Genomic DNA, 55,804 nt, shown 5'->3' with positions numbered 1-55,804 from the left:
GCCGGCGAAGCTCTGCTGCCGGATAGCCTCGCACGCCTGAAGGCGCTGGATGCCGCGTCGTTACCGCGCGTGGAAGGCAGTCCGCGCCTGGGCTCCTGCGTGGGTGGCACCCGCAAGTTTATCTGCATCGGCTTGAATTACTCTGACCACGCAGCGGAGACCGGCGCCACGGTCCCGCCGGAGCCCATCATCTTCATGAAGGCTACGAGCGCGATCGTGGGTCCGAACGACTCGATCGAGATTCCGCGCGACTCGCTCAAGACTGACTGGGAAGTGGAATTGGGCGTGGTTATCGGAAAGACAGCCAAGTACGTCAGCGAAGCCGATGCCATGAACCATGTTGCGGGCTATTGCGTCATCAACGATGTGTCCGAGCGCGCGTTCCAGGCGGAGCGTCAGGGCCAATGGACCAAGGGCAAGTCGGCGGATACCTTCGGTCCGACCGGGCCCTGGCTCGTTACCGCAGACGAGGTTGCCGACCCGCAGACGCTGCCGATGTGGCTGGAAGTCAACGGGCATCGCTATCAGAACGGCAGTACGGTCACCATGGTGTATGGCGTGCGCTACCTGGTGTCATACCTGTCGCAGTTCATGTCATTGCAGCCGGGCGACATTATTTCCACGGGCACACCGCCCGGCGTCGGCCTGGGGCAAAAACCTCCGGTCTATCTGAAGCCGGGCGATATCGTGACGCTGGGCATCGAGGGGCTCGGGCAGCAGCGGCAGAACGTCGTGCAGGGTTGAACGCTTCACGACACGGTCCTGCAAGAGACATTTCAACGGAGACAAACCATCGTGGCAGCGCTTTGGCGTCAAGTTTCTATCGCATTGGCAACCTTCGCCGCCGTCTCGAATGCGCCGGCCGCCAGCGGCGCACCTGTGCCGGAAAAGCCCAGGCTCCATCTGGCGGCGGCGGGTGTCGGTTTTCCTTACCTGCCGTTCGTCATTGCAGACAGTCGGGGATACTTCAAACAGGCCGGGTTGGAAGTTGAAATCGGCGTATTCAGCGGAGGCGCCAAGGCACTCCAGGCAATGATGGGCGGCAGCGCCGACATTGTGGCGGGTGCCTACTCCAACACGATAACCATGGCCGCCAAAGGGCAGAAGCTGGTCTCGTTCGTGACCCTGGCGTCGTGCCCCGGCTGGGTATTTGGTGCGACCCGCGCGAGCCACGCCAAGGTCAGGACTTATGCGGACCTCAAGGGCATGCGCATTGGTGTGAGCTCGCCTGGATCGAGTTTTCACATGGGCGTGAACTATCTGCTCAGCAAGTCTGGCGTAAAGCCCGGCGACGTGTCCATCATAGGTGTGGGCTCATCTGCCGGGGCGATTGCCGCAGCGCGCAGTGGTCAGATCGACGCGTTGATGAGCAACGACCCGGTCGCCACCGTTCTGCAGGACAGCGGCGATCTGTTTCCGTTAGCCGTGATGCGAGACCCGGCCGGTACGCGCGCGACACTGGGCGGCGACTATCCGGAAGCTGCCATCTACACAAGCAAAGACTTTCTCGTCAAGTATCCGAACACCGTGCAAGCGGTAACGAATGCCATCCTCGAGGCTGAGCGCTGGATGGCGCACGCAACGCCTGAGCAGGTCGCCGCCGCCGTGCCGCCGCAATATGCGCTAGCCGAGAAGGATGTCTTCGCGCGTGCCTACGCCAACATGCAAAGCTGCATTTCACGCGATGGCCTGATGACCGACGCTGCCGCGCATACCGTACACGATGTTTTAACCGCATTCGATCCCGAGATTGGCAAAGCCTCGATCGACCTGAAGGCTACATACGACAACCATTTCGTCGAGAATGCGGACAAGCGTTGAACTGAGGAGACTAAACATGGAGAGCGGCGTCCGCATCGTGGCGGAAGGCTTGATGTTCCCCGAGGGACCGGTCGCGATGTCTGATGGCTCGATCGTGCTGGTCGAAATCGAGCGTGAGACCATCAGTCGCGTATCCGCAGACGGCACGGTGAGCGTCCTTGCGGAAACAGGCGGAGGGCCGAACGGTCTGGCTTTAGGCCCGGATGGTGCCTTCTACATCTGCAACAACGGGGGGTTCCTTTTCCGTACCGTTGCCGGGCTCAATCGCACTCGACCGGGTATTCACCCAAGCTATACGAGTGGCCGCATCGAACGGTTCGACCCGCGTACGGGTACGCTGACGACGCTCTACGACCGTTGTGGCGATCATCCGCTGTGCGGCCCTAACGACATCGTCTTCGACCACGAGGGCGGCTTTTATTTCACCGATTTTGGCAAGAACCGTCTGCGCGATCGCGATCACGCCGGTCTATATTACGGGCGAGCCGACGGGTCGATGATTGTCGAAGTCGCTTATCCGCTTACCACAGCGAACGGTGTCGGTTTGTCGCCGGACGACCGCGTCGTCTATGTGGCGGAGACTGAGACGGCGCGCTTATGGGCTTTCGATCTGGAGGCGCCTGGCAGGGCACGCAAGCATCCTTATCCATCCCCGCACGGCGGGCGTCTCGTGTGCGGGCTTCCGGGTTACCAGCGATTCGATAGTCTGGCAGTGGACGTGGAAGGAAATATCTGCGTGGCCACGCTGGTCACCGGCTGTATTACCGTGGTCGCGCCGTCTGGCGAGGTGACGCGGCAAGTCACAGTGCCGGACGGCATGGTGACAAACATCTGCTTCGGTGGCGCCGATATGAAGACAGCATTTGTCACGATGTCCGGCACCGGACGTCTGGGTGCGTTGTCCTGGCCGCAAGCGGGGTTGAAGCTTGCCTATTCGTGATTGGCTTGCTGCTGCGCACTTGCAAGCAGATGCTTGAGAAAGAGCTGGACGGGCGCGGGGAGCGACTCCGCCTCGCGCACACAGATTTTCCAATGCCGCTCGGCCCAAGGTTCGTCCAGCAACACGGCGACCAGGGGAGCAGAACTGACGTATCGTTCGGCATGATGCTCGGGCACCAGCCCGACACCGAGCCGCGCCTCCACCATGCTGCGGACCGGCTCGAAACCATTGACCCGGATGGAAAGCTTGAGCGGGTGGTCAAGGTCTGCCGCCGCGCGCAACACCAGCGAATTCAGATAGCTGCCTTCCTGAGGCCCGACGAGCGGATACTCGGCCACCTCGCGAAATCTCACTCGGCCAGCACGGCTGAGTGGATGATCGGGCGGCATGATGACGACTAGCCGGTCGCTGCGGTAGGGATAGACCTGCAGCCCGGCGGCGACCGTGGTGCCGCCGAACACGCCGATATCCGCGGTGTTTTCGGCCACGGCGCGAACGACCGCGGGGCTCAGGCTCTCTTGCAGGTCGATGCGCAGACCGGGATGTCCGTCCAGAAAAACGCGGATATCTTTGGCGATGTACTGCACGATGGTCGAGAGGCTGGCGTGTAACCGAATCTGACCACGCACCCCTTCGGCGTGGTCAAGCAGCTCGCTCTCCATATGTTGAATGTCGCGCAGAAGCGTGCGGGCGTGTTGCAGCAGTGCCGCCGCCGCGACTGTCAGTTCCAGGCCCTTGTTGCTGCGCACAAACAGAGCGGTCTTGAGGAGGTCCTCGAGCTGCGACATGCGCTTGCTGAGAGCCGAAGGAGCGATATTCTCGAATTCTGCCGCCCGCGCGATGCTGCCGTGCTCACAGACGGCGATAAACAGCTTCAGCGATTGTAGGTCGAAACGCAACTGAGTCTCCTGAGCGCGGTCTTCTCGCCGCGACGCTTTCATGTGAAGCGAGAATAGTCACGGAGTCGGTGGCAAGTCAACCGGCGCAGATAGCGCACGCTAGAGCGATCGCCGCATGTCTGGGGCATCGCAAGCTTCAATTTGTCGAAGCCTGGCACCGTCGCGGCGAATCTCGCAAAGACGGCGCGCCAGAAAACGACTGCCGCAGTGAGGGTCCGGCCGATGAAGATGCAGGCGACCATCCGATTTTCGGACGCAACCCAATCTTTTAGCGATGCGCCTTCTGACCTCACAGCCAGTACGCGATGGTGACCCTACGCGAGGAGCGTTTTAACCAGCTCGTGTGTTGAAGGGGCATCGAATTTCTTGAGCAGCTTTCCTCGGAAGACCTCGACTGTCCGAGGGCTGATCCCAAGCGCTATGCCGATCTCCTTGGCAGTCTGATTCTGGATGAGCAACGCGGCCACATCGCGTTCGCGCTTGGTCATCGAATTCTTGGCCGCTGCGATCAACTTGTTGGCGGAGCTTGCTCCGCCTGACAGACTTGCTGCGACGCCCATCTCGGAGAAGAACCAGAGCGCTTCGCGGTATGGGTCGTCACGATGTTCGCTGACGCCCGTCACGTTCACCCAGAAGAGCTCACCATCGAGCCTCTGCATCGCGCGAGGTTCGGTGATTCGACCAAACTTCTTCAGCGCCGGAATCACACGCGCACCGAACCTCCTGAAAGCCTCCTCGTTCGGGTAAAGAATTCGTACCGTCTGTCCGATCAGCACGTCGCCGTCCGCGCGAAACATATTCCGGAATTGCAGGTTGCAGGCGGATATCGTGCGCTGACGCGTGACCATGAGGGCAACCGGGACGTCCTCGAAAACCTGCTGATAATCGATCGGCCCGATGCCGGGCGCAGTTGGTGTTGTCCGCAATGCGGCCTCCTCGCTGTAGGGTGATTCCGTACGTAATCGATACGTATTGGTGTAAGTATCCTGCACTCGTAGACTCTTAAGTGCAATGACTTTCAACCTGTTGACTTGGAGGAAGAAATGGACGACTACAAGAATCGCTCGTATGGAGCCGTCGGGATTGGTATGAAGGGGAAGGTCGGAATCGTCGTCGTGGATTATCAACTCGCGTTCACCGATCCGAAATATCCGCTCGGCGGAGCGCCGCTCGTCATGCGCGGGCTTGAAAATACGGCGCGTCTGCTCAAGATCGCCCGGGCGCACAACGTACCTGTCGCGACCTGTTTCACCGCCTATAAATGCGAGCGCGACATGCCGTACTGGAAGGTGGCCGCGGTTCGCGATCAGTTCAGACTGGACCATCCAAGTTCGGCTCTGGACCCGCTGATTTACGACGAAAACTACGACGTCGTGGTCTGCAAGTCCGGGCCGTCGATATTCTTCCAGACGCCAGTCGTCCCGTATTTCATTAAGGAGGGCGTAGAGACTATTATCGTCACTGGCTGCAACACGAGCGGATGTATCCGTGCATCCACCATCGACAGTTTCCAGTGGGGTTTCCGTACGGTCGTTCCTGAAGACTGTGTCGGCGATATCGAAGAAGGACCGCACCGCGACAACCTGCGCGATGTGGCCCGGCGATACGCAGATGTGTCGAGCGCCGACGAAGTGATCGCGTATATCAAGCAATCGACGCGTTAGCCGCTCGCGTCGCTCCGCTTATCGACCTGATCGCGAACGCTGCGGAGTGACCGCGGCGTTCCGATCAGGGAATGCGGAAGCAGCGAAGCGCATGGTTTCACCCTCTCGATCGGTTCGGCGTCGTGCTGCGCCGCCCCTTACCCAAACCATGTCTACTTTCGTCGCGAGCGATCCGGTGGCGGCGCGCGGTCGACATACTCACGGAGGCTCCCATGAATCAAGCCCGCGCCGTCGACGTACCCGAAAGGGACGAAGTCGAACTTGGTATGAAGAAGATTGCCATTGCGAGCGTCATAGGCACCACGGTCGAATGGTACGACCTGTTCGTGTTCGCGACCGCATCAGCGCTCGTGTTCAATAAGGTTTTCTTTCCAGGCTTCGTCCCGCTCGTCGGCACCTTGCTCGCGTTCGGCACATTCGCCTCTGCGTATCTGGCACGTATTGCGGGCGCTGCATTGTTCGGCCATTTCGGCGATCGGCGGGGACGCAAGTCGATGTTGCTGGTGTCACTGATGATGATGGGACTTGCCACGTTTTGCATCGGGCTGTTGCCGGACTATGGGTCGATTGGTATCTGGGCGCCGCTGATGCTGCTCACGCTTCGCGTCGTGCAGGGGCTTGCGCTTGGCGGAGAATGGGGCGGCGCGGTGTTGATGGCAGTCGAGCACGCGCCCGCGAATCGGCGTGGCCTTTATGGATCATGGGTGCAGATCGGTGTGCCTGCAGGCACGTTGATCGCCAATCTTGCTTTCCTGTTGAGCGACGCGCTGTTGCCCAGCGGAGCGATGGTCGCCTGGGGCTGGCGCATTCCTTTCCTGCTCAGCGCCTTGCTGGTCCTCGTCGGTCTTTACGTGCGCCTGAACACATCCGAAACGCCGTCGTTTCAGAGGACCAAAAGCGCCGGCGAACAGGTAAAGGTGCCGTTGTTCGAATTGCTGGGGAAACACTGGAAACTGGTGCTCCTCGGAGGAGTCGCCACCATGTCGACCGGCACGTCGTTCAATCTTATCGTCGCGTTCGGACTGACGTATGGAACACAGACACTCGGCTTTTCGCGCAGTGCGATGCTGACGATCGCGCTCATATCATGCGCGCTCTGCATCCTGATGTTGCCCGCATTCGGACGACTCTCCGATGTGATCGGCCGTAAGCCAGTGATCGTTGGCGGTATTGCGGCCGAGGCATTGCTGGCTTTTCCGCTCTTCTGGCTGCTCGACACCCACGAGTTCTCGTTTGCGCTTCTCGGTTACCTGCTGATGATGACTGCCTTTGCCGCGAACTATGGACCGATTGCAACGTTTCTGGCCGAGCTGTTCGGCACCCGGATTCGCTATTCGGGGCTGTCGGTCAGTTACATGCTCTCCGGTCTGTTGGGCAGCGCGGTGACGCCCATTGTCACGACGGCGCTACTCTCGGCAACGGGGAAGGGCTCATCGATAGCCTGGTTCATGGTGGGATCCGCGGTCATATCGGCTTCCGCGTTGCTGTTGCTGATAGAGACCCGCCGTCGAGATCTGACGACGGCGACCCTGCGTGGATGGTAGCTCGGCTATGCGTCAGGGCGGCCGATACCTTTAGACGTCAGTCGCGTTCGCCCCACTACGAAGCTTCGAAAACCTTCAGGCCGCCGTTCAGCAACCCGGCGTCACGATCTACGTGACTTACGCAGGCGAACCTGGCGTTTGTTTCGATCGCGCGGCTTACGTCGATCATCATCTGCCGCTCGTAAGGGGGCAGATGCAGGGTATCCGCAGCGAAACACAGCAGAAGAAAGCTCTGATGACCTTATCTGATCAGACAATAACGGTAGTGTCAGGAGCAAAGTGGTCGACTAGACTTATGTTTCAACCGGCTACGCATCCGCAGCAAGCGTCCCAGCCGGCTGCACGCGGTCGCCCCGCGCGTGGAGTTGAGTCGGGCGCTTGTTGTCGGCGATGTGAACTGATCGATTGCCTTTGAGCGCTCTTGCCTGTTCGCGCTGGCGGCCCGGAGCACGTGAACGACTTCTTACGCTGCCCTTTATCTCTTGTGAAAAGGCCTTGTGATGAATTTCGATCAAAGCGATACGGCGGTGGTCTTCATCGACCCGCAGAACGATGTCCTGAGCCCGTCCGGGAAAAACTGGGGGGCGGTAGGTGCGAGTGTCACGGAGAACAAAACGGTTGAAAACATGCTGAGAATATTTGCAGCGGCGAAATCAGCAGATTTCAATGTTTTCATATCGCCCCATTACTTCTTTCCGACCGATCGTGCGTGGAAGTTCAATGGTCCGCTGGAGGCAGACGAGTTTTCAACCGGTACGTTCGCACGCGAGGGCCCTTTGAACCTGCTGGGTTTTCAAGGATCGGGCGCGGACTGGCTTGAGGAATTCAAGCCCTACATCGATGATGGCCGCACCGTCATCGCGAGTCCCCACAAGGTTTTCGGGCCGCAGACCAACGACCTTGTACTGCAATTGCGCAAACGCTACGTGCGAAAGGTGATCCTCGGCGGCATGCTTGCCAACATGTGTGTCGAGGCTCATCTGCGGGATTTACTCGAACAGGGTTTCGAGGTTTATGTCGTAGCCGACGCGACCGCAGGGCCTCGCCATCCCGTTTGGGGAGATGGCTATAAAGCCGCAATGATCAACTACGCATTTCTCGCGCACGCTGTGATTTCCACTGACGAGGTCGTCGCGACGATGGGTTGAGCTTTTGATTGTCGGCGTCCAGATCTCTCGATCTCACAAGTCTTTTGGTTCCGAGTCGCGGGTCACCTATTAGCCCATGGAGCATCGTTATGAACAGTGTCGCTTCGAGTGCTACATCTGCTGTCAACCTCTCAAAGACCGCCTTCCCTGTCACACATCACCGAACGGCGGAAATCGAAGGACTAAAGATTTTTTACCGGGAGGCCGGGCCGCCGGACGCGCCTGTGGTTCTCCTATTGCATGGCTTTCCGACGTCGTCGCACATGTTCAGGCACCTGATTCCTGCGCTCGCCGACCGTTACCATGTGATTGCGCCGGATTATCCCGGCTATGGTCAAAGCGACATGCCGGATCACACGGAGTTTGCATACACGTTCGACCGATTCAGCGAACTGGTAGGCAGCCTTCTCGATCAACTCGGCGTTAGCCGCTACGCAATGTATGTCATGGACTACGGTGCGCCTGTCGGCTGGCGACTTGCACTGAAGCATCCGGACCGCGTGACAGGCTTCATCGTCCAGAACGGGAATGCATACGACGAAGGTCTCAAGGCGTTCTGGGACCCTATCAAAACCTATTGGGCCGACGGCTCGGATGCAAGCCGAAAAGCGTTGCTGTCGCTACTCACTATCGAGACGACCATCTTTCAATATACCGACGGTGTATCCGATCGCAGCCGTATATCGCCGGACAACTGGGTCCACGATCAAGCATTGCTCGATCGCCCGGGCAACAATGATATCCAGCTCGACCTGTTCTATGACTATGGAACCAATCTGCCTCTATACCCGCGAGTGCAGGCGTACTTCCGGGAGTTCAAACCTCCGATGCTGATCGTGTGGGGCAAGAACGACTTCATCTTCCCGGCGGACGGTGCGTATCCGTACAAAAACGATCTGCCGGACGTCGAGACCCATTTGCTTGATACGGGTCATTTTGCGCTGGAAGACAAGGCAGATGAGATGGTGCCGCTGATACGTGATTTTCTTGCGCGAAACGTGGATTCGACATCTCGGTCTAGTAACACGGCAATATGAGTCTCAGTCAGGCTATCCACTTGTGGCTGCACCGGTCAGCTCCGCGGATTTCGTCGACGTACCGCATTTCGGCAGAGACGCGGTCTTCTCGGCGCTGCAAGCTGACCTACTTTGAATAGGTCGTGAACACGAAATCTGCGCTAGCTGGCAATTTCGCATGGCAAGCAAAGCAGCTATTGATAATCTTCAAACTCGGATTGGCCTTACCGTTCTCGAACTGCCCGTAACCCCATCCGCCCGTATTCGCGTAACGCCTGGAGTCCTTTACCTCGATCTGAACATTGGTTGGTGCTCCAGCGACGAATGACTGTTCGCGGCCGAAAATCGCGTTGTTCCGTTCTGACGATACATATTCGTAGGCGAGCCGCACGATGATGGAACCGTCTGGAAAGGGCAACGTCCTTTCCTTGAGGGCTTTCATTGCGATGCCGTTTCCGAGAATGCCGCGGATATCATTGTTGTTGCCCGCTTCATGCGCCACGCTGATGAATTGCCAATCGCGGTAGCCTGCAGGAAGGGTCACGCCGAACACCGGCGAGGCCCGTCCGTCTGATGCCGACGACGTGCTTTCTTCTGCCGCGGTCGATAGAGAAATCGAACCGGAGAGCGACGTCGATATCAGCGCCAGCACGATAAGTTTGCGAGTCATCTCAAGAGCCTCCGAATCGAATGCGCATCGCGCAAGCCTGATTTCAAGCTAGTTCTGCGACTTATCTTTGTCAAGGCTAGAGCGCGGCGCGCGGCAAGGCCCGCGCGTCGGCGGTTTGCACACCGAACCCTTCGCACCATCAATCGACCTTGCGCGGCGGCACCGTGGCGAGCAGGATATTGAGGCCTTCGGAAATTAACGGGTGTGAAATGATCGCGTCGCGCACCGCCGTGTAAGGCAGGTTGCCAAGCATGGCCATCTGCACCGCTGTGACGACATCGCCCGCGTTCGTGCCCAGCATCGTAAAGCCGAGAATGCGGTCTGAATGCGCGTCGATCAGGATCTTCATGAAGCCGCTTGTGGCACCATTCGTGCGGGCGCGCGGTATCGCCGTCATCGGCAGTTTGGCGACGCGCACTGCGATACCCTGTGCTTTTGCTTCCGCTTCATTCAGGCCGATCCGGCCGAGTTCCGGCTCGATAAAGAGCGCGTACGGAACGACCCTTCCGGTTGTCGTCTTCGAGCCGCCGGCAAGTTGCGACTTCAGCACGCGATAGTCGTCGAACGAAGCGTGCGTGAACATGGGTGTACCGGCCACTTCGCCGATCGCCCACGTGTTGTGTGCCGTGGTGGCGAGTCGCTCGTCCACCTTGATGAATCCGCGCGCATCGACCTCCACGCCGGCTGCATCGAGACCGAGCGTTTTGGTGACCGGTATGCGTCCGGCCGCGGCGAGTATGTGGCTGCCGGATACCTTGTCGCCGTTATCGAGCTCGATCTCCACGGCTTGCCCCGACGTGCCGGTCACCTTGACCGGTCTCACGCCTACACGAACGTCGATGCCTTCTTCCTTCAGCGAGGCTTCGATCAGCGACGTGACGTCCTCGTCCTCCCGCATCGCAACGCGCGGTGCTTCCTGAATCAGCGTAACCGGGGCGCCGAGCCGGCGAAACGCCTGCGCCATTTCCAGGCCGATATAACCACCACCTATTACGATCAGATGCTCCGGTGTCACATCGAGTTGCAGCGCTTCGACGTGCGTCAACGGTCCAGCCGCCCGCAAACCCGGGACGTCCGGAATGGCAGCGGTCGTGCCGGTGTTGATGAGCACGTGTTCGCCTTCCAGCTGTCGCGCCGAACCATCGTTCATCTGGACATGAATGCGTCGCGGGCCGATGAAATGTCCCGTGCCCAACAGCAAATCGAAACCCGAGTCGACGAAGGCTTTCATGTTGATATCGACCATGCCTTCGACGACCGCCCGTACGTTACGCGTGACCTGCGCCATGTCGGCTTTGGCCGTTTTGCTGACATGTGCTACCCGCGCTTGCTGGATCAGCGTCTTGGTCGGAATACATGCGACATTGATGCACGAGCCGCCAATCATTCCGCGTTCGATCAGCGCAACCTGCCGACCCGCGTTGGCCAGTTCCATGGCAAGCGTCTTGCCGCCTTTTCCGCCACCGAGGAAAACATACTCATAGTGCTCGACGTTCGGCATTTGAGCCTCCTGTGTGCTATCGACTGAGTTTGCAGCGTCGGCGCCCGCTGTGGCGACTGCGACGACCGCTGACGAATCAAGTCTAGCGGTGGCGAACTCGAAAGCACATGCTCGATCGGCTCACAAACAGGCTTGAGCGGCTCAACGCCTTCGTCCGGCAGGACTATGGACAGGGTGGGCGGATTGGCTCATTCGAAGTGGCACGTGCATTGGAAGCGGTTAACGCAGCACAAGGCCGAAGAAAGCGAAACGTCAGGAGAGCAAATGCCCTCCTGACCCGAGCCTCAATCGGTGGTGCTCTTGAGAACGTCGAGCGCCGCGGCGCACGCTCCACGCAACTGCTCGCGCATCAGCTCTTCAACTTGCGGCGAACGTGCGACGATTGCATCGCGGATCTTCTTCGCCATGTCGAACGATGCGCGCATCCGCCCGCCGCGCGCCATCGCGATGCGCCGAAGGCGTCGCACGGGACCGATCAGCGCGGCATGGTTCTCCTGCAAAGTGCGATTGTCAGCGATCGTCATGACGATCGCGTAGTACCGGTCGAGCGCGTCGACATAAGCGGCGGAGTCGTCGATGTCTACGCTCGCCTGCATAGCCGCGATCACGTCGTCGAGCTGCGCCGTACCCAATGGCGTGATCCGTTCAGACGCGAGCTGCACTGCCAGGCATTCGAGCGCCGCACGCACCGTGTAGATTTCCTCGACATCGCGCAAGGTCACCGTTCGCACGAATGCCCCGACGCGGGGCACGATATTCACCAGACCCTCTCGTTCGAGCTGTGCGAACGCTTCACGCATCGGTGTTCGGCTGACGTTCAGTTGTTTGGCGACCTGAACCTCGGAAAGTCGGCTTCCCGGCCTCAACACACCTTCCACGATCGCCTCACGCAACGAGGGAATGACCACGCCTTCGCTCAGCGAATCTCCAGAAGCGTCCACCGCACGCAGCCGCGCGTGATGGCGCTCCGCGATGCCTTCCAGCGTCGGCGTGACCGCAGCGGCATGGTTTGTCACGCGTTTGCGAACAGTTTTTGCAGCAGGCATTGACACCTCGGTGATTATTTGAATACGCTGTATACAGATTATACACACGGAGACGTCATGGATCGAGATCTTCTGCCGGAGCCGGTTCTGATCGACAGGGCAGACGGCGTGCTGACCTTTACGCTGAATCGACCTGAGTGCGGCAACGAGATTTCGGCCTCCATGTTCGAGGCCATGTCCGCCGCGCTGCGCGCCGAAGCGCAAGACCCGATAGCGCGTGTGCTGCGAATCCGCGCTGCGGGTGACGCGTTCTGCGTCGGTCGCGAGCGTGCGGGCGTGGATGCGGTGTCGATTCGCAGGGAAGTCGCGCGTCTCATCGAGATGAAGCGGCTCGTGCGGAACACCTCGCTCATCTCAATTGCGCAGGTGCAGGGCGATGCCATGGGTTTTGGTCTTGGCCTCGCGATGTTATGCGATTTCACACTGGTCGCGTCGAACGCGACGCTTGCGTTTCCCGAGATGCGCAAAGGTCTCCCGCCCGCCGCGATCATGGCATACGCGGGGAACTATGCGTTGCCGAAGGCGCTGTTCCCGATGGTGCTGTTTGGCGAAGCGATCACACCCGACGAAGCCTTGCGCGCAGGACTCATCACGCGTATCTGCAACCTCGACGTGTTGCAAACGAACGCCGACGAACTGACGCACCGCATCCTCGCACTTGATGAGACCGGCGCGCGTCAGTGCAAGGCGTTCTTTCAAGCCGCGCAGGAAAGCAGCGTCGAAGAGAACTTTCGCGCTGCAACCGACATGCTCACGGTCAGTTCGTTACGGCTGATGCAAGGTCGCTGAGCCCTTACGATCAGACAACACAAGCACGAGACGGCAAGGAGGAGACAACCATGTACGTCAACGCAGGCCCGAGACTCGACCGTTTGCCGATGTCGCCGTTTCATCGCCGCATCATGTGGCTCATTGGCATAGGCATGTTTTTCGACGGCTTCGATATTTATGTGGCATCGACAGTGCTCGGTGCAACACTGCAAACCGGCTTCTCGACACTTGCGCAGAACGCGGTGTTCGTGTCGCTGACCTTTCTCGGCATGATGCTCGGCTCGCTCGGCACGGGCTTTCTCGGTGACCGTTTCGGGCGGCGTTTCACGTACCAGGCGAATCTCGCGATCTTCGGTCTCGCGTCGCTCGGCGCGGCGCTCGCGCCAAATATGAGCGTGCTGATCGGATGCCGCTTCGTGATGGGCCTCGGACTTGGTGCGGAGAACGTCGTTGGCTATTCGACGTTGACGGAGTTCGTGCCGCCGACCAAACGCGGCAAGCTGCAAGGACTGATGGCCGTGTTCGTCGTGTCGGGCTTGCCTGTGGCGGGCCTGATCGGCCTGTTGCTGATTCCGTCGTTCGGCTGGCGCGCGATGTTCGTGGTCGGCGGACTGGGCGCGCTCGGCGTCTGGTATGCGCGCAAGTCTCTGCCCGAGTCGCCGCGCTGGCTCGAATCGGTTGGCCGCAACGATGAAGCCGAAGCGATCATGACGCGCATCGAAGCCGAAGTCACGCAAGCGCGCGGCGGCGAGTCGCTGCCGCAGGCGATCGTCGCGAAAGCGCCGAACGCCGCGCCCATGTCATTCGGCTCGCTATTTTCTGGCGCCATGCTGTCGCGCATGATCGTCGGCTGCGTGACGCTCGTCGTCATCAATACGCTCTTGTACGGTTTCGTCACGTGGTTGCCGACCTTCTTCGTGCATCAGGGCATGAGTATCGCGAAGTCGTTCGGCTTTGCCCTCGTGATGTCGCTCGGTGCACCGATCGGCAGCGGGATAGGGGCGTTGACCGCCGACGCATGGGGACGCAAACCGACCATCATCGGTGCCTCGTTCGCGGCCATCGTGTTTGGCGCGATCTATCCGTTCGTGTCCAGCACCGTGTTGCTGCCGGTCATCGGTCTTTTGCTCACCATTCCAATCTACGTGCTCGTCGCACTGCTGTTCGCCGTCTACGTGCCGGAGCTTTTTCCCACGCCGGTGCGGCTGCGCGCCTCGGGTATTTGCAACACGCTTGGGCGCGGAGCCACCATCGTCACGCCCTTCATCGTAGTGGCGCTGTTCGCGCAGCACGGCATCGTCGGCGTGCTCGCGTTGATGATCGGCCTGCTTGCGATCCAGATCGTGGTGGTTGCCTGGTTCGGTGTGGAGCCGACCGGCGAACGACTCGAAGACCTGCAACCCGAAGCAGCGAAGACGCACGATGCGCGCCACGCGCACGCTTCGCCTTCGAAATAACCCTATTCAAAGGACCACGCATGGACACATTGAACCCGGATCATCTCAACGCGCAGCTTTTCATCGACGGCGCGTGGACCGATGCCGAAAGCGGCCGTACGATGGACATCGTCAACCCGGCGACGGGCGCGGTGATCGGTGCGCTGGCAAGTGCTGCCGCAAGCGATGTAGACCGCGCGGTGCAAGCGGGCCATCGCGCCTTCGATGGTGGCGCATGGCGCGACATGGCGATCCAGCAGCGCGCACGTGTTCTGAACCGCTTTGCCGATCTGTTCGAAGCCGACCTCGAACAGTTCTACAGACTGGAAACGCTCAACAACGGCCGCCCGATAGCCGAGACGCGCGCGCAGATATCGCGCTTGCCGCAGTTCTATCGCTATTTCGCGGCGCTCGCGCTCACGCGCCGAAGCGACGTGATTCCCATTGAAGGCCCGTATCTGTGCTACACGCAGCGCGTGCCGCTCGGCGTCGTCGCACTGATGACTTCATTCAATCATCCGCTGATGATTCTGTCGAAGAGTCTGGCTCCTGCGCTTGCGACGGGTAACAGCGTCGTGATCAAGGCGTCGGAGCAGACGCCTTTGACGACCGTGCGTCTGGTTCGCCTGCTCGATGAAGCGGGCGTGCCGAAGGGCGTCGTCAATGTGGTCAACGGGGAAGGGCGCGAGGCTGGCGCCGCACTCGCGAGTCATCCGATGATTCGCAAAGTGGCGTTCACGGGCGGCACGGAGGTGGGGCGTTCGATCGGTGAGGCGGCGGCACGAAATTTTGCGCTGACTACGCTCGAACTCGGCGGCAAGGGAGCGGTGATACTCTTCGACGACTTCGACATGAAGCGCGCGGTGAACGGCGCGGCGTTCGCGGCGTTCATCGGTGCGGGACAGACTTGCGTGTGCGGTGCGCGCATTCTCGTGCAGAAGTCGATGTATGCGGAGTTTCTCGAGCACTTCCGTACCAAAGCAGCGAACATTCGCGTCGGCGATCCGACCGACGCAAGTACGCAACTCGGACCTGTGATTTCCGATCGTTCGCGTCGGCGCATCCTTGCGATGCTGGAACGTGCGCAGCAATCGGGCGCAAAGCTGCTGACGGGCGGCGGCGTGCCGCAGGAGCTGAAGGCTGGCTTCTTCCTCGAGCCGACCGTGATGTATGACGTTCCGCCGGAATCGGAAATCGGCCAGGAGGAAGTGTTCGGGCCGGTCACCGTCGTGATGCCGTTCGAAGATGAAGCCGACGCCATTCGCATTGCCAACGCAACGCAGTTCGGCCTCGCCGCATCAGTGTGGACGCAGGACGTCGCGCGGGCGCATCGCGTGGCGTCGAAACTCGAGTTCGGCATGGTGTGGGTCAACGACCATCATCGACTCGACCCTGCTTCACCTTGGGGTGGCTTCAAGAATAGTGGCGTGGGGCGCGAGACGGGCATCGAGTCGTTCGATCAGTTCAGCGAGCCACGCGCCGTTACGGTCAACACGAGCGGCAAGACGGTGGACTGGTACGCCGACGACGGCGAACTGAAGCGGCTGAACTGACCTTCAACGGGACTACCGATGCGCCGAGGATGTGGGCGCGCATCGGTGCTCGCCTCGCCGAATGCAGTCGTCCAGCTTTCCGCGCGCCGATACATGAGCACTGCAAGCCGGCCACCGAAGATGCGTTCGATACCTTGCGCGATGTGACAGGCTGTAATCGCGCGGCGCGGGGTATCGCGTGGATCGGCCCATCTTCATCGCTTCAATTCGAAGATGCTGTCGATCTCAACCGGGATGCCCATCGGCAACGTGTGCACGCCGAGCGCGCTTCGAGCCGGAAGCTTGTCCTGCCCGAACAATGTCAGCAAGAGGTCACTGGCGCCATTGGCTACTTGCGGGTGCTGGATGAACGACTGTTCGGCACGCACATAGACTGTGAGTCGACTGCATCTCTCGACGTTGTCGAGCCCGCATGCCTGATCGACGCAGGCCAGGATCATGAGCATCGTCAGACGTGCCGCGTGCTGCGCCTTTTCCAGAGACATATCCCCGCCGACTATTCCGACGATTGGCTTGCCATCCTCGAAGGGCCCCAGACCGGAGACATAGAGTTGACTCCCCGAAATGGAGACCGTTCGATAGGAGCCGAGCGGGTTGATGGGAGGCGGCAATTCGAGGCCCGCTTGTGCAAGGCGTTCAGATACGTTCATGTTCGGCTCAGAATGATTTGAAGAACAAATAGAGTAGCTGAATCAGTTTTGTTTGAAGCAGTGGGTTCGAAAGCCCGATATACGAAAGGAAATCGGGGCGATTGTCTTCCTGTCCTCAGGCAAAAGAAATATTGGTCCCCCCGATAGCACGCGCCGTCTCGACAACCTGCGGCCCGATCTCCGCTATCGCACGCTCCAGGGTCCAGCGGGTCGAAGGCGCGGAAACGTTGACCGCGCCCACTGGTTTGCCGTTGGGCGCGAGGATCGCCGCCGCGATGTTGATATCGCCGTTGTAGTACTCGCCGTTGGCCCACGCGAAGCCACGCCCGCGCGCTTCGGCCAGCAACTCGTTCAGCCGCGCGAGATCGGTCACGGTCTCCGACGTATACGGCACGCGCTCACAGGCTTCGAGCAGGCCGCGAGCGGTGGGGTCGGGCAGACGCGAAAGGATGGCGCGGCCCGTTGCCGTGCAGTAAACCGGCAAGCGCATGCCGATCGGCATGTTGACGAACATCTCGCGATGCGTCGGAAACCGGGCGATATACACGACATCGTGTCCATCCAGTTCAGCGACGATGCAGGTCTCGCCGCACGCGCGATTGAGCGCATGAACATAGGGATTGGCGCTCTTCACGAGTGCGCTCGTCTGCAGATAACGCAGACCGACTTCGAGTGAACGCGGCGCGAGCGAGTACACCTTGGTCGTTTCATTCTTGTGCAGATAGCCGAGCGCGACGAGCGTGAAGGCGAAGCGCTGAGCGGCGCTCTTGGTCATGCCTGCGGCCTCCGCGAGATCGCCGAGCTTCATGGTCGGGCGGTCTTCGGTGAACGCGGTGAGCAATTGCAGGCCGCGCGCAAGCGAATTGATATAGAGGCGTGATTCTTCGCTTTGCGTCATGTCGTTCATGAGATGTCCAGGTGAGTGCATTCGCGCGAAGGCACGCCGGCACGTGCGCCTCAGGCGAGGATCTGCCCGAGAAACTCGCGTGCCCGCGCCGACTGCGGCGCGCTGAAGAAGCGCCGCGGTTCGCAGCTTTCGACGATCTTGCCATGATCCATGAACACGATGCGATCGCCTACCTCGCGCGCGAAGCCCATTTCGTGCGTGACACAAATCATCGTCATGCCGTCGCGCGCGAGCTGCATCATCGTTTCGAGCACTTCCTTCACCATTTCGGGATCGAGCGCCGAGGTCGGCTCGTCGAACAGCATGATGCGCGGCTGCATGCACAGGCTGCGCGCGATCGCGACACGCTGCTTTTGTCCGCCCGACAACTGTCCCGGATACTTGTTCACATGCGCACCGAGTTTCACGCGTTCAAGGTAATGCATCGCGAGTGCCTCGGCTTCCTTCGCGGGCATTTTTTTCACCAGCCTGAGCGCGGCGGTGCAATTGCCGAGCGCGCTCAGATGCGGAAACAGATTGAAATGCTGAAACACCATGCCGACGTTGGCGCGTACGCGGCGAATATTGGCTGCGCGGCCATCGAGCGCGATGCCGTTGACGACGATCTCGCCCTTCTGATGATCCTCCAGCGCGTTGACGAGGCGGATGGTCGTCGACTTGCCCGAGCCGGACGGGCCGCACAGAATGAGCCGTTCACCCGGTTGTACGTCGAGATCGATGTTGTCGAGCACCTGGAATTCGCCGTACCACTTGGAGACGGCGCGCATCGAAATGATCTGTTCCATGCACAGCGCTCCTGTCAGATCTTCGCAGCGGGATTGTGATCCGGCGCGCCGCTCCAGTAGCCGGGAATCGATAGCGACTTCTCTGCGCGACGGAACAGATACGACAGCGCACCGCACATCACGAAGTAGATCGCGCCGACGAGCGAATACACCAGCAGCGAACGGAACGTCGCGCCGGCGAGCATCTGTCCCGCGCGCATCAGTTCGTACACGCTGATGACCGCGACGAGCGATGTGTCCTTCACGAGTACGAGCGCATAGTTGCCGAGCGCGGGGAAAATCGTGCGTAGCGCCTGCGGCATGACGATCACGCGCATGCGCTGCGCGCGCGTCATGCCGAGCGCGCGCGATGCCTCGAATTGCCCGTTGTCCACCGACTGAATGCCGCCGCGAAACAGCTCCGCGAGATAGGCGCCGAAGTTGAGCACGAGTCCGAGCACGCCCGCGACGAAGCCGGGAATCACCACGCCCAGTTCGGGCAGGCCGTAGTAGAGAAAGAAAAGCTGCACGAGCAGCGGTGTGCCGCGAATGATTTCGATGTACGCCTTCGCAGCCGAGCGCACCGGCGCGACCGACGACATGCGGCAGAAGCACACCGCCAGCCCGAGCGCGACCGACAGCAGCGAGGACGCCGCGAACAGTGCGAAGGTCCACCACGCGCCCTGCAAAAGCGGCTCCAGATAGGTCTTGAGGATGTCGAGCGTCATGGCGGGCTCCGTCATCGGGGTTCGGGTCGGACGTCAGTGACTTTCCATGCTCGCCACGCCCCATCTGGCGAGGATCGTATGCAGTTCGCCGTCCTGCTTCATTTTCGCGAGCGCATCGTTGACGGCGGCGAGCAGCGTCGGATTGTTCTTCTGCGTGCATGCGCCCACTTGCCACTGCTTCTGCGCGCGATAATCGGCGTCGAGCTTCACGCCCGGAATCGACTTCGCCTTGATCTGGTACAGCACGCTCGGCGGATCGACCACGCCGAGATCGATGCGGCCCACACGCACATCGGCCAGAAGCGAGAAGTAGTCCTGATACGTGGATACATCGGTGCCGGGCAGCGCCTTGATCATCTTGTACTGCACGCTGTCGACGAGCGTGCCGACCTTTGCGCCCTTGAAGTCCGTAAGCGAGCCATAGTGCTTCCTGTCGCCATCGCGGACGACGACGCCTTCGCCCCAGCCGTAGATCGGCGCGCTGAAATCGACCACCTGCGCGCGCTCCTCGGTGATGAAGAGCGGCGCGGCCATCACGTCGGCGCGGCCGGACGTGAGGGTCGGGATCAGGCCGTCGAAGGGCACGTCGGTGAGCTTCACCGATACGCCGAGGCGCTTGCCGATCGCATCGGCGACATCGACCATGATGCCTTTCATCGAGTTCGATGCGGGGTCGAGAAAGCCGTGCGGCGGACTCGACGCCGTCGTCACCACGTTCAGTGTCTTCGTCTGCATCACCTCGGCGAGCGTGCGCGCACCCGCGGGCAATGCAATCAGGCTCGCGCAGGCCGCGGCGAGCAGAGGCAGCGATTTCGGACGTGTCATGGCGGGTCTCTTCGCAAGTAATTGAACGATGATCCTGCGTGCGGCTAACGGGATTGCGGCAGCGACTGCGCGGCGAGCGCGCAGCATTCCAGCATGACGGTCGCGGCCAGGAACGCGGTGGCCTCGCCGACGTCCTGCGCGGGCGAAACCGTGTTCACGTCGAAGGAGACGAAATTCATGCCCGCGAACGCGCGCAACAGCGCGATCCCTTCCTTCGGATTCAGGCCGCCCCATTCCGGCGTGCAGACGCCCGGCGCGCACGACGGATCGAAGATGTCCATGTCGAAGCACAGATAAACGGGCCGCGCGCCGATGCGCTCGCGGATTCGCGCGATGCAGCCATCCCGGTCTGCTTCGAATTCGGAGAACGGCACGACGTTGTATCCGAGCGAGCGCCCGAATCCGAGCACGCCGTCCATGAAGGTCGTGCCGCGCGCGCCCACATGAAAACTAGCGTGCGTATCGAGCAGGCCTTCCTCGGACGCGCGCGTGAAGGTGGTGGCCGTGTTGAAACCGTCGAGATCGTAGGTGTCGGTGTGCGCGTCGATATGCAACAGGACGAGATCCGGATGACGCCTCTTCACCGCGCGAAGTTGCGGCAGCGTCACCGCGCCGTCGCCGCCCATCGTGACCGGCGTCATGCCCGCGGCGAGCAGTTCGTCCATCGCTTGCTCGATCAGCGGATAACTGCGCGCGACATCGCCCGGATGACAGTCGACGTTCCCGGCATCGACAAGACGCAGCGCCTCGACCGGATTCGCGACGCGCCCTTGCGGATCGACGAAGAAAGGACGCAGCAGCCGGGACTGACGGCGGATCGCGTCCGGACCTTCGCGCGAGCCGACGCGAAACGGATGCGTACCGCAATCGAACGGCACGCCGAGCACGCATGCGCGAGATGCGCCTTTGGCTGCATCGGTTTTCATCGGCACGCCCATGAAAGTGGCGGATGACATCGATCGCTCCTCTCGGTCCTGTGATCGAGATCATCATATTTCTGCATGTGTCATCACGCAAAGCGGGAAATAAAGATCGCTATGCGATACATCGACCTTGTCCCAGACCCTCGGAAAGGACTTTACAGCCGGAAATCGATCGAATAGCATCGAAGCGAACATACGTGTATCCAGTCTTACAGTTGTAAATTGAGCCGATCACGCACCGCGTGCGTCCAACGACAACGAGGAAGAACATGGAGTCGAACGAAGCCAGCGCGCTGTCTCAGCGCGACGCGCAGTTCCTTCTGCACCCGTTCACGAACGCCGTGAAAAACGCGCAGGAGGGCGGCAAGGTCGTGATGCGCGGGGAAGGCATCTATGTCATCGACGAACACGGGCAAAAGCACATCGAAGCGCTGTCGGGGCTGTGGTGCGTCGCGGTGGGCTTCAGCGAGCAGCGCCTGATCGATGCAGCGACGCGGCAGTTGTCCGTGCTGCCGTTCTATCACGCGTTCGTGCAGCGCTCGCATCAGCCGCTGATCGATCTCGCCGAAAAGCTGATCGGTATGGCGCCCGTGCCGATGAGCAAGGTGTTCTTCACCAACTCGGGCTCGGAGGCGAACGACACCGCGATCAAGCTTCTCTGGTACTGGGCGAACGCGCTCGGCAAGCCGGAAAAGAAGAAGATCATCAGCCGCCAGCGTGCGTATCACGGCGTGACGATCGGCTCGGCGAGTCTCACCGGCATGCCGCACGTCCACGGCGGGTTCGATCTTCCGCTCGACGGCTTCCTGCATCTGACCGCGCCGCATTTCTACCGCGAAGGCAAGGCGGGCGAAACCGAGGATGCGTTCTCCACGCGTCTCGCCGATGAACTCGACTCGCTGATCCAGCGCGAAGGCGCCGACACCATCGCGGCGATGTTCGCGGAGCCGCTGATGGGCGCGGGGGGCGTGATCGCGCCGCCTTCGGGCTATTGGAAGAAGATGCAGGCCGTCTTGCGCAAGCACGACATTCCGCTGGTCGCGGACGAAGTCATCTGTGGATTCGGACGGCTAGGCTGCATGTTCGGCTCGGAGTACTACGGCATGACGCCCGACATCATGATTCTCTCGAAGCAGTTGTCGTCGGCTTATCTGCCGATCTCCGCGCTGATGATCAACGAACGCATCTATCGGCCGGTCGCGGAGGAGAGCGAGCGCCGCATGACCTTCGGTCACGGCTTCACGGCGGGCGGACATCCGGTGGCGGCGGCGGTCGCGCTCGAGAATCTCGCGGTCATCGAGGAACGCGGACTCGTCGGGCGCGCGCGCGTGCTCGGCGAGCGCATGCACGCGCGGCTCGCCGAACTGGCGGCGCATCCGCTCGTCGGCGAGGTGCGCGGAGCCGGGCTGATCGGCGCGATCGAACTGGTGGCGTCGAAAGAGGACAAGAGCCCGCTGGAGATGCCGGGCAAGCTCGGCGCGCTCGCGTCCGAAGCGCTCGCGCGACGGCACGTCATCACGCGCAATATCGGCGATGCCATCGCGCTGTGTCCGCCGCTCATCATCAGCGAGAGCGAACTGGACGATCTGATGCAGCGCGTCAGCGCGGCGATCGACGACGTCGCGCGGCAAGTGAAACCATGACAGGAAACAGCATGCGTATTGAAACCCGCCTGCGGGAGATGGGCGTCGAACTGCCCCTGAAGGAAGTCGGGCCTTCTTACTACGGCACGAAGTACGGCAAGATGAAGCCGTACTATGAATACGGCCAGTTGCTGCTGCTTTCCGGGCAGACGGCCGGCATCGACGCGCAAGGCAATGCGCGCTTCCCCGGCCGCGTAGGCCGTTCGATTTCGGTGGACGATGCCCGTCAGGCCGCGCGTCAGACGGGCATCCATTGCGTCGCGGCGATCAAGAACGCAGTCGCCGATCTGGATCGGGTCGTCGGCTTCGCGCGCGTGCTGAACTTCGTCGCCTGCGATCCGGATTTCACCGAGCCGCATCTCGTCGCCAGCGCGATGACGGATTTTCTCGTCGATGTATTCGGCGAAGAGATCGCCGTTGCGCCGCGCGCGACCATCGGCGTGACGTCGCTCGCCGACGACTATTGCTTCGAGACCTGGGTCACCGTCGAGGTGGCGCCGCCTGCCGGGAGGCCGTGATGTCCGACCTGCTCGTACCGAAGGGCATCTCGCTCTCGGCCGAAGACGAAGCGTACCGCTTCATCGAAAGCGCCATCCGTGCGGGGCGTTATCGCGCGGGCGAGCGGCTCGTCGCCGAGGAGATCGCCGCCGAAATCGGCACGAGCCGCATGCCGGTGCGCGAAGCGTTTCGCCGGCTGTCGGCGGAAGGCCTGTTGCGCATCCGGCCGAATCGCGGCGTCATCGTGCGCGCGCTCGACGCCGATGAAATGCGCGAAGTGTTCGAGATTCGCGCCGTGCTCGAAGGGCTGGCGGCGCGCATGGCAGTGCCCAGGATCGATCGTCACAGCATCGCCAATCTCGAACAGCTGCTCGACCGCATGGAAAACGCCAACGCGGACCACGCGCTCTGGGTCACGTATCACCGCGATTTTCACGAGTATCTGACCGGTCTCGCGGGCATGCCGCGCCTGATGCGCCAGTTATCCGGGCTGCATTCCGCGATCGAACCGTACATGCGCATCTGGCTGGAACACGCCGACAAACCGATGACATCGCGCGAGGATCACGGTGGTCTCATCGAGGTGCTTCAAGGCGGCGATCCGAAACGCGTCGAAGACGCCGTGCGCGAGCACGTGCGCGCGACCATTCCGGCGCTCGTCGAATTCGTGACTTCGTAATCGCATGGATGCCCGAGGATCAACGAGATGAGAAATTTCGAAGCGCCGGGACGTTCCCTCGTCATGGCGAAAGACGGCATGGCGGCGACCTCGCACCCGGCGGCGTCCTATGCGGCCATCCGCATTCTCGAAGCGGGTGGCAATGCGATGGACGCAGCGGTGGCGGCGTGCGCGGTGCAGTGCGTGGTCGAGCCGGGATCGACGGGAATCGGCGGCGACTGCTTCGCGTTGTATTCGAAGCGCGGCACGGACGACATCATCGCGTTCAACGGTTCCGGATGGGCGCCGCAAGCGGCTAGCGTGGAAGCGTTGCGCGCGCTCGGCGTGGCCGAGATCGCGCGTCAGTCGCCACATGCGGTCACGGTGCCGGGCGCGGTCGATGCGTGGGCGACGCTCGTCGCGGATCACGGTTCGATGCCGCTCGGAAGGCTTCTGGCTGCGGCCGTCGCGCTCGCGCGGGATGGCTACGCGGTCGCGCCGCGCGCGGCATCGGACTGGGCGAAGCAGCGCGACGTGCTCGCAACCGATGCGGTGAGCCGCGCGCGCATGCTGACCTACGGCCAACCGCCCAGCGCCGGCGCGCTGCACAGGCAGCCGGAGCTGGCGCGGGCGCTCGAGATCATCGGCGAGCGAGGGCGCGATGCGTTCTATCGCGGACCGGTCGCGCGCGATATCGTCGAATGTCTGCGAGGTCATGGCGGCCTGCATACGCTGGACGATTTCGCGCGTTATCGCGGCGAATACGTGCAGCCGATCAAGGCGAGCTTTCGCGGACATGAGATCCACGAGTGTCCGCCGAACGGGCAGGGCGTCATCGCGCTCCTGATCCTGAAGATTCTCGAAGGCTATGCGGCGGACGGCGATCCGTTGAGCGCGCAGCGTCTGCATCGCGAGATCGAGGCGACGCGTCTCGCTTATTCGATTCGCGATGCCTCGCTCTGCGATCCGCGCGCGGGCGGCGAGATGAATGTCGATGAACTGCTGTCGGACGCGCACGCCGCCGCGCTGCGCGCGAAGATCGATGCAACGGAAGCACGCCACGCGATGGCGCCATCGCCCGCGGCGGAGCACAAGGACACGGTGTACATCTGCGTCGTCGATAAGGACCGCAATTGCGCGAGCTTCATCAACTCGCTGTTTCATCCGTTCGGCTCGGGCATCATGTCGCCGGAATTCGGCGTGATGCTGCACAACCGCGGTCAGAGCTTTTCGATGCAGCCGGGTCATCCGAACGCCATCGCGCCGCACATGCGCCCGATGCACACGATCATTCCCGGCATGATCACGCGCGACGGCAAGGTGCAAACCGTGTTCGGCGTGATGGGCGGGCACTATCAGGCGATGGGCCACGCGCACTTTGTCTCGAAGGTGCTCGACTACGGTCTCGACATGCAGACGGCGCTCGACTTGCCGCGCGTGTTTCCGGTGCCGGGAACGGCTCGCGTCGAAGCCGAAGGCACCTTGCCCGACGAGATCAGACGCGCATTGACGGAACGCGGATTCGAGCTCGTGCCTCCGAGCTGGGCGATCGGCGGCGCTCAGGCGATTTCCATCGACTGGGAGAACGGCACGCTGACCGGCGCGTCGGATCATCGGAAAGACGGCTGCGCGCTCGGTCTCTGAGCGCGCGCCACGTGATGCGCTACGTCACGCGTTCGAAGCCGTAGACCTCGGCCGCGTTGTCGACCATGATGCGCGCCGCGGTTTGCGCGTTGCCGCACCATTGCATGAACAGGTCGATGAGATGACCGTCGTCGGGCGGCGCGGCGGGCTTGGTCGGATGCGGCCAGTTGGTCGCGAAGAGGCATCGCTCGGGCGCGGTATCGATCAGCTTTCTCGCCAGCACCGCGACGTCCGCGTAATCCGGTGCGCCTTCGAGCGAGGTCTCGTATACGCCCGATGTCTTCACCCAAGTGTTGCCGCGATCGACGAGTTCGAGCAGCGTGCGAAAGCCCGCGTGGGTCGGCTCGACCGGCGCGAGGAACTTGCCGTTGTGATCGATGACGAGCCGGCACGGCAGCGCGCGGAGCACCGCTGCGTGATCGGCGAGCGAACGGCCATCGGTTTGCAGCTGGACGTGCCAGCCGAACCTGGCGACGCGCGCGGCGAGTCCGGGCAGGCAGTCCCACGGCAACGCGCCGCCGGACAGCATGAAGAAGCGCACGCCGCGCACGCCGAGCGCCGTGAGTCTTTCGAGTTCCGCATCCGGCACGTCCGGCGGAACCACGGCGACGCCGCGTCCGTTCTCGCCGAGCGCGGCCATGGCGGCGAGCGTCGGCGAATTGTCGAAGCCATATACCGAGGGCTGCACCACGACCGCGCGCGCGAGTCCCAGCTGCTTTTGAACCTGCAAATAGTTGTCGACGCTGCCATGCGGCACGGGCGGAAACGCTGCGGCCGCGTCCGTCGGACGCTCGGACGGCGCGAAATACGCGTGCATGTGGCAATCGGTGGCGCCGGCGGGCGGCCTGGTTGCGGGCGCGGACGGGTGGCGGATATCGCGCATCGTCATGCGTCGCTGCGCGCGAATCGCGCCGTACGATGCGCATCGCGCGAATTCACGGCCAGCGCCACGGGCCGGCCCGCGAGTAGATCGCGCACCTGACGCACCGTTTCGACCGCCTGATAATCCGACGCTTCCGGCGTGAGCCCGGCCACATGCGGCGTGGCGACGACATTCGGCAGACGGGCGATGGCGGGATTCGGCTGCTCGTCCTTGCCGCGTCCGACATCGAGCCCCGCGCCCGCGATGCGCCCGGACCTGAGCGCGGCTTCGAGCGCCGCTTCGTCGACCAGCACGCCGCGCGAGACGTTGATGAAGAACGCGTCGCGACGCATCTGCGCGAAAGCGCGCTCGTCGAACAGGTTGGTGGTCTCCGGGGTCGCATAGGCCGCGCAGACGACGAAATGCGCTTCGCTCAGCAGTTCGGACAAGTCCGTCGGAGTCACCGCGCCATGATGAATCTCGACATACGGATCGTTGACGAGCACGCGCATGCCGAACGCTATCGCCAGATCGACGATGCGCCGCCCGATCGCGCCATAGCCCACCACGCCGATGGTGCTGCCGTAAAGCTGCCGGCCGAGCACCATCGGATGATCGGCGAGGCCGTCCTTGTAGCTCGCCGTGCTCTCGCTGATCTTGCGCGCGAGATCGATCATCAGGCCGAGCGCGAGCTCGGACACGGCTTGCGCATAACCCGCGCTGCAACGCACGACGAGAATGCCGTTGCGCGAGGCCGCCGCGACGTCGACGTTGCGGATATCGACCGCGCAGCGCAGATACGCGGCGAGCTTCGGCAGACGATCGAAGACCTCCGCCGTGCCGGGCGCGAGCCGGTCGGAAATGACGATATCGCAGTCCTGCGCGGCTTCGACGAGCGCATCGCCGCGCATGGGCTCGTCGGTGCCGTTCATCTTCACGTCGACGAATTCGCGCAGCCGCTCGACGGCGCGCGCGCTGTAGAAGTTGTCGAGCAGATCCCTGTTATGGGTGATGAGCACGCGTGTCACGCCAGACCTCCAGACAGGTGTGCGGGCAGCCGCGCGGCGACCCAGCTGTTCATCGTGTGCACCACGTCGTCGCGCGACGACAGCACGCCCGGCTTGTACAGCACGGAACTCACACCGCGCTGCTGTCTTTCGAGAATGGCGACGTCCTCGCGCGCGACGGCTTCCCAGCGTTCGAAGTACGGACGCGCGCGCTCGTCGAAGTCCGGCATCTCCGTGTAGGCGCGCGGAAAGCAGCCGCCCACGCTCAGCACCGAACGGTCCGCGGCGACGGGATGGACCGCGAGCCACCACATGCAGTCCTGCGCGAACACGAGCTGCGTGAGCGGTTCGATCAGCGTGAAGAACGTGCCTTTGCGCGCGATGTCGCTCAAGCCGTCGATCTGCGGGAAGGGCGGCGGGGCGCTCTTGTCGAGCACGGCAGTCGAGACGTCGGATTGCACCTGAATCGCATGCCAGTTCGGGCCGCCGGGAAACGTGAGACTGATCTGCGCGCCGACCGTGCGCGCATGCACGAGGCCCGTGTGATAGGTCTCCATCGCGTTTTCGAGCAGCATCTTCCAGTTGCACGCGGCGGGAAGATCGACACGAAACACGCAGCGCATCTCCTCGACGCGATGCGATGCGAACAGCTCAGGATACGTGCCGAGATGCGTCTCGAGATCGTCGGCGGCGTCGTCGAAGTTGAGAAAGAGGTTGCCTTTCCACTCGCGCATGCGCACCGGAATCAAGCCTTCGGCGGCCGGATCGAAACCCGGTACGTCCTGCGTGCCCGGCGCGCGCAGCAAGGTGCCGTCGAGCCGGTACGACCACGCATGATACGGGCACACGATGCTGCGCTTCGCACCGCAGCCTTCGAGCAGTTGCGCCCCGCGATGACGGCAGGTATTCGCGAACGCATGCAGTTCGCCGTTGTCGTCGCGCGTGAGCACGACGGGACCGCCCGCGGTGTCGATCGCGCGATAGCTGCCCGGCTTGCCCAGTTCGTCCGCGCGCCCGACGAAGAACCAGTGCCTGAGAAAAATATGCTCGCGCTCGGCATCGAACACTTCGCTTGAGGTATAGAAGCTGCCCGGCATGCTGCGTGCCTGGCCAAGCGATTTTCCCGACCAGATGAACGGCGCCGGGCGTTGCGTGATGTCGGAATGCATGGTGTCGTCCTTCGTGCGCGCGATTTATTTCTGCTGGCCGGCGAGCGCGAACTTGCCGTCGTGCGCCGTGAAGAAATAGAGCGTGCCCTTGCGATCGCCGCTCTTTTCGAACGCGACCGGTCCGGTCACGCCGGTGACATTTACGCTCGAGAGCGCCGCGTTGACCGAATCGCGCGTGACCGGGCCCTTGGCCTTCGCCGCCTTCACCGCGTTGCCGATGGCAAGCCCCGCGTCGTAGCCGAGTGCCGCCCAGCTATCGGGCGCCTGACCGTATTTCGCCGTGAACGCCTTGACGAACGCGGCGCTTTGCGATGACGAATGCGACGAAGCATCCGGATCGAACATGCCATAGAGCGTCATGCCGTCGACCGCGTTGTTGGACAGGCTGATGAGCTGCGGCGACAGCGAGCCGTCCGTGCCGAGAATCTTCGCGTCGATGCCGAGCGCCTTCGCCTGCGTGACGATCTGCGCGGCCTCCGTATAGAAACCGCCGATGAAGAGGCCATCCGGATGCGCGGCCTTCACTTTGGTCAGGATCGTGCGGAAATCCTTGGTGCCGAGCACATAACCGCCTTCGCCGACGATCTTCCCGCCTGCCTCCTGATAGGCCGACTTGAACGCGCCATTCACGCCGAGACCGTAGTCGTCCTGCTGATAAAGCGTGTAGACGGTTTTGACATGCAGCTGATTGGCGGTGTACTGGCCCATCATCTTGCCCTGAATGGCATCGGTCAGGACCACGCGGCGAAACCACGGGCTCGCGTTGGAGAGCTGTGGGCTCGTGACTGCCGTGCCGATCGTCGGCATCTTGCACTTCTTGTAGAGCGGCACGGCGGCGAGCGCGATCGAGCTGAACGTATAGCCCACGACCGCCACGGTATTGTCGTCGCCGCAGAAGCGGTTTGCGGCGAGCACGCCATCGTTCGGCTGGCCATGATCGTCGACGGTATCGACCTCGATCTTCGGGCCGCCTTGCGCGTTGATATCCGCAATGGCGAGATCGAATCCTTTCTTGCCGCTCACGCCGTAGGTGGCGAAGTCGCCGGTGAGCGTGCCGGTGAAGGCGACGTGAACCGCGTCGTCCGCCCAGGCAGGCGACGCGGCGAGCGCAAGCGCCAGCGTGGCGGGGCATAGTATGGGACACAGCTTGCGAAGAACGTTCATGATCGTTTCCCCTAGAGTGTGAATGATCGATGCATCACGTCAACTCAGATAGAACGCCTTGAGCGACGCCTCGGTGACGCTCGCGCCGGCCTGACGGCTGACCACTTCGCCGACGCGCATCGCATAGACGTGATCGGCCATCCGGATGGCTTCGACGGTGTTCTGCTCGACGAGCAGAATCGGGATGCGCTTCTCGCGGATCTTCTGCAACGTTTCCAGCACGACGCCGATCATGCGCGGTGAGAGGCCCATCGTAGGTTCGTCGAGTATGAGCAGGGCGGGGCGCGACATCATCGCGCGCGCGATCGCAAGCATCTGCTGTTCGCCGCCGGAAAGCGTGCCGGCCGCCTGTCGTCTCCGTTCATGAAGAATCGGAAAGAGCGTGAACATGCCGTCCATGTCGCGCCTCGTTTCCCGGCGGTCATGACGCAGATACGCGCCGAGTTGCAGATTCTCCTCGACGCTCAGGCCGGCAAACACGCGGCGTCCTTCGGGAACGTGTGCGATGCCCGCTTTCACGCGCTGATCGGGCGCGAGATCGTCGATGGCCTTGCCGCGAAAGCGCACGCTGCCGGTCGCGCCGCGATGCAGGCCCGAAATCGCCTGAAGCGTGCTCGTCTTGCCCGCGCCATTGCTGCCGACGAGACTGACCACTTCGCCGTCGCAGACATCGAAGGACACGCCGCGCACGGCCTTCACGCCGCCGTAGGAGACCGACAGGTCGCGGACTTCGAGTAGCGGCGCGCTCATGTGCGTTTGCCCAGATAGGCGGACTGCACGTCGTCGTGGGCAAGCACGGCCTGCGGCGTGCCCTCGATCAGCTTGCTGCCGAAATGAAGCACGGTGACGCGATCGGCGAGATTGCGGATCACGTCCATGTCGTGCTCGATGAGCAGAATCGCGACGCCTTGCGCGCGAATCTGCCGGATCAGTTCACTCAACTCCAGCTTCTCGCTGACGTTCATGCCCGCGAGCGGTTCGTCGAGCAGCAGCACGCGCGGTTGTGCGATGAGCGCGCGCGCCAGCTCCACGCGACGCTGATGTCCGTACGACAGCGCGCTCGCCTGCTTGGTGGCGGCATGCGCGCCGAGTCCGACGAATTCGATCAGCCGATGCGCATCCGCGACGGCCGCCTTCTCCTGCTCACGCGCCTTCTTCGTGCGCAGCAGCGCCGCGAGCGCGCCGCCGTCGAAGCGGCTGTGCGCGCCGACGAGCACGGTTTCCAGCACGTTCATCGAACCGAACAGCCGTGTGTTCTGGAATGTGCGTCCGAGTCCGGCGCGCGCGAGCGTGTGCGAGCGCCAGTGCGGCGAACTCGCGCCGTTGATCCAGACCTGACCTGCGCTCGGCCGCACGAAACCCGACAGCGCATTGACGACCGTGGTCTTGCCCGCGCCGTTCGGCCCGATGAGCGCGTGGATCTCGTGCTCCTGAACATCGAGATCGAGTTGCTTCACGGCGGTCAGCCCACCGAACGTGACGGTCAGCCCCTGCGCGCGCAACGGCAAACCGACGCCGCCTTGCGTCGCGGCGCGCGTGGCACCGGCGTGAGCGTGCGCGGTGTCGATGTTCATGGCGAGGGATTGTCCTCTGACGTTCGTCATGCGTCACTCCATTGTCAGGCGAAGACGCGCTTTCGCGGCGATGCCTTCGGGGCGAAACAGCATCAGCGCGACGAGCAGCACGCCGAGCAGCACGTAGCGGGACTCGGGATAAGCAGACACAAAAGGGATCTTCAGTGAGAGTTGCAGGAAGACGATCCAGATCGCCGCGCCGATGAACGGACCGACCAGCGTGCCGAGACCGCCCAGCACGATCAGCATCAGCACGAGAATGTTCTCGAAGAGCGTGAAGCTCGCCGGGCTCACGTACTGCTGCAGATGCGCGTAGAACACGCCCACCATGCCGCCGACGAAACCGCTGCACGCATAGGCGAGCAGCTTGAAGCGCGTGCCCGCGACGCCCATCATTTCGGCGGCGTCCTCGTCCTCGCGCAACGCGACCCATGCGCGGCCCACGTACGAGCGCGACAATCGCGCGACCCCGAACAGCACGATGGCGCTCAGGCCGAGAGCGAAGAAAAACTGCGTGCGCGGCTCGTCGAAGCTCACGCCGAAGAACTGCGGGGAAGGAATGCCGCGCACGCCCATTGGCCCGTTGGTCACGGAGATCCAGTTGGTCGCGACGATGCGTACGATCTCGCCGAAGCCGAGTGTCATGATCGCGAGATAGTCGCCGCGCACGCGCAAGGTCGGATAGCCGAGTATCGCGCCGAGCAGCGCGGCGAGCAGTCCGCCCACGAGCAGGTTCGGATAGAAGAGCCACCAGATCGATGCAGTGTCGACGCCGAAGTGGTTCTGCATGACGCTGATGAAGATGAGCGACGAGAAATACGCGCCGATCCCGAAGAACGCGACAAAGCCGAGATCGAGCAGACCGGCCAGCCCGACGACGATGTTCAGCCCACTCGCGAGCATGCCGTAGACGAGCACCATCACGAGAATGCTCAGCCAGTAGTCTGAGCGAATAGCGAGACCGAGCGCGACCGCGACGGCCAGCGCGCCGATCGCGACGCGCTTCTCGCCGTAGCGTCCGAGCGCGGCGAACGCGCGATCGAGCGAGCCGAACGCTTGCGCCAGCGCCCGGCCGCGTTTCGCGCCGCGGCTCGACATCAGGCTGCCGCGCGCGCTCACGTTGAGATCCGCGCGGCCGAGCAGCCCTTGCGGGCGCACGAGAAGCAGCAACACGAGCAGCGCGAAACTGAGTGCGTCCTGATACACGGAGCCATCGGGCAGATAGCCCGCGCACAGCGATTCCACGACGCCGAGAATCACGCCGCCGAGCGCCGCGCCCGGAATGCTGCCGATGCCGCCGAGCACCGCCGCGGTCAGCGCTTTCAGTCCGGGCACGAAGCCCATCGTCGGGCTGACGAACTGAAACGACTGCGCGTAGAGAATGCCGGCGAACGCCGCGAGCGCGGAGCCGAGCACGAACGCGGCGCAGATGATGCGGTTCACGGGAATGCCGACCAGATACGCGGCCGTCGCATCCTGCGCCGCGGCGCGCATCGCGCGTCCGAGCGAGGTTGCGGAGACGAAGAACTGCACGCCGAGCATCGCGACGATTGCGCAGCCGAACACCGCGAGTTCCGATGGCGTCACGGTCAGATCGGCGCCCAGCGACAGCGACGGCAAACCTCCGACCGGCAGCGGTGGAAAGCGCAGGGATGTCGGTCCCCATACGGTCTGCGCGACGCTCTGCAGCAGCACGGATATCGCGATCGATGTGATGAGCGGCGCGAGTCGCGGTGCATTGCGCAATGGCCGATACGCGACGACGTCGATCAGTGCGCCGAGTGCGGCGACACCGGCGATCGCCAGCGGGGCGGCGATATAGAAGCCGAGCGCGGGCATCGGCACCTGAATGCCGAAGAGCGCTATCTCTTTTGCCATCAGCGTCAGCGTGAGGAATCCGCCGAGCATGAACAGTTCGCCGAACGCGAAATTCACAAGCTTGACGACGCCATAGACCAGCGTATAGGCGACGGCGGCGAGCGCGTAGATCGAGCCGATCACCAGACCATTGAGCAGCAGTTGTTCCAAATACGCCATGACGTTCGTTTTCTCCATGCGTCGGTGAGGCAGGGAAACGTGTTTGGATTACCGTAGCACTTCCAAAAAAAGAACAAAAAGCTATTTCGGATAACGAATCAATGTCTTTAGCGTACGAGTTCGACGAGTGGCCCGATCGTCGCGCGAACATGCTCTCGCACGATCTGCTCGACGGCTGCGCGGTCGCCGCTTTCGACCGCGGTCATGATCTCTTCATGAAACTGGCGAGACGTCATCGGCTTGTCTCCGTGTTCGAGCCAGATGCGCATGTATGGCTCGATAATCGAATGCAGGCTCGATATCTGCCGTTGCAGACGGGGCATGGCCGCGAGCTCGCTCAGATACTCGTGAAACTCGCGATGACGCGTGACCCATTCGGAGGCGTCATCGCTGACGCTTTCCATGCGCTCCAGTAGATGACGGAGCGTTGCCATCTCCTTCTTCGTCATGCGCGTCGCCGCGATGCCGGCGGCAAGACCTTCCAGCACCGCGCGAGTTTCGAAAACCTCATGCATTTCAGCGGCGTCGAGCCCGCGCACGATCGCGCCGCGATTCGCGCGGATCAGCAATAGCCCCTCGGCGGCGAGCCGTCGGAATGCTTCGCGTACCGGCATGCGGCTCGTACCGACATCGCCGGCGATTTCTTCCGCGATGAGCCGCTGACCCGCGCGATATCGGCCGCTCCGGATGGCCTGCTCGATGTACCGATACGCTTCGTCTTCCGCCGACAGGCCGTGGACTCCATGCCATTCCGCCATGCAGCCTCCTGGATCAGGTCGTAATGATTGTAAGACTGTATCCATGCATGAATGGATGAACCTTAGCTCAATCAAAAACGGATGTCACTATTGGGGTTTTTACCAGGGGCGCCAGTCCGCAGTTGTCATCGACTCGGGATCACGATGTTGCGCGGATATCCCGAGACGTATGCAATAACGTTGTCCATCAACTGATCCGCGAGCGCCTGAATCGCCTCCTCACTGGCCCACGCGACGTGAGGTGTGAGAATGAATGCCGGATGCTCCAGGATTTCATTCAACGGGTTCTCTCTCGGAAGCGGTTCCTGAGTGACGACATCGAATCCTGCGCCGGCTATCGAACCACCCTTCAAGGCACGAACCAGTGCGGCTTCGTTCACAAGTCCACCGCGCGCCGTGTTGATGAGAAGAGGGCGCCGCTTCATCCTCGCGAACTCGGCATCTCCGATGAGGTCTTTCGTCTGATCATTGAGTGGACAATGTAGCGTGATGATGTCCGACTCCTCGAGCACGCGCCCGAACGGGGTGTAGAGCATTCCCATGTCGTTGCGCCCCTTGAAGGCCGAGACCAGCACGTTAAGCCCCATTGCCCTTCCAATATCGGCGGTCGCTTTGCCCAATGCGCCGTCACCGATGACGCCGAGCGTCGAGCCCGCCAGGTCCTTGATTGGAAAGTCGAAGAAGCAGAACTGTCCAGCCTCCTGCCACCGACCGGCTTGCACCGCCGAACGATAAGCCGTCAGGCTTCGTCGAAGCGCGAAGATCAGTGCGAAGGTGTGCTCGGGAACCGTACGCACCGCGTAGTTGCGGACGTTGCAAACCGCTATGCCCATTTCATTGCAGGCGCTTGTATCGACGTTATCGGTGCCCGTTGCGGCGATCGCGATCAGTTTCAGGCTTTTCGCCTGAGCGATCACGTCGCCGGAGAGCTTCACTTTATTGGTGATGACGATATCGGCATCGCGAACCCGATCGAGGACCTCTTCGGACTTGGTGGATTCGAACACTTGAAGTTCGTGACTGAACGGCAACTCCTTCAGCCGCGTATTGGGCGGGATGGTCGATCTGTCGAGGAAAACGACTTGGAGAGTAGACGATGATGAAGTCATGTTCTATCGGTTCATTAAGCTGCGGTGATGATGATGCGCTTCAATAAGCGCCGCGGCGGCTCGAACGACGTGGTGCACGTATTTAGTCGTCACCTGGCCCCGAGGCGAGCTGGCGTTCGAACGTGTCGCGGTCGAGCGCCTTCTCCCATTTGGCGACGACGATCGTCGCAATGCCGTTGCCGATGACGTTGATCAGCGCCCCGCCTTCCGAGATGAAGCGATAGACGCCGAGCACGAGAACCAGTCCCGCGACAGGTATGCCGGGTACGGAACTGAGCGTTGCGGCCAGCACGATGAAGGCGCCGCCGCTGACGCTCGCCGCTCCCTTGGACGTCAGCAGCAGGACCAGCAGCAGCGTGAGCTGATGGCCGATGCTGAGCGTGCTGTCGGTCGCCTGCGCGATGAAGATGGCGAGCACGGTCATGTTGATGCAACTGCCATCGAGATTGAAGGAATATCCAGCAGGTACGACGAGACCCACGACGGACTTCCCGCAGCCGAGTCTTTCGAGCTTCGCCATGAGGCGAGGCAGCGCAGACTCCGACGAAGACGTGCCGAGCACGAGAAGCAGTTCCTCGCGGATATAGCGCAGAAAGGCGATCAGGCTGAATCCCGCAAGCCTGCAGACCGAACCGAGAACAACGAACACGAAGACGAGTCCGGTCAGGTAGTAGGTCAGAAGAAGCTGTCCGTACGAGCTGAGCGACACGACGCCGTACTTGCCGATCGTGAACGCGATCGCGCCGAACGCACCGACCGGTGACACGTACATCACGATGCGCACCATGTTGAAGAAGGTGTTCGCGCCGGCGTCGATCACGGAGAGCAGCGGCTTGCCACGTTCGCCAAGCATCTGAAGCGCGAAGGCGAAGATGATCGAGATGAACAGCACTTGCAGAATGTCGCCCTCTGCGAAGGCGCCGAACACCGTCGTCGGAATGATGTGCGACAGGAAGCCGACGACGCTCTGGTCGTGCGCGGCCTTGGTGTACGCAGCGATCGACGACACGTCGAGCGTGCGCGGATCGATGTGCATGCCGCTGCCGGGTTTCATAACATTCACCGCGACGAGACCGATGGCGAGCGCGAGCGTGGTCATCGCCTCGAAGTAGATGAGCGACTTGATGCCGACACGTCCCACCGACTTGATGTCGTTCATGCTCGCGATGCCGTGCACCACCGTGCAGAAGATCAGCGGAGCGATCATCAGCTTGATGAGCTTCAGGAAGTTGTCGCCCAGCGGCTTCATCGCTTCGCCGACAGCGGGGTAGAAGTGGCCGAGGAGAATGCCGAGCACGACCGCTATCAACACCTGGATATATAGATGCTGGAACCACCGCTTGCGCGGCCGGGGAATGGCTTGCGCCTCGATGGGCGCTTCCGTTGCGATGTTCATGAAATGTCTCCTGCTGCTTCGTTGAGAAGCGGATCGGCTTATCTGCCGTTCACCGCTCGATGTGGCCCACCCGTTACACGAGTTCAGATATCTCGATCAGATTCAGATCGGGATCCCGGACATAGACGGAGCGAATCTTTTGCGTGGCGCCCGTGCGTTGCACCGGGCCTTCGATGATCGGCCAGTTGCATCGTTTGAGATGTGCAATGACGTCGTCCAGCGGAATTGCGGCGATGAAGCACAGGTCCAGCGCACCCGCCACCGGAAGATGCGCTTTCGGTTCGAACTCGGCGCCGCGAACATGTACGTTGATCTTCTGATTGCCGAAACGGAACGCGATGCGCCCCTCGCCAAAAGCCTCGAGCCGCATCTGCATGACTTCGGTGTAGAAGCGCTTCGTAGCGTCGACGTCGACACAGGTGAGGACGAGGTGATCGAGATGGTCGATGAAGTTCATGCCAGACTCCGAGACATGGAAATTGCGCAAAATAGGATAGCTCTGCATGCCGCCGCTTCTTCAGGTTGCTTGCGCGAAGGCGCGTTGTTCGGGCTTCCCGTCGCTGGCGGTGCAAGGCATCGCGTGGAGATCGAGACGGCGGCCCGCCTTCAGCAACTGGCTCGGCACGTCGTGGCCGATCAAGCCCGGCAGCAGCGCTGAAGCGGCCAACACCGCGGCGAGATCGACGCCCGTGTCATAGCCGTCGAGTTCGAGCATGTGAACCAGCTCTTCGGTGCAGACGTTGCCTGTCGCGCCGGGTGCGTACGGACAACCGCCGAGTCCGCCGAGCGATGCATCGAAACGGTCGACGCCCGCAGCGAGCGCGGTCAGCGTGTTTGCGAGCGCCATGCCGCGCGTGTTGTGAAAGTGCAGCGTGAGTTCCAGTGCGGGAAAGCGTTCGCGCGCGGCCGCGCACAGCGCGCCGACCTGCGACGGAAACGCCATGCCTGTCGTGTCGCAAAGCGTGATGCCGTGCGCGCCGAGATCGGCGAATCGCTGCATCCAGCCGAGCACGTCTTCCTGCGCGATGTCGCCCTCCATCGGACAACCCATCGCCGTTGACAGAGACACGTTGATGGCGACCTGCGTCTGCCTTACGACGCCGATCGCATCGCGCAATTGCGCGAACGATTGCTCGCGGCTCATGCGCAGGTTCGTGCGATTGTGGCTTTCGCTCACCGACATCACCAGATTGACTTCATCGACGCCGCACGACAGCGCGCGCTCTGCGCCGCGAATGTTCGGCACGAGCACCGTATAAACGATGCCTTCGCGCCGTGCGATGCCATGCATCACCGCCTCGGCATCGCGCAACGCGGGAATTGCCTTCGGCGACGTGAACGACGTCACTTCGATCTTCGCGTAGCCGCACGCGCTCAAGTCGTCGATCAGCGCGATCTTCGCGTCGGTATCGACGAATTGGGCTTCGTTCTGGAAGCCGTCGCGGGTCGCGACTTCCTGGATATAGACACGTTTGCCAGTCATGACGCGCTCCTGTCAGATGATGCCGCGCGCACGCCATGCGTCGCGGGTTGCGGAATCGATGCCGATGCGTTCGAGCACCGCATCCGTGTGCTGCCCGAGCGTGGGCGCTTGCGAGTCGATCGTGCCGGGCGTCGCGCTCAGCTTCGGAACGATGCCCGGCACCTGCACGGGCGTGCCGTCGTGAAGCTGCGCATCGAGGATCATGTCGCGCGCGCGATAATGCGGGTCGCTCGCGATATCGGCCACGTCGTAGATCTTGCCGGCGGGAATGCGCGCGTCGTTGAGCGCGGCGAGGACATCGTCGAGCGGCTGACGATTCGCCCATTCGGCGATCGCGGCATCGATACGCTCGACCTGCTTCACCCGGCCATCGTTCTGCGCGAGCGTGGGGTCATCGGCGAGATCGCGGCGGCCGATCAGGTCCATCAGGCGACGGAAGATGCTGTCGCCGTTGCCCGCGATCAACGCGTACTTGCCGTCCGCGCAGCGGTACGCATTCGAAGGCGCAATGCCCGGCAAACTGCTGCCCGCCGGCTGTCGCACTGCGCCGAACGCCGAGAATTCGGGCAGGAGACTCTCCATCATGTTGAAGACGGATTCGTACAGCGCCACATCGATCATCTGACCTTCGCCGCCGTTCTGATCGCGATGACGTAGCGCGAGCAGAATGCCGATCACGCCATGCAGCGCGGACAGCGAATCGCCGATCGACACGCCCACGCGCACCGGCGTGCGGCCTGGCTCGCCGCTCAGGTGCCGCAGCCCGCCCATCGCTTCGGCAACGACACCGAAGCCGGGCCTGTCGCGGTACGGGCCTGTCTGCCCATAGCCTGAGACGCGCAGCATCACGAGACCGGGATTGAGTGTGTGCAGTTCGTCCCAGCCGAGACCCCACGCTTCGAGCGTGCCGGGGCGGAAGTTTTCGATGAGCACGTCGCTTTGCGCGACGAGCTTGCGCGCAACGTCCTGACCTTCTGGCGAGCGAAGATCGAGCGTCAGCGATTCCTTGTTGCGCGATTGCGCTGCCCACCACACCGATGTGCCTTCATGAAGCAGGCGCCATTTGCGCAGCGGATCGCCCGTGCCGGGCGGTTCGATCTTGATGACTTGCGCGCCGAATTCGGCGAGCATCTTTCCAGCGAAGGGACCGGCGATGAGCTGTCCCATTTCGAGCACGCGTATGCCCGCAAGCGGCTTCGTCACGGTTGTCTCCTGTGAAGCGTCGTTTTATCGATGCCTCACTGTGCGACAACGCGGCGGCGCTGAAAATCAATGAATTTTCAAGCACCCTTTCCGGTTTGGAAAGGCGTCGAAGGTCTTGTCAGGTTTGCGCTTGCGCTGACATGAAGTCGAACAGACGAGCGGCTTCTGGCGAGAGGGCATCGCGCGAGCGGGTGCCGATCCAGAGCGTGCGATCCGCCCAATCGTCGACGAGATGAACAGGACGAAGCCCTGCCGCGAGGATCTCGGTGCGTACCGCCGCTTCCGGTAGCACGCCGATGCCGAGCCCTTGCTCGATCATCCGGCAGATGCCATCGAAACTGCTGACCTGAATGCGTACCTTGAGCGTGCGTTCGGCGCTGAATGCGGCGTCGAGCAGACGCGCGAGCAGTGAGCTGCCTTCGTTGAGACCGACGTATTCGAAATCGAGCGTATCGACGAACGCAACCTCTTCGTGTGATGCAAGCGGATGAGCGTTCGGCACGAGCAACACCAGTCTGTCCTGTCGATACACTGTCTTGTCGATATTCGGCGCGGGCACGTTGTCCGCGAAAATGCCGATATCCGCATCGCCGTTCGAGACGGCCAAGACGATATCGCCGCTCAGCCGCTCTTCCAGCGATATCTTGACGCTCGGATTGTCGGCGAGAAAGACACGCACGTCGCGCGGAAGAAACTGCACGATCGCCGATGTATTTGCCCACATACGCACATGGCCTCGCACGCCGACGGCGTAGTCGCTCATTTCGTTGGCCATGCGGTTCACGCGTTCGACCACTTGCCGCGCGTGCGCAAGCAGCCCTTTGCCGGCCGCGGTCAGTTCGACACCGCGCGGCTGGCGCAGCAGCAGCGTGCAGCCGGTGCTGCGCTCGAGGTCCGCGATGCGCTTGCTCACCGCCGATAGCGTCATGCTGGTGCGATCGGCGGCGCGCGTCAGGCTACCGAGTTCCGCGACGACGATGAAAAGCCGCAGTGAATGCAGATCGTAGTGGAAGTAGCTCGTCATAAGGTGACGTCACGAAGAAGCATGCCGAGCCGTCACTGTAACGGAAACGCGCTCAGGCGTGCCGCGCCACCCCGATAGGACGCCCCAGCTGAGCCGAGAGACAGGCGTTCTTGCGCTATGGTTGCGCGGCGAGAGCAACGCACGCCGCGATTCTTCATGTGTCCGCCGCGAAGCAAGCGCTATTTCAGGTGAACGATGACCGAGCCCTCCGATACTTTCGGCGCGGCCGCACCCGTATTCCCGGCGTTCTTCGCGATCCAGTCCTTTGCCTTTTGTACGCTCTCGTCGACTCCCGCTTTGTCGCTGCAGACAGTTACTGAAAATCCGCCATCGTCGCTGCGGGCCAGCGTGTAGCCGACAAATCCTCTGACGCTACGCAATAGCTCCTCGACTTCCGCCGCGCGCGATTCCAATAAGTCGAATAACTCTTTGGCACCCGTTCCGGAATAGGCTCTTAATACCGCTTGCATGATCGTCTCCTGACTTTTGATTAAAAGGCTATTGAAATTCCCGCACGAACTGTGTGTGCGGACCGGCGCGGTGCCTCGTCTGGCAGCGCGCATGCACGAGAAGGACGATGGGCACGCTGAGGGGCGATAGAGTGCTTCAAGTGTAGTCATCTTCAGGGACGCTCGATGCACAAACCGGCGTCCGTTGTGCTTTCCAGGTTCTTCCGTGTTCTCGTCGGGCCCGCCATCTGCCTCCTCGTGGACCCAAGCGAATTTTCCAGGTTGCCGATTTCAATTGGGGTTGCATAGAGTGTTAGATAGCATCGTGTGTATTCCAGATGATGATTCGCACGACCGCACGTTATGCAGCACTGATCTTTGCACTCGCTGTGTTTCCAGGAGCACGTCTTCTCTGCGTATTGGCTGGAGCATAAAAATGAACAAGTTGCTATTGAGTGGAGCGGCCACGTTGATCTCGATGGCGGCTGCGGCGCAAGCGCAAGGCAGCCTCACGCTCTATGGGCTGATCGATGCAGGCCTGACATACACCAGCAACGAGATCGCAGGCTCGGGCGGAGGACACAGCAACTGGCAGATGACGAGCGGCGCTGTCCAGGACAGCCGATGGGGTCTGCGCGGAGCCGAAGATATGGGCGCGGGTATGAAGGCCATCTTCACGCTCGAGAGCGGCTTCAATCTGAACAACGGGCAGTCCTTGTCGGACAATCGCATCTTTAATCGCCGTGCTTATGTCGGCGTGTCGAGCCGCGATTACGGCACGGTCACGCTGGGCCGTCAGAGCGATGGCATGGTCGACTTCGTCGCGCCGCTGTCCTTGACCGGCACAGAATTCGGCGGAACCCATTTCGCGCATCCGTTCGACATCGACAACCTGAACGATTCATTTCAGATCAACAACTCGGTGAAGTACATGAGCCCGGAATTCGCCGGCTTCAGGGTGGGTGCGTTGTACGGATTTTCCAATCAGGCAGGTGGATTCACCAACAATCGTGCCTTTAGCTTCGGCATGTCGTATGTCCGTGGGCCGTGGAACTTTGGTGTCGGTTACTTGCAGCTCAATAGCGCCGCACGCACGCCCGGCCAGTTGAACGCGAATGGCGCGGTCACCGATACGACCGCCTCGTCGCTACAAGGCGTGCTTTCCGCGAGCGCCGTGCCTCTCGGTGTACTGGCCGACAGCCAGAAGACACTGGGTGCAGGTGTGAACTACTCGTTCGGCCCGGCCGTCGCGGGCTTCGTATATACGCAGAGCAAACTCACACGATTTTTTCAGACGAACTTGAGCGCGAATTTTCAGAACTTCGAAGGGAATTTTCGCTATGCGCTGACGCCGATGGTCGAGCTCTCAGGCGCGTACACGTATTCGCGCGCGGGCGGAAACGGAGGCGGCGGCATTCCCCATTGGAACCAGGTAAGCGCGATGGCCGATTACCGCTTCTCGCGGCGTACCGATGTCTATATTCAGGGGGCGTGGCAGCGCGTGAGTCCGAGTGGTAGTTCGCCGCTGGGCGTGGCATGGATAAACGGGGTGAGCAATCCCTCTTCCACGACTACTCAGCTTCAGGCGACGGCCGGCTTGAGGCATCGTTTCTGAAGCGCTCGTCACGGCCGGATCAGTCAAAGGACGAAATGCGCGCGCGGTTTGCGGGCGGGCCAATGCGCGGTCACGTGATCCAGGCGTTCGCATCTATGTGCCGGAACCGGCGGAGTCTCGATTGACCAACTTTTACGGCGCCGTCTCTGGATGTCCGCTTCGCCGGGCGGGGCGAGCTCCGGGCTGACGCGACGCAATAAGTCGCCGGTGTATCGTCCCTCGACCCATGTGACGGTCAACCTTGATCGAAGTATTTCTTTATTGCGTCGGTGAAATTTTTACGCCCGTGACTGGCGCGCTCCAGCAGACCTACGTGCCGCCGAACATCCACGCCGTCAAGCGAGAAGAGCGCAAGCGCGTCATCCTTCTCCCACGCAACGTTCGCCAGGAAAACCTTGACGTACAAGTGCAATGATGGCTTCGATCGAATTCAACTCCATGGCCTCGTTCACTTGCACCCCGCAACGCTTGAGTACATCTTGAACCAGGATCCCAGTCCAGGTGCTTCGCTCGAACCTCATGAAGGGAGCTGCCTCGAGCATCTGCTGCGGGGCCTCCGGAAGATCGAAGTGCGGAGATCGAGGCACTATGAGAACCATCGGCTCGGAATAGAGCGGGCACCAGTTGAGACTTGAGGGAAGAGGTCTTGGCGACTGAGTCACGACCGCGGCGTCCAGTTCGCCACTCTCTACCTTGAGTGCGAAATCGCTCGACATCCCTGCCAACAAATGTACGTCGAGGAGCAATCGATCCTCGCCGCCATCAAAGAGGCGGAGCGCCCGTTCGCCAAGACTGGCAAGGACCTCGAGTCCATCCGCGAGTCGCTGTTTGACTGTATGTGGGAGGATGTCGGCATCATTAGAAGCAAGGAGGGCCTCGTGAAGGCCCGAGACAGCCTCTGCGCGATGCAGGCAAAGCTGATGGATACGGGCGTCGTCGACGGCGATCGCGCGCTGAACGCTCAGTGGCATGACTGGCTGAACCTGAGAAATCTGATCTCCGTCAGCCGCGTCATCACGGAAGCAGCGCTCGCGCGCGACAATTCCCGTGGGGCGCACTTCCGCGAGGACTTCCCGGCGGCGGGAGATCTGGAGTCTTCCACCTATACGACCGTCAGACTTTCAGGAGAGAAAGTGGAGATTGCGAGGCAACCCGTGCAGTTTGTGCTTGTGAAGCCCGGTGAGACGGTGCTGCGGGAGGAAGATGCGGCTGTGCCGGCGTCGCCAGTCCCGGCAACTTGAGATTCGCCAAGATCCTGCTTCGGGTCGGATTCCGGCAGATCAATCGAGCGGAGAGAAATCGACGAGAAACGCTACCGAGTCGCTCGTCGTTGCGATAGACGCCGCGCCAGTCGGATCGATGAAATGCGACTCGTCGAGTACAAGCGTACTTCCGTCATCAAACACGACGCATGCGGATCCCTGCGCCACGAAGAGCAAGCGGCACGTCGAAACCGGCACGGTGCGGGGACCATCGACGATCCTCAACTCCGCGACGCCGGCGTCGCGGCGGACCATGACATTGAAATCCAGAACAGGTCCGTCGAGCAAGCGGCCGCGTAGTTGTCGTTCTCCCTCGAACGCGAGCGACAAGAATCGGCCGGCGACCGTCTGCCAGACAGCGCCGTCCGATTGATCGATCAGGTCCATGCCCGAACCCCGCAGGATCGCTACGATTCTATCGATACCGGGATAAACCGAGAACGCATCATCGGCATTCACATCGGCGACGCTCACGCGCAGCACGAAGTCATCGCGATCATTTTGCGCGGGGACTCTGAGCAACTCGCGTGTCGTGCCCTTGCCGTTTTTCCATCGTGTGGTCGGGACGTCGGCAAGGTGCCGCCGCGTCATATTCATGAAGCCATGCGGCGCGCGTGCTGACCGATCACGTTGGTCAGGAGACGCACGATTGTCAGCGCGGTCATGTCCCGCACGTCGAGCGCGGGATGATGCTCGACGAAATCGATGCCCGCGAACTGCGCCTTCATGCAGACATACCTGAGAATGCCGCGCGCCTCATGAAAGCTCAGCCCGCCGGGCAAGGGCGCGATCACGCCTGGCGCGATCGCCGGATCGAGTCCGTCGACATCGAAGGTCACGAACCACGGCGCATCGTTGACCAGATGCTTCGTGACGGCACCGATGCCCTCGTCGTGCACGACCTCCGCCGGCACCAGCACGTTGCCCGAGCGCAGCGCGTCCTCGACATCGCTTGCGCGTGCGCTGCCGCTGCCGCGCAAGCCGACTTGCACGATGCGTTTGACGAACGGCATTTCGCGGATGCGCCGGATCGGGCTCGAATAGCCGTGGCGCTCGCCGTTCACTTCGTCGCGGAAATCGAGGTGTGCATCGAACTGCAGCACATTGAGCGGGCCGCGCGATTCATAGGCGCGCACGCAGAGTGGCGGAATCGAATCGTCACCGCCGAGCACGAGCGGGATCGCGCCGCGCGCCAGCAGCGCAGCGACCGCCGATGTCACCGCCGCCGCGTTGCGCGCGACGTCGAGCGTGCCGGGCACGTTACCGCAGTCGACGCCCGTCGCGCCCGAGTCGCCGAACAGCGTGCCTTGCAGATCGAAATCGAAGTGGCCGGTTTGCCGACCGTAACGAAAGCTGCGTTCGCGGATCTTGTCGGGCGCGTTCGAGACATCGCAATGAAGCAGGGATGGACCGTAGGGAATACCGTAGGGCGCGCCGAGCACGGCGAAGGTCGCGTCGACCTTGCTCAAATCCGGCTCGGCGGGAAAGGCGAGAAACGGCGTTTTCGGTGAATCGCAAAGCATGGAAACCTCGATGAGAAAGACGAATGCGCGAACCGTGCGTCAGTCGGCGATGACGTGGTCCAGCACGCCGGAGCGAATCGGCCCGAGCGCGAAGATATAGATGAGGCACCCGATGATCGCGACGATCGATGCCGACACGAGACCCGGCGTGAACGACCCCGTCGCGTCCTTCAGGAAACCGATGACGGCAGGACTCGCGATGCCAGCGAGATTCGCGACGCAGTTCTGGAAACCCGCGACCGTGCCGGCCACCGAGCGCTCGCCGCGTGTGGAGACGTCGGCGGGCAGCGCGAGAATGCTCGACGTGGCGACGGAGACGCCGAAGAACGCGATCGACAGAAGCAGCAGCGCGAGCCAGGCCTGCGTGACGATTCCGGCGAGACCGATCGTCGCGCTCAACGCCATGCCCACGACGATGCAGGACTTGCGCGCGAAGTTCAGGCCGTAGTGGCTCGCGGCGATGCGATCCGAGATCCAGCCGCCGAACCACGAGCCGACGAGTCCGGCGAGGCCCGGCAGGATGCCGTAGATACCGAGCTGGAGCAGGGTGAAGCCGCGCTCCTTGACGAGATAGGTGGGATACCAGGTGATGAAAAAGTAGATCACGTAGCCCTGGCAGGCGAAGCCCAGCGACATTGCCCAGACGACGCGGGACGTAAAGAGCCGGCCCCACTTGATGCGCGCGGCGGGCTTCTTGGTGGCGGGCGCGCCTTCTTCGATGTGCTTTGCTTCGGCTTCGTTGACGAAGCGGCTTTGCGACGGAAATTCGCTGGCCACGAAGAGCCACACGACGACCCACACGAGTCCGACCGCGCCCGTGAAGATGAACGACGCCTTCCAGCCGTAGGCCGTGATGATCGCAGTGCAGATAGGCAGCGCGATGAGGGTGCCGCCGCGCGCGCCGCAGTCGTAGATGCCGGAGGCGAGGCCGCGCTCGGTCGGCGGAAACCAGCGTTCGACGAACTTCGTGGCGGCCGGGAAGGCCCCGGCTTCGCCCACGCCGAGCAGGAACCGCAGGCCGAGCAGTGAGGCCGCGCCGCGCGCGAGACCCGTCGCCATGGTGAACACCGACCACCACACGACCGCGGCGGCGAACACAGCCTTTGCGCCCAGCCGGTCGACCAGCATGCCGGCCGGAATCTGAAACGCCGCGTAGGTCCAGAAGAACGCGCCGAGAATCAGCCCCGACTCTCCCGACGACAGATGCAGTTCCGTGTTCATGTACGGCAGGGCGACTGCAAGATTCGCGCGATCCATGTAATTGGTGACGATCGCGAGAAACGCGAGGAATACCATGAACCATCTGAATTTCGTGGGCTTTTCGGCCCCCGCGATCGCTGTCGTTTGCATTGTCGTCTCCGCGGCTCCTGGTGAGCCCGTGTCATCCGTGTGTGCTTACAATTTCAGCGAAAAATCCGTTTGTGCGCCAATACATCTTTGAACGCGAGTCCATAACCGTGGGTTATGCTTTTGGATTGCGCGCATTCCGGAGACAACATGGCCAGGCAGACGCTCAACTACCATCAGGTCCAGTTGCTCTACGAGGTCGTCCGATGCAGGACGCTTACCGCGGCCGCGCAGAACATGCATATCTCGCAGCCCGCCGTGACCAAGCAGCTCAAGGCGCTGGAAGAAAGCCTGGGCGTGAGGCTCTTCAAGCGCGAGAAGGGCCGGTTGCTGCCTACGGCCGAGGCAATCCTGCTATTCGAGCAAACCGAGCGCACCAATGCCAGCTTGCGCGCCCTGAACGAACTTGCCGACGGATTGCGCACTGGCACGCTCGGGCGCCTGAGCATCTGTGCCTATCCGGCGATCACGGAACGTCTGCTGCCCGAAGCCATCGCGGCATTCCAGGCGCGCTTTCCCAAGGTCTTCGTGGAGGTCGCCATCGAGAACGCGGAGAAGATGCTGGATCTGGTCGAGAGCCAGCAGGTCGATCTGGGCATCTGCACGCCGTTCCGGGAGATGAGAAATGTCATCGAGCAACACTTGCTCGATTCCACAATCGTCTGCGCAATGCCTTCCGATGATCCGCTTGCGAATCGGCGCATGGTGCGAATAGCCGATCTTCACGACGTTGCCCTGACGACCGTGGGAGCGCTCGAAAGTATTCCTGAATTGCAGGCGCTGCTCTCATCGGCCGAGACCGGCGCGATGATTCATGCGCGCGTGTCCAGTTCCGCGCTGGCATGTCGCATGGTGCAGTTGACTGGAGGCCGTGCGATCGTCGAGAGTCTGACGGTGGCATCGATCGATGTGAGCGGGCTCGCGTTCGTACCGCTCGAACTGATCCCGCCGCGCACTATCGCAATGCTGCGCCCGTCGCTGCGACCGGGCAGTTCTTTTACCGACGCGTTTTGCGCGATCATCGCGGAGCAGGCGCGAGGCCTTGGCGCTGTCATGGCGCAACAAGGCGGGCTGCATGGCAGACGCGCAAGCGCTAAACGCTCGCAGGTATTGTGACGACCGGCCGGCGCACACGAGTTGATGCCAGAGAGTCCGCGAGCGCGAGCTTCATGCATTCGACCGGCTAACCAGTTCCGTCCATTCGATGCGATGACCGATGCCGGCCACGAAGGCTTCCAACGCATGCTTGGACAGGGCGACGCTGGCACTGTTCTCAAGCGGGTGGAAGAGAAACGTCGACTCGCGGATCAGATCCGAGTCGAGAATAAGACGAACACGTCTGGCTATGTCGTTGACCAGCGCCAGTGGACTCAGGGAACCCGCGCGGATTCCCATCAACTCGAAAAGCTTGTCGGAAGAAGCGAAGGAGAGCCGCTTGCTGCCGAGCGTTTGCGCTATCCCAGCAAGGTCGAGTGCCTTCGCGGCCTTCGTCACGACAAGGAAGTAGTGGCCTGTCTTGTCCTGAAGCAGCAGGTTTTTGCAACGCGCGCCTTTCAGCGAGAGTGTCAGCTTCCCCGATTCGGCCATGTTCAGCACCGGATCGTGCTCCTCACAGGAGAACGGAATCTCCCATTCGTCCAGGCGTTTCAGTAGTTCGTCTTTGCCAAGCATGCTGTCGTTCAATTCTCTTGTCAGTAGGGCCGCCCGCGTTCGCTCGGGTGACCCGCGTGGCTCGCCCGCTCAAGCTTCGAACACGGGATAGGAAGCCTTGCGAATCGCCGCCATCGTGGCGTCCGACGAAAGCAATCCAGACTCGTCGAGAATGGTCACGAGAGAGCGGCCTTCCGCAACGGACTGACGTGCGAGCTTGCTCACACGGGCGTATCCGATCTTCGGAACCAGCGCGGTTGCAACAGCCATCGACTCGATCAGATGCTTCTCGTTGCGTTCGACGTCCGCCTGAATGCCCTTCACGCATTTCTCGGCGAACCGGCGGATGCCATTCGTAAGCAGGGCGATGCTGTCGAACACGCGCGACGCGACCACGGGTTCGAAGTGATTGATCTCCAGTTCGCCATACTGCACGGCCTGCGCGACGGCGACGTCGTTTCCGACGACCGCGAAGCTCAACTGAATCATGGCCATCGGAAGTACGGGATTCACCTTGCCCGGCATGATCGATGAACCGGCCTGTGCCTCCGGCAGCTTCAGTTCGCCCAAACCGCCGACGGGGCCGGACGACAGAACCGTCAGGTCGGACGCGATTTTTGCGAGCGAGACCGCCGTGGTACGCAGTTCAGCCGACACGCGGGAAAACACGTCCATGTTCTGCATCGCATCGAACGGGTTTTTTGGCGCCTGATACTTCACGCCAGTGACGCTGCCAAGGTGCACGTAGACGGCGGCGCGATAACCCGCCGGAGCACCGAAGCCGGTTCCAATAGCGGTGCCGCCTAGCGGAAGTGTGCGGAGCTTGTCGCGAACCATGGCAAGTTCTTCCGCCAGACGCTCGGTCAGCGCTGCATAGCCTCCGAACAACTGGCCCAGGCGCATAGGCTGGCCGTCCTGCAGGCAAGTGCGACCGAGATGAAGAACATCCGCGAACTCGGCGGCCTTGCCATCGAACAGAGCGGCGAGTCGAGCGACTTGCGCGATCAGCGGTCCGAGCATCGCATGGGTTGCGATCTTCAACGCTGCGGGATAAGCGTCGTTCGTCGACTGGGAGGCGTTCACGTGATCGTTGGGGTGAACAACCTCATAGCTTCCCGCCGCGTGCCCCATGATCTGCTGGGCGCGGTTTGCAATGACTTCGTTGAAGTTCATGTTGGTCGAAGTCCCCCCCGATCCTTCCATGAGGTCGACCACGAGCGACGCGTCGCAGCGTCCTGCAATGACGTCCTTGCACGCCTGCACGATCGCTTCACATTGCGCTTTGCTGATCACGTCGTTATCGAGGTTGGCCAGAGCGGCGGCCCACTTGACTTGCGCGAACCCGTCCCGGAACGCCGGGTAGTGAGCGACGCCGATCGGCGACACCGTGAGATTCTCGACACCACGGACGGTGTTGACACCATAGAGCTTGTCGCCCGGAATACTGACTTCGCCAACGTAGTCGCGTTCGATTCGCTGCTCGCCCAAACCAAGCTCATTCATGATTGATCCTTTCGCCAACGGTAATAAGTGTCTCTATGTTTCCGCCGAGCGCTTTCAGCCTCGGCAAGAATGACGATTCGATAACATCGCGTGCCGTATCGCACGCGTCATCGAAGAATGCGTTGTATTCATCGCGTCGCGCCACCAGATAAAGCGAACGCTCCAGCCCCATCTTCTCCACGACGTGCGTGGTCACCCGTCCGGCATGTGTCACGGCCTGGAGAAGACACATGGGAGATGTAATCGCCCATCCGATTCCTTCCGCGACCATCGAAGTCAGCGCATCGGCGTTGTCGAGTTCGAGCCGGTTCGGAGCGCGTACCTCGATGCGCCGCAAGTACCGCTCGATCTGCATTCCCACCTGAGAGGTCCGGTTGAACCTCACAATGGGCAAGCTGTTCGCCAGGGCGCGCAAATCCTCCAGCGTCCTGACCGGCTTCCTCAGAACCCTGGGCGTTACGACGAAGTAGCGCTCCGAGAAGAGCCGATACCGGACCACGTCATTCGCATCGATCAATGGGTCGCTCGTGACGATCAGGTCCAGATCCCGACGCAGAAGCGCCTCGCCCTGCTGCGGACTCAATCCTGTACGTATCGACAGCTGCGACACCTTGCTCAAAAGATTCTTGGTAAAGATCGACCCGCAGGTGGAAGCGAACGAGTCGACCAGTCCGATACGCAAATCTGGTTTGATACCTTGTCCTGCTTCGACCACTTGCGCCTTCAGATTCGCAATTTCCTCGCTCAACACGGCGCCACGGTTGCGAAGCGCGATGCCGAATGGAGTCAACGCGAGCGGCCGGGTCGTACGGTTCACCAGCACGACGCCCAACTCGTCTTCGAGCTGTCGGATGATCTGCGATACCCCTGATTGGGAGATGCCCATCCTGGTTGCTGCCGCGGACATGCTTCCTTCTTCCGCGACGGCGACGAAGACCTGTACTGCGTGCATATCGATCGGCTTGTTCGGCGGCATGACCCGTTTCCTTGCATTGAGCATCGACTTATCGACACGCGCCTGATCGCCGGCATCCCAATGGCAAGTCAGATCCGCGTCTTGGGATGACTGGCTGCTACGGCCGCGACAGTCGCTTCATGACGCGGCGCATCCTGAGACCGGTCGTCGTCGGCGTTGCTGGATGAAACGTCAGAGAGATTCTCGGTGCCGGTTTCGGGCGCCATCACGTGACAAAACACGCCACCGAAGAGCAGCACCGCCACGCAAACGCCCAGAGCCGAGTGAATGCCGACATGTTGAACCGCTATCGGCAACAGGAATGTGCTGATGGCCGAACCGAAGCGACTCGATGCAACAGCCAGGCCGACGCCGGATGCTCGCAGATGAGTGGGAAACAGCTCGGGCGGATAGACAAACTCGAGATTAGCCGCAGCCGAGAGAATGCAGGCGAACACGCCGAACGCGAGCATCGTACCGATGGGCCCGAAGCTGGCGTAGGCGAGCACGGCCAGACCGAGCGCGGCAAGATAGAAGGTGCCGATGAGAAAGGTACGGCGCGAGATCCTGTCGATCAGCAGCAGGCCGATGATGGCGCCCGCGAACAGCAGGACGTTGTAGACGAGGCCGCCGACGAATTTGTCTTTGACCTGCAGCGCTTCGAGCACCTTCGGCGCAAAGGTTCCCAATGCAAAGTAAGGAATGACCTGGCACGTGTAAAAGACGCATCCGACGAGCGTGTTCCTGCGCCAGCGCGGGGAGAACAGCTCCGACCACGCGCCTCGACGTTGCTGAGGCGAAGCGCCCGGCGTCGACAGCATGACTTCGGGACCGAACTTGCGATGGACGATCGCCAGTGCTTCGTCGCCACGACCACGCTTCATCAGCCACATCGGGGACTCGGGCACCATGAGACGGAACGGAAGAATCAACAGGGCGGGAATGCCGCTCGCCGCGAGCATGATGCGCCAGGCGTCGGGGCCGATATCGCGCATCGCAAAGCCAGCGAGGTAAGCGCCGACATAGCCTGCTGCCCAGGCCGCCGCAAGCACGCTGAGCAGGCGTCCGCGATAGCGTCGGGGTGAGTACTCGGTGACCAGAGACTTGCTGACAACGTAATCGGCGCCGAGGATGAGGCCAAGAACAAGGCGCAAAACGAGCAGTTGGGCAGGGGACGTGACGAAGTACTGGGCGGCTGAAACGACTGCGAAGAGCAGCATGTCGAATGCGAAAATCGTCCGGCGGCCGTATTTATCGGCGATGGGACCCGCGAACATGCTGCCGAAGAACAGACCGGCCAGCGATGCCGCGCCGAGCAGTCCCATCCACAGCGCATCGAGATGCAGCGGACCCGCTGCCATGCTCACGGCAATGCCGATGATGCCAAGCACGAAGCCATCGCTGAACTGGCCGCCCGTTCCGCTGAACGCGACGCCCACGTGGAATGGGCGAAGCGGTAGATCTTCGAGTAATACCTGTTTGCTCACAATCGTCTCCTATCTCTCGTTCCTGGTGCCTGGTTCGAATGAGCACCTTGAGAAACAGTCTATGTTGACGAATTCAAGAAAACAGCATGTCAGACGGCAGTATCAAGATTTCTAATACTACCTCGAAGCGCGCCTGAACGAAACGTTAGGCATGCCGTTCGTGCCAGTCTTTCGATCACCAAAGAATAGCCCTGACAGTTCCAGACTACGGAACAGGATGGTCGGACGAATTGACCCGTACGCGCGGGCAAATCATGCTAAAGGAAGCGACTCGGCCGCACGTGCTGGCGCGTGGAAATTACGCTGCGCGGTTCCCACGCATTTGCCGAGCGTGATGATGAAAAATCGCTGAACTGATAAAGAGGCGACTCCATGCACAAGAGCACCGATGTGGCCCGGTCCGCGCTCGCCGTCGTACAGGCTTCGTGGAATTTGTCTGCGCGCAACTGGGATGTGGATGCGCTGACGGCGGTCTATACGGACGACGCTCTGTTCTTCGGCGGACGGCCTGGACATGCCGTCGGCCCGCGCGCGATTCGCGAATATTTTGCTTCGTATGAAGGCGTGATCGAATCGGCTACGCTGGAACTCGTAGAGCAGCATTTCATCCCTGTCACGGATGACTGTTTTCTGGCCCAAGGCTTTGGTGAGTTCTTGTTCGTGCTCGGCGGAAGTCGCGTGTCGCGCTCCCGGCTGCGAACGACGCTCCTTATCGTGCGGCAGCAGAATGACTGGAAGATCCGCCAGCACCACTTTTCAGCCTCTCCCGAGTCGCCTCCTATCTGAACTCGCTTACGTCGATCCGGCGGACTTCGCGGAGCCGCCCGGCCGTGCGAGAAAATCGATGGCCGCGTTGCCGAACAGATCGTTGCGGTCCCCGGCCACCATATGGCCCGCCTGCGCGATGTTCACGTACTCCGCGTGGGGACAGAGATCAATGAACTCCCGCACGGCTTCGCTGACGACATCCGAGCTACCGCCCCGCACGAGCAGCGTCGGCAGTGCCAGGCGTCTCGCGGCGTCGGCGAGACGCGCGTGCCGCGCGTGAGGATCGATTGGCCGGGCGAGAAAATTCGGGTCCCAGTGCCAGCGATAGCGGCCATCGTTGTCAAGCCGTACGTTTTTCGCCAGGCCGCCGAGGTTGCGCCGCCGCGATTGCGATGGCCGATAGACGGCAATTGCATCAGCGACTTCACCGTCGGGATGGCCCCACGTATCGCCGGCTAACCGGACGCCGTCGGAACCTTGCCAGGTATGCAGCGGCGTCGGTATGCCAGACGCGGAGCTTGCGCTTTTCATCAGGGGTCCTCTGATCGCCGGTGGAATGCGGCACACGATGGCCGTGCAACTGACGGCAGCTTGCCAGCTTGAAACTTCGCGCGGCGAAGGCGGCGTGTACATCGCCGGGACTTTGCCGCACGGTCTGCAACGGCTCGTCAGCATTGCCATCGCATTCGCGGCGCGGCCGCGCATCCTGTGTCTCGATGAACCGCTCACCGGTCTGAATCAGACCGAAGTCGCCGCGACGCTCGACGTGTTCGAGCGCATCCGCGACGAGTACGGCAGTTCGGTGCTGCTCGTCGAGCACAACATGAAAGCGGTGATGCAGGTCTGCGACCGCATCGTCGTGCTGCATCACGGGCGCATGCTGGCGACGGGAACGCCGCAGGACATTCGCCGCGATCCGCGCGTGATCGAAGCGTATCTCGGAGCCGGCCATGAGCATTGAAAGCAGAAGGGACGATATCGCGCTGGACGTGTCCGGCGTGTCGATCAGCTACGGCGTGGTGCCTGCCGTGCGCGGCGCGAGTTTTCAGGTGCGCCGCGGACAGATCGTGACGCTGATCGGCGCGAACGGCGCGGGCAAGTCGATGCTGATGAAATACGTGGCGGGACTCATCACGGCGCAGGCGGGCAGCATGACGCTGAACGGGGAGGGGATGGACGCGGGGTCGGCGGATATACGGGTGCGGCGGGGACTATGTCTGGTGCCGGAAGGAAGACGTCTCTTCGGCAGCATGACGGTTCGCGAGAACCTGGAACTGGGTGCGTATTGCCGCAACGACGCACGTGCTGTGAGCGCCGATCTGGAACGCTGTCTCGCCTACTTTCCCGATCTCGTTGCAAAGCTCGGCGCGCCCGCCGGCACGCTGAGCGGCGGGCAGCAGCAGATGGTGGCGGTCGCGCGCGCGCTGATGGCCGCACCGCGCTTGCTGCTCCTCGACGAACCGACCATCGGCCTCGCGCCCTCTGTGGTCGAGAAGATCGCACAGGTCATTCATCTGATCCGCGACACCGGACTCGTCGCTGCGTAGTTATGGACGTGGATGTTTTCCTGGCCCGGGAGATTCGAGCTTCTCAGGCAGATGCCGGCCCGCAGCGGACGTCGGCGCGATGCCCCCGACGCGGCGCGGCTGTCTGTGGTGAAAGGAACGCCAACGCCTTCTGGAGCACGGCGTCCAAATCCTCATCGGGCCAGATAGAAATCCAGGGGGATGAGCTCCACGGCCCATCCGCCTTCTTCGCCCAGTGTGGCAGCCGGGTGCATGGACGCGATGCGCAACGCCTCGTCAGGGCTATCCGCCTCGATGATGAACAGGCCACCCACGACTTCCTTCGACTCGGTGTAAGGTCCATCGGTGACACGCGTCTCTCCAGTGCGCGTGCGAAGCGTTTTCCATTTGTCCAGATCGCCAAGCGAGGCGGAAATCAGAACCTTGCCGGTAGCGCGCATCTTCTCGTCCAATGCCGGGCATTGGCTTACCAGTTCCTTGATGTCGTCCGGAGCCATCGCGGCGAATTTTTCGGGGGTGAAGTAGGCCAGGCCGAGGTATTTCATGGGAGATCCTTTTTGAATGAGGTTCACTGACGACGAATCAGATGATCGGAAATCGACAATGCTCCAGCTAGTTTTTTGCAGGTCTCGCCGGCCTGTCCGCTCTGGGTCCGCAATACGACACCGGGTTGCAGTCTGAGCAGGCCTCGCGTTACGCTCCCCTGACGTCATTCCTTTGATCGAGGTGAGAAGTGAAGCGTGACTGGATCGCTCGTCTGAGCCGTTTCACGACACTCATCATATTGATTGGCTTCGTGGCCGGATGTGCATCGACCGTCAATGAGGTCGAGCCCCTTGCCCTCGACGTCCACGAGACCATCGTCAAGATCCCGCTGAAAGAGCACGGAATACTTGGCGATCATGTACGCGACATCGTGGCTACCACCTACATGCCCGACGGCACTGGCCCCTTTCCGCTGATCGTCCTGAGTCATGGTAGTCCGCCTGATCCGAGAGATCGGCCGAAGATCGGCCGCTTTCGCAAGTTGCCACAAATACGGACGTTCGTCAGTCTTGGCTTTGCTGTCATCGTGCCGATCCGACGTGGCTATGGGGCGACGGGAGGCACCGACGAGGAGGAGATCCGCTCTTGCCGGAATCCCGATTACATGGATGCAGGCACGGAGGCAGCGAAGGACGTGCTTGCAGCTGTCACGTACGCGCAGAACTTGCCCCAAGTGGATCGAAACCGGGTTGTTCTGGTGGGGCAATCGGCGGGCGGGTTTGCTTCTCTGGCGGCCGCCAGCCATGCACCGGAAGGATTGGTCGCGGTCGTCAACTTCTCGGGTGGTCGAGGAGGAGACCCGCTGAAACATCCGGGCATGCCGTGCGATCCGCAGCAGATGGCCGACACCATCGCGCATTTTGCATCGACGACCCGTGTTCCCGTTCTCTGGCATTACGTTCAGAACGACCAGTACTTTTCACCTGAAGTCGTCAGGACATGGTTTGCGGCCTTTCGGGCAGCAGGCGGTCAGGGGCAGCTGATCATCGAACCGCCCTTTGGCAGCAACGGTCACGGCATGTTCAATCTCGACCGGTCAATTCCGATCTGGTCGCCACACTTCCAGCAATTCGTCGCGCCGCTCGTATCGATGGAGCACTGAATCTGACGCAATCGATGACGAATTTGAGCGCGCATG

The 55,804-nt window shown here is 61.8% G+C and carries 57 protein-coding genes and 1 pseudogene (1 of these 58 only partly in view); 22 read left to right on the top strand and 36 right to left on the bottom strand.

The genetic code is table 11. The features are described 5' to 3' along the window. The 3 genes in view from BTHE68_RS22075 to BTHE68_RS22065 are tightly spaced (at most 51 nt apart) and all read left to right on the top strand, a layout consistent with a single transcriptional unit that may run on beyond the window. Positions 1–744, top strand: the 3' portion of a protein-coding gene (locus tag BTHE68_RS22075; protein ID WP_162068453.1) for a fumarylacetoacetate hydrolase family protein. 99 nt of this gene lie to the left of the window's left edge; the window shows 744 of its 843 coding nt (coding positions 100–843); the start codon falls outside the window, past its left edge; its stop codon occupies positions 742–744. Between the two features lie 51 nt (positions 745–795). Next, positions 796–1,821 (top strand): ABC transporter substrate-binding protein, encoded by a 1,026-nt coding sequence (locus tag BTHE68_RS22070; RefSeq protein WP_162068452.1) that lies wholly within the window; start codon positions 796–798, stop codon positions 1,819–1,821. Positions 1,822–1,837: 16 nt separating this feature from the next. Then, positions 1,838–2,761, top strand: a complete 924-nt coding sequence (locus BTHE68_RS22065) for an SMP-30/gluconolactonase/LRE family protein (RefSeq protein WP_162068451.1) — start codon at positions 1,838–1,840, stop codon at positions 2,759–2,761. Here the strand turns inward: BTHE68_RS22065 and BTHE68_RS22060 are convergent. Together BTHE68_RS22060 and BTHE68_RS22055 are read right to left on the bottom strand one after the other, a co-directional pair. Then, a complete protein-coding gene (locus BTHE68_RS22060) occupies positions 2,752–3,660 on the bottom strand; it encodes a LysR substrate-binding domain-containing protein (protein ID WP_162068450.1) in 909 nt (302 codons plus the stop codon). The genes BTHE68_RS22065 and BTHE68_RS22060 overlap by 10 nt on opposite strands. 314 nt (positions 3,661–3,974) lie before the next feature. Continuing rightward, positions 3,975–4,652: a LuxR C-terminal-related transcriptional regulator gene (locus tag BTHE68_RS22055; protein WP_162068449.1), complete on the bottom strand. Its 678-nt coding sequence runs from the start codon at positions 4,650–4,652 to the stop codon at positions 3,975–3,977. A gap of 51 nt (positions 4,653–4,703) precedes the next feature. Between BTHE68_RS22055 and BTHE68_RS22050 the strand changes: the two genes are divergently transcribed. The 4 genes from BTHE68_RS22050 to BTHE68_RS22035 all read left to right on the top strand — a co-directional run bounded on the left by BTHE68_RS22050 (position 4,704) and on the right by BTHE68_RS22035 (position 9,053). Next, on the top strand, positions 4,704–5,324 hold the full coding sequence (locus BTHE68_RS22050; RefSeq protein WP_162068448.1) for an isochorismatase family protein: 621 nt from the start codon (positions 4,704–4,706) through the stop codon (positions 5,322–5,324). Positions 5,325–5,536: 212 nt separating this feature from the next. Further along, entirely contained in the window at positions 5,537–6,868 is a 1,332-nt protein-coding gene (locus BTHE68_RS22045) for an MFS transporter (RefSeq protein ID WP_162068447.1), read from the top strand. A gap of 500 nt (positions 6,869–7,368) precedes the next feature. Continuing rightward, on the top strand, positions 7,369–8,016 hold the full coding sequence (locus tag BTHE68_RS22040) for a cysteine hydrolase family protein (protein ID WP_162068446.1): 648 nt from the start codon (positions 7,369–7,371) through the stop codon (positions 8,014–8,016). 89 nt (positions 8,017–8,105) lie between these two features. After that, entirely contained in the window at positions 8,106–9,053 is a 948-nt protein-coding gene (locus BTHE68_RS22035; RefSeq protein WP_162068445.1) for an alpha/beta fold hydrolase, read from the top strand. A gap of 106 nt (positions 9,054–9,159) precedes the next feature. On the opposite strand, the gene BTHE68_RS22030 is transcribed toward BTHE68_RS22035, so the two are convergent. The 3 genes from BTHE68_RS22030 to BTHE68_RS22020 form a co-directional block, all read right to left on the bottom strand. After that, positions 9,160–9,702 (bottom strand): cytochrome P460 family protein, encoded by a 543-nt coding sequence (locus BTHE68_RS22030; protein ID WP_162068444.1) that lies wholly within the window; start codon positions 9,700–9,702, stop codon positions 9,160–9,162. A 139-nt stretch (positions 9,703–9,841) separates the two neighbouring features. Then, entirely contained in the window at positions 9,842–11,203 is a 1,362-nt protein-coding gene (locus tag BTHE68_RS22025; RefSeq protein ID WP_162068443.1) for an FAD-dependent oxidoreductase, read from the bottom strand. 284 nt (positions 11,204–11,487) lie between these two features. After that, positions 11,488–12,297, bottom strand: coding sequence for a GntR family transcriptional regulator (locus tag BTHE68_RS22020; RefSeq protein ID WP_232078078.1), 810 nt, complete (start codon positions 12,295–12,297; stop codon positions 11,488–11,490). A gap of 9 nt (positions 12,298–12,306) precedes the next feature. On the opposite strand from BTHE68_RS22020, the gene BTHE68_RS22015 reads away from it, so the two are divergent. From BTHE68_RS22015 to BTHE68_RS22005, 3 genes are read left to right on the top strand one after another with little or no spacing between them, the layout of a single operon-like run. Continuing rightward, complete coding sequence (locus BTHE68_RS22015; protein WP_162069134.1) at positions 12,307–13,038, top strand: enoyl-CoA hydratase/isomerase family protein; 732 nt, start codon at positions 12,307–12,309, stop codon at positions 13,036–13,038. A gap of 50 nt (positions 13,039–13,088) precedes the next feature. Then, positions 13,089–14,477, top strand: coding sequence for an MFS transporter (locus BTHE68_RS22010; RefSeq protein ID WP_162068442.1), 1,389 nt, complete (start codon positions 13,089–13,091; stop codon positions 14,475–14,477). Positions 14,478–14,497: 20 nt separating this feature from the next. Beyond that, on the top strand, positions 14,498–16,009 hold the full coding sequence (locus BTHE68_RS22005) for an aldehyde dehydrogenase (RefSeq protein ID WP_162068441.1): 1,512 nt from the start codon (positions 14,498–14,500) through the stop codon (positions 16,007–16,009). A gap of 194 nt (positions 16,010–16,203) precedes the next feature. Here BTHE68_RS22005 and BTHE68_RS22000 read toward each other — a convergent pair whose 3' ends face one another. From BTHE68_RS22000 to BTHE68_RS21975, 6 genes are all read right to left on the bottom strand, one after another. Further along, positions 16,204–16,659 carry a RidA family protein gene (locus BTHE68_RS22000; RefSeq protein ID WP_162068440.1) on the bottom strand — a complete coding sequence of 152 codons (456 nt, stop codon included), beginning with the start codon at positions 16,657–16,659 and terminating at the stop codon, positions 16,204–16,206. A gap of 115 nt (positions 16,660–16,774) precedes the next feature. Further along, on the bottom strand, positions 16,775–17,566 hold the full coding sequence (locus BTHE68_RS21995) for an IclR family transcriptional regulator (RefSeq protein ID WP_232078077.1): 792 nt from the start codon (positions 17,564–17,566) through the stop codon (positions 16,775–16,777). A gap of 50 nt (positions 17,567–17,616) precedes the next feature. Next, positions 17,617–18,351 carry an amino acid ABC transporter ATP-binding protein gene (locus BTHE68_RS21990; protein WP_162068439.1) on the bottom strand — a complete coding sequence of 245 codons (735 nt, stop codon included), beginning with the start codon at positions 18,349–18,351 and terminating at the stop codon, positions 17,617–17,619. A gap of 14 nt (positions 18,352–18,365) precedes the next feature. Beyond that, positions 18,366–19,058 carry an amino acid ABC transporter permease gene (locus BTHE68_RS21985; RefSeq protein ID WP_162068438.1) on the bottom strand — a complete coding sequence of 231 codons (693 nt, stop codon included), beginning with the start codon at positions 19,056–19,058 and terminating at the stop codon, positions 18,366–18,368. A gap of 33 nt (positions 19,059–19,091) precedes the next feature. After that, positions 19,092–19,883 (bottom strand): ABC transporter substrate-binding protein, encoded by a 792-nt coding sequence (locus BTHE68_RS21980; RefSeq protein WP_162068437.1) that lies wholly within the window; start codon positions 19,881–19,883, stop codon positions 19,092–19,094. 44 nt (positions 19,884–19,927) lie between these two features. Continuing rightward, on the bottom strand, positions 19,928–20,821 hold the full coding sequence (locus BTHE68_RS21975; protein ID WP_162069132.1) for an arginase family protein: 894 nt from the start codon (positions 20,819–20,821) through the stop codon (positions 19,928–19,930). 254 nt (positions 20,822–21,075) lie between these two features. Between BTHE68_RS21975 and BTHE68_RS21970 the strand changes: the two genes are divergently transcribed. From BTHE68_RS21970 to BTHE68_RS21955, 4 genes are read left to right on the top strand one after another with little or no spacing between them, the layout of a single operon-like run. Beyond that, positions 21,076–22,449: an aspartate aminotransferase family protein gene (locus BTHE68_RS21970; RefSeq protein ID WP_162068436.1), complete on the top strand. Its 1,374-nt coding sequence runs from the start codon at positions 21,076–21,078 to the stop codon at positions 22,447–22,449. An 11-nt stretch (positions 22,450–22,460) separates the two neighbouring features. After that, on the top strand, positions 22,461–22,967 hold the full coding sequence (locus tag BTHE68_RS21965; RefSeq protein WP_174258102.1) for a RidA family protein: 507 nt from the start codon (positions 22,461–22,463) through the stop codon (positions 22,965–22,967). Beyond that, entirely contained in the window at positions 22,967–23,626 is a 660-nt protein-coding gene (locus BTHE68_RS21960) for a GntR family transcriptional regulator (protein ID WP_162068434.1), read from the top strand. The genes BTHE68_RS21965 and BTHE68_RS21960 overlap by 1 nt, the downstream gene beginning before the upstream one ends. 27 nt (positions 23,627–23,653) lie before the next feature. After that, positions 23,654–25,249: a gamma-glutamyltransferase family protein gene (locus tag BTHE68_RS21955; protein ID WP_162068433.1), complete on the top strand. Its 1,596-nt coding sequence runs from the start codon at positions 23,654–23,656 to the stop codon at positions 25,247–25,249. Positions 25,250–25,268: 19 nt separating this feature from the next. Here the strand turns inward: BTHE68_RS21955 and BTHE68_RS21950 are convergent, their stop codons facing one another. From BTHE68_RS21950 to BTHE68_RS21880, 15 genes are all read right to left on the bottom strand, one after another. Next, positions 25,269–26,138 carry an amidohydrolase family protein gene (locus BTHE68_RS21950; protein WP_232078076.1) on the bottom strand — a complete coding sequence of 290 codons (870 nt, stop codon included), beginning with the start codon at positions 26,136–26,138 and terminating at the stop codon, positions 25,269–25,271. Next, complete coding sequence (locus BTHE68_RS21945) at positions 26,135–27,139, bottom strand: NAD(P)-dependent oxidoreductase (RefSeq protein WP_162068432.1); 1,005 nt, start codon at positions 27,137–27,139, stop codon at positions 26,135–26,137. Before BTHE68_RS21945 ends, BTHE68_RS21950 begins: the two co-directional genes overlap by 4 nt. Continuing rightward, entirely contained in the window at positions 27,136–28,287 is a 1,152-nt protein-coding gene (locus tag BTHE68_RS21940; RefSeq protein WP_162068431.1) for an aromatic ring-hydroxylating oxygenase subunit alpha, read from the bottom strand. Before BTHE68_RS21940 ends, BTHE68_RS21945 begins: the two co-directional genes overlap by 4 nt. Positions 28,288–28,311: 24 nt before the next feature. Further along, positions 28,312–29,451: an ABC transporter substrate-binding protein gene (locus tag BTHE68_RS21935; protein ID WP_162068430.1), complete on the bottom strand. Its 1,140-nt coding sequence runs from the start codon at positions 29,449–29,451 to the stop codon at positions 28,312–28,314. A 39-nt stretch (positions 29,452–29,490) separates the two neighbouring features. After that, on the bottom strand, positions 29,491–30,201 hold the full coding sequence (locus tag BTHE68_RS21930; RefSeq protein WP_162068429.1) for an ABC transporter ATP-binding protein: 711 nt from the start codon (positions 30,199–30,201) through the stop codon (positions 29,491–29,493). After that, the gene (locus BTHE68_RS21925; protein WP_232078075.1) at positions 30,198–31,055 is read right to left on the bottom strand and encodes an ABC transporter ATP-binding protein; all 858 of its coding nucleotides are present in this window, start codon (positions 31,053–31,055) and stop codon (positions 30,198–30,200) included. Before BTHE68_RS21925 ends, BTHE68_RS21930 begins: the two co-directional genes overlap by 4 nt. 3 nt (positions 31,056–31,058) lie before the next feature. Continuing rightward, entirely contained in the window at positions 31,059–33,062 is a 2,004-nt protein-coding gene (locus tag BTHE68_RS21920) for an ABC transporter permease (RefSeq protein WP_162068428.1), read from the bottom strand. 107 nt (positions 33,063–33,169) lie between these two features. Continuing rightward, positions 33,170–33,820: a GntR family transcriptional regulator gene (locus BTHE68_RS21915; protein ID WP_162068427.1), complete on the bottom strand. Its 651-nt coding sequence runs from the start codon at positions 33,818–33,820 to the stop codon at positions 33,170–33,172. 125 nt (positions 33,821–33,945) lie between these two features. After that, positions 33,946–34,929 carry a D-2-hydroxyacid dehydrogenase gene (locus BTHE68_RS21910; RefSeq protein ID WP_162068426.1) on the bottom strand — a complete coding sequence of 328 codons (984 nt, stop codon included), beginning with the start codon at positions 34,927–34,929 and terminating at the stop codon, positions 33,946–33,948. Positions 34,930–35,011: 82 nt separating this feature from the next. Further along, positions 35,012–36,325 (bottom strand): dicarboxylate/amino acid:cation symporter, encoded by a 1,314-nt coding sequence (locus BTHE68_RS21905; protein ID WP_162068425.1) that lies wholly within the window; start codon positions 36,323–36,325, stop codon positions 35,012–35,014. Between the two features lie 73 nt (positions 36,326–36,398). Beyond that, a complete protein-coding gene (locus tag BTHE68_RS21900; protein WP_162068424.1) occupies positions 36,399–36,782 on the bottom strand; it encodes a VOC family protein in 384 nt (127 codons plus the stop codon). Between the two features lie 60 nt (positions 36,783–36,842). Then, entirely contained in the window at positions 36,843–37,808 is a 966-nt protein-coding gene (locus tag BTHE68_RS21895) for a hydroxymethylglutaryl-CoA lyase (protein ID WP_162068423.1), read from the bottom strand. Between the two features lie 12 nt (positions 37,809–37,820). After that, positions 37,821–39,011, bottom strand: coding sequence for a CaiB/BaiF CoA transferase family protein (locus BTHE68_RS21890; protein WP_162068422.1), 1,191 nt, complete (start codon positions 39,009–39,011; stop codon positions 37,821–37,823). Positions 39,012–39,129: 118 nt separating this feature from the next. Continuing rightward, positions 39,130–40,035, bottom strand: a complete 906-nt coding sequence (locus BTHE68_RS21885; RefSeq protein WP_162068421.1) for a LysR family transcriptional regulator — start codon at positions 40,033–40,035, stop codon at positions 39,130–39,132. A gap of 179 nt (positions 40,036–40,214) precedes the next feature. Continuing rightward, a complete protein-coding gene (locus BTHE68_RS21880; RefSeq protein WP_162068420.1) occupies positions 40,215–40,505 on the bottom strand; it encodes a hypothetical protein in 291 nt (96 codons plus the stop codon). A gap of 415 nt (positions 40,506–40,920) precedes the next feature. Between BTHE68_RS21880 and BTHE68_RS21875 the strand changes: the two genes are divergently transcribed. Both BTHE68_RS21875 and BTHE68_RS36935 read left to right on the top strand, forming a co-directional pair. Continuing rightward, positions 40,921–42,099 (top strand): porin, encoded by a 1,179-nt coding sequence (locus tag BTHE68_RS21875; RefSeq protein ID WP_162069129.1) that lies wholly within the window; start codon positions 40,921–40,923, stop codon positions 42,097–42,099. Positions 42,100–42,340: 241 nt separating this feature from the next. Continuing rightward, positions 42,341–42,514, top strand: a complete 174-nt coding sequence (locus BTHE68_RS36935) for a hypothetical protein (RefSeq protein WP_232078109.1) — start codon at positions 42,341–42,343, stop codon at positions 42,512–42,514. On the opposite strand, the gene BTHE68_RS21870 is transcribed toward BTHE68_RS36935, so the two are convergent. Then, a complete protein-coding gene (locus tag BTHE68_RS21870) occupies positions 42,459–42,815 on the bottom strand; it encodes a LysR substrate-binding domain-containing protein (protein ID WP_232078102.1) in 357 nt (118 codons plus the stop codon). The genes BTHE68_RS36935 and BTHE68_RS21870 overlap by 56 nt on opposite strands. Before the next feature lie 12 nt (positions 42,816–42,827). On the opposite strand from BTHE68_RS21870, the gene BTHE68_RS21865 reads away from it, so the two are divergent. Then, positions 42,828–43,340: a hypothetical protein gene (locus BTHE68_RS21865; RefSeq protein ID WP_162068419.1), complete on the top strand. Its 513-nt coding sequence runs from the start codon at positions 42,828–42,830 to the stop codon at positions 43,338–43,340. Positions 43,341–43,379: 39 nt separating this feature from the next. Here BTHE68_RS21865 and BTHE68_RS21860 read toward each other — a convergent pair whose 3' ends face one another. Genes BTHE68_RS21860 through BTHE68_RS21850 form a run of 3 tightly spaced genes read right to left on the bottom strand, consistent with a single transcriptional unit; the run spans position 43,380 to position 46,234 of the window. Further along, the gene (locus BTHE68_RS21860; RefSeq protein ID WP_232078101.1) at positions 43,380–43,952 is read right to left on the bottom strand and encodes a HutD/Ves family protein; all 573 of its coding nucleotides are present in this window, start codon (positions 43,950–43,952) and stop codon (positions 43,380–43,382) included. A gap of 2 nt (positions 43,953–43,954) precedes the next feature. After that, positions 43,955–44,884: an arginase family protein gene (locus BTHE68_RS21855; RefSeq protein WP_162068417.1), complete on the bottom strand. Its 930-nt coding sequence runs from the start codon at positions 44,882–44,884 to the stop codon at positions 43,955–43,957. A 39-nt stretch (positions 44,885–44,923) separates the two neighbouring features. After that, positions 44,924–46,234 carry an MFS transporter gene (locus BTHE68_RS21850; protein ID WP_162068416.1) on the bottom strand — a complete coding sequence of 437 codons (1,311 nt, stop codon included), beginning with the start codon at positions 46,232–46,234 and terminating at the stop codon, positions 44,924–44,926. A gap of 147 nt (positions 46,235–46,381) precedes the next feature. On the opposite strand from BTHE68_RS21850, the gene BTHE68_RS21845 reads away from it, so the two are divergent. Continuing rightward, a complete protein-coding gene (locus tag BTHE68_RS21845; protein ID WP_162068415.1) occupies positions 46,382–47,347 on the top strand; it encodes a LysR family transcriptional regulator in 966 nt (321 codons plus the stop codon). Positions 47,348–47,398: 51 nt separating this feature from the next. On the opposite strand, the gene BTHE68_RS21840 is transcribed toward BTHE68_RS21845, so the two are convergent. The 4 genes from BTHE68_RS21840 to BTHE68_RS21825 form a co-directional block, all read right to left on the bottom strand. Further along, entirely contained in the window at positions 47,399–47,914 is a 516-nt protein-coding gene (locus BTHE68_RS21840; RefSeq protein WP_162068414.1) for a prolyl-tRNA synthetase associated domain-containing protein, read from the bottom strand. A 57-nt stretch (positions 47,915–47,971) separates the two neighbouring features. Further along, entirely contained in the window at positions 47,972–49,384 is a 1,413-nt protein-coding gene (locus BTHE68_RS21835) for an aspartate ammonia-lyase (protein ID WP_162068413.1), read from the bottom strand. After that, the gene (locus BTHE68_RS21830) at positions 49,377–50,360 is read right to left on the bottom strand and encodes a LysR family transcriptional regulator (protein WP_162068412.1); all 984 of its coding nucleotides are present in this window, start codon (positions 50,358–50,360) and stop codon (positions 49,377–49,379) included. Before BTHE68_RS21830 ends, BTHE68_RS21835 begins: the two co-directional genes overlap by 8 nt. A 68-nt stretch (positions 50,361–50,428) precedes the next feature. Continuing rightward, positions 50,429–51,826 carry an MFS transporter gene (locus tag BTHE68_RS21825; RefSeq protein ID WP_162068411.1) on the bottom strand — a complete coding sequence of 466 codons (1,398 nt, stop codon included), beginning with the start codon at positions 51,824–51,826 and terminating at the stop codon, positions 50,429–50,431. 372 nt (positions 51,827–52,198) lie between these two features. Between BTHE68_RS21825 and BTHE68_RS21820 the strand changes: the two genes are divergently transcribed. After that, entirely contained in the window at positions 52,199–52,612 is a 414-nt protein-coding gene (locus BTHE68_RS21820) for a YybH family protein (RefSeq protein ID WP_162068410.1), read from the top strand. Positions 52,613–52,618: 6 nt separating this feature from the next. Here the strand turns inward: BTHE68_RS21820 and BTHE68_RS21815 are convergent, their stop codons facing one another. Continuing rightward, entirely contained in the window at positions 52,619–53,125 is a 507-nt protein-coding gene (locus tag BTHE68_RS21815) for an alpha/beta fold hydrolase (protein WP_162068409.1), read from the bottom strand. 100 nt (positions 53,126–53,225) lie between these two features. Between BTHE68_RS21815 and BTHE68_RS21810 the strand changes: the two are divergent. Beyond that, positions 53,226–53,555 (top strand): annotated as a pseudogene (locus BTHE68_RS21810) (ABC transporter ATP-binding protein C-terminal domain-containing protein); the annotation flags it as partial. Then, positions 53,545–54,141 (top strand): ABC transporter ATP-binding protein, encoded by a 597-nt coding sequence (locus tag BTHE68_RS21805; RefSeq protein WP_174258101.1) that lies wholly within the window; start codon positions 53,545–53,547, stop codon positions 54,139–54,141. The pseudogene BTHE68_RS21810 and the gene BTHE68_RS21805, both read left to right, overlap by 11 nt. Positions 54,142–54,293: 152 nt before the next feature. Here the strand turns inward: BTHE68_RS21805 and BTHE68_RS21800 are convergent, their stop codons facing one another. Beyond that, positions 54,294–54,665: a YciI family protein gene (locus tag BTHE68_RS21800; protein WP_162068408.1), complete on the bottom strand. Its 372-nt coding sequence runs from the start codon at positions 54,663–54,665 to the stop codon at positions 54,294–54,296. A 188-nt stretch (positions 54,666–54,853) separates the two neighbouring features. Between BTHE68_RS21800 and BTHE68_RS21795 the strand changes: the two genes are divergently transcribed. Continuing rightward, positions 54,854–55,768: a dienelactone hydrolase family protein gene (locus BTHE68_RS21795; RefSeq protein WP_162068407.1), complete on the top strand. Its 915-nt coding sequence runs from the start codon at positions 54,854–54,856 to the stop codon at positions 55,766–55,768. Positions 55,769–55,804 lie beyond the last annotated feature (36 nt).

The organism is Burkholderia sp. THE68 (genome assembly GCF_009938265.1).
Lineage (GTDB): Bacteria > Pseudomonadota > Gammaproteobacteria > Burkholderiales > Burkholderiaceae > Caballeronia.
This window is presented reverse-complemented; position numbering and strand designations above follow the sequence as displayed.

Excerpts from the sequence above, each read along its gene's own strand:
- BTHE68_RS22065 (WP_162068451.1), top strand. The coding sequence starts at position 1,838 with ATGGAGAGCGGCGTCCGCATCGTGGCGGAAGGCTTGATGTTCCCCGAG.
- BTHE68_RS22050 (WP_162068448.1), top strand. The coding sequence starts at position 4,704 with ATGGACGACTACAAGAATCGCTCGTATGGAGCCGTCGGGATTGGTATG.
- BTHE68_RS22045 (WP_162068447.1), top strand. The coding sequence starts at position 5,537 with ATGAATCAAGCCCGCGCCGTCGACGTACCCGAAAGGGACGAAGTCGAA.
- BTHE68_RS22040 (WP_162068446.1), top strand. The coding sequence starts at position 7,369 with ATGAATTTCGATCAAAGCGATACGGCGGTGGTCTTCATCGACCCGCAG.
- BTHE68_RS22035 (WP_162068445.1), top strand. The coding sequence starts at position 8,106 with ATGAACAGTGTCGCTTCGAGTGCTACATCTGCTGTCAACCTCTCAAAG.
- BTHE68_RS22030 (WP_162068444.1), bottom strand. The coding sequence starts at position 9,702 with ATGACTCGCAAACTTATCGTGCTGGCGCTGATATCGACGTCGCTCTCC.
- BTHE68_RS22025 (WP_162068443.1), bottom strand. The coding sequence starts at position 11,203 with ATGCCGAACGTCGAGCACTATGAGTATGTTTTCCTCGGTGGCGGAAAA.
- BTHE68_RS22015 (WP_162069134.1), top strand. The coding sequence starts at position 12,307 with ATGGATCGAGATCTTCTGCCGGAGCCGGTTCTGATCGACAGGGCAGAC.
- BTHE68_RS22010 (WP_162068442.1), top strand. The coding sequence starts at position 13,089 with ATGTACGTCAACGCAGGCCCGAGACTCGACCGTTTGCCGATGTCGCCG.
- BTHE68_RS22005 (WP_162068441.1), top strand. The coding sequence starts at position 14,498 with ATGGACACATTGAACCCGGATCATCTCAACGCGCAGCTTTTCATCGAC.
- BTHE68_RS22000 (WP_162068440.1), bottom strand. The coding sequence starts at position 16,659 with ATGAACGTATCTGAACGCCTTGCACAAGCGGGCCTCGAATTGCCGCCT.
- BTHE68_RS21995 (WP_232078077.1), bottom strand. The coding sequence starts at position 17,566 with ATGAACGACATGACGCAAAGCGAAGAATCACGCCTCTATATCAATTCG.
- BTHE68_RS21990 (WP_162068439.1), bottom strand. The coding sequence starts at position 18,351 with ATGGAACAGATCATTTCGATGCGCGCCGTCTCCAAGTGGTACGGCGAA.
- BTHE68_RS21985 (WP_162068438.1), bottom strand. The coding sequence starts at position 19,058 with ATGACGCTCGACATCCTCAAGACCTATCTGGAGCCGCTTTTGCAGGGC.
- BTHE68_RS21980 (WP_162068437.1), bottom strand. The coding sequence starts at position 19,883 with ATGACACGTCCGAAATCGCTGCCTCTGCTCGCCGCGGCCTGCGCGAGC.
- BTHE68_RS21975 (WP_162069132.1), bottom strand. The coding sequence starts at position 20,821 with ATGGGCGTGCCGATGAAAACCGATGCAGCCAAAGGCGCATCTCGCGCA.
- BTHE68_RS21970 (WP_162068436.1), top strand. The coding sequence starts at position 21,076 with ATGGAGTCGAACGAAGCCAGCGCGCTGTCTCAGCGCGACGCGCAGTTC.
- BTHE68_RS21965 (WP_174258102.1), top strand. The coding sequence starts at position 22,461 with ATGCGTATTGAAACCCGCCTGCGGGAGATGGGCGTCGAACTGCCCCTG.
- BTHE68_RS21960 (WP_162068434.1), top strand. The coding sequence starts at position 22,967 with ATGTCCGACCTGCTCGTACCGAAGGGCATCTCGCTCTCGGCCGAAGAC.
- BTHE68_RS21955 (WP_162068433.1), top strand. The coding sequence starts at position 23,654 with ATGAGAAATTTCGAAGCGCCGGGACGTTCCCTCGTCATGGCGAAAGAC.
- BTHE68_RS21950 (WP_232078076.1), bottom strand. The coding sequence starts at position 26,138 with ATGACGATGCGCGATATCCGCCACCCGTCCGCGCCCGCAACCAGGCCG.
- BTHE68_RS21940 (WP_162068431.1), bottom strand. The coding sequence starts at position 28,287 with ATGCATTCCGACATCACGCAACGCCCGGCGCCGTTCATCTGGTCGGGA.
- BTHE68_RS21935 (WP_162068430.1), bottom strand. The coding sequence starts at position 29,451 with ATGAACGTTCTTCGCAAGCTGTGTCCCATACTATGCCCCGCCACGCTG.
- BTHE68_RS21930 (WP_162068429.1), bottom strand. The coding sequence starts at position 30,201 with ATGAGCGCGCCGCTACTCGAAGTCCGCGACCTGTCGGTCTCCTACGGC.
- BTHE68_RS21925 (WP_232078075.1), bottom strand. The coding sequence starts at position 31,055 with ATGACGAACGTCAGAGGACAATCCCTCGCCATGAACATCGACACCGCG.
- BTHE68_RS21920 (WP_162068428.1), bottom strand. The coding sequence starts at position 33,062 with ATGGCGTATTTGGAACAACTGCTGCTCAATGGTCTGGTGATCGGCTCG.
- BTHE68_RS21915 (WP_162068427.1), bottom strand. The coding sequence starts at position 33,820 with ATGGCGGAATGGCATGGAGTCCACGGCCTGTCGGCGGAAGACGAAGCG.
- BTHE68_RS21910 (WP_162068426.1), bottom strand. The coding sequence starts at position 34,929 with ATGACTTCATCATCGTCTACTCTCCAAGTCGTTTTCCTCGACAGATCG.
- BTHE68_RS21905 (WP_162068425.1), bottom strand. The coding sequence starts at position 36,325 with ATGAACATCGCAACGGAAGCGCCCATCGAGGCGCAAGCCATTCCCCGG.
- BTHE68_RS21900 (WP_162068424.1), bottom strand. The coding sequence starts at position 36,782 with ATGAACTTCATCGACCATCTCGATCACCTCGTCCTCACCTGTGTCGAC.
- BTHE68_RS21895 (WP_162068423.1), bottom strand. The coding sequence starts at position 37,808 with ATGACTGGCAAACGTGTCTATATCCAGGAAGTCGCGACCCGCGACGGC.
- BTHE68_RS21885 (WP_162068421.1), bottom strand. The coding sequence starts at position 40,035 with ATGACGAGCTACTTCCACTACGATCTGCATTCACTGCGGCTTTTCATC.
- BTHE68_RS21880 (WP_162068420.1), bottom strand. The coding sequence starts at position 40,505 with ATGCAAGCGGTATTAAGAGCCTATTCCGGAACGGGTGCCAAAGAGTTA.
- BTHE68_RS21875 (WP_162069129.1), top strand. The coding sequence starts at position 40,921 with ATGAACAAGTTGCTATTGAGTGGAGCGGCCACGTTGATCTCGATGGCG.
- BTHE68_RS21870 (WP_232078102.1), bottom strand. The coding sequence starts at position 42,815 with ATGTCGAGCGATTTCGCACTCAAGGTAGAGAGTGGCGAACTGGACGCC.
- BTHE68_RS21865 (WP_162068419.1), top strand. The coding sequence starts at position 42,828 with ATGTACGTCGAGGAGCAATCGATCCTCGCCGCCATCAAAGAGGCGGAG.
- BTHE68_RS21860 (WP_232078101.1), bottom strand. The coding sequence starts at position 43,952 with ATGACGCGGCGGCACCTTGCCGACGTCCCGACCACACGATGGAAAAAC.
- BTHE68_RS21855 (WP_162068417.1), bottom strand. The coding sequence starts at position 44,884 with ATGCTTTGCGATTCACCGAAAACGCCGTTTCTCGCCTTTCCCGCCGAG.
- BTHE68_RS21850 (WP_162068416.1), bottom strand. The coding sequence starts at position 46,234 with ATGCAAACGACAGCGATCGCGGGGGCCGAAAAGCCCACGAAATTCAGA.
- BTHE68_RS21845 (WP_162068415.1), top strand. The coding sequence starts at position 46,382 with ATGGCCAGGCAGACGCTCAACTACCATCAGGTCCAGTTGCTCTACGAG.
- BTHE68_RS21835 (WP_162068413.1), bottom strand. The coding sequence starts at position 49,384 with ATGAATGAGCTTGGTTTGGGCGAGCAGCGAATCGAACGCGACTACGTT.
- BTHE68_RS21830 (WP_162068412.1), bottom strand. The coding sequence starts at position 50,360 with ATGCCGCCGAACAAGCCGATCGATATGCACGCAGTACAGGTCTTCGTC.
- BTHE68_RS21820 (WP_162068410.1), top strand. The coding sequence starts at position 52,199 with ATGCACAAGAGCACCGATGTGGCCCGGTCCGCGCTCGCCGTCGTACAG.
- BTHE68_RS21815 (WP_162068409.1), bottom strand. The coding sequence starts at position 53,125 with ATGAAAAGCGCAAGCTCCGCGTCTGGCATACCGACGCCGCTGCATACC.
- BTHE68_RS21805 (WP_174258101.1), top strand. The coding sequence starts at position 53,545 with ATGAGCATTGAAAGCAGAAGGGACGATATCGCGCTGGACGTGTCCGGC.
- BTHE68_RS21800 (WP_162068408.1), bottom strand. The coding sequence starts at position 54,665 with ATGAAATACCTCGGCCTGGCCTACTTCACCCCCGAAAAATTCGCCGCG.